Genomic DNA, 57,671 nt, shown 5'->3' with positions numbered 1-57,671 from the left:
GCGGACGTACGTGATCGGCCGGAGGCATTGGAGGAGCTGCTGATCGACCTGCTGAGCGGGCCCTGCGCTCAGCCCGCCGATGGGCATCGACCGTTGCTGCTGATCATTGATGACCTCGAACAGATCCTGCGACCGGATCCAAACGGCCTGCATCGGGTGGATCCGCGGGTGGCACCGGTGCTGGCAGGTGTCCTGCGGTCGTTTGACCCGGCCTACACCGACAGCCGTCTGCTCCTGACCAGCCGTTTCCAGTTCACCCTCGATGGCGTGGAGGGCCGGCTGGAGCAGGTGCCGTTGCGTCCGCTGTCGGCGGTCGCCCAACGTAAGCTGCTGAATCGGCAACGGGCGCAGGTCAGCCCGCAGTGGCGGGACGAGCGGGCCGTACTCGCCGAGCGGGCGGTGACGGTCAGCCGCGGCAACCCGGGCCTACAGGACCTCATCGGACTTCGTCTGGTCTACAGCGACCAGGTCGACACCGACCGAGCCGAGGCCGCGGTCGCGGGGATGGAGGCATACCTGCGCCAGGGCGAGCCACCGTCGGAGGCAGAGGTCCGCGACTTCCTGGAGAACCTGGCCCTCGACACGCTGATCGACCAGGCGGGCCCGACCCATCGTGCGTTACTGCGCGACCTCACTGTGTTCGACCTGCCGGTACCGGAGCCGGTGGCAGATGCCCTGGCCCAGCGCACCGGAGGGTCGACAGCCCGGCTCCGTGGGCTGGGACTGGTCGACGTGTTTTCAGACGGGTACGACTCGCAGCAGCCGGCGCTGGCCGCCAACGCCCTGGCCGCGGGGCGCCTCGAACCACTCGACGCCGCCGAAATCACCGACCTCGCCGGCCTGATCGCCGAGCCGTTGTTCGTCGCCTGGGGCGGCACCGCCGGACATAACCGCCGGGACCGGGCTTTGGACCTGCAACTGACCCGGATCGCCCTGCACGCCGACAACCCGCAGGTCACCGCCACCTGCGCCGCCGACGCCGTGCAGGCGCTACGGTCCGGGCCCGCCGCCGACGCGTTACACCTCGGGCAGGAGGCGATAGCTCTGCTCGACCGTCACCAGCACCCGGTACCAGTCCTGCTCCTGCGGCGCGTCGCCGACGCCGCGAGAACCAGCGGAGACGGCGACACCTCCGGCCAACTGTTCACGCGAGCCGTCCAACAGGTACAGGTCGATGACTCCGTGCCGACCATCGACCGTGCCCGCGTCACCGCCGAACACGCGACCTACCTGATCGGCCGCGGTGAACTGCGCCAAGCTGAACAACTCCTCCAGCAAGCCCACCAACTGTTCACCAGCGCAGGATCCGAACAGGAAGCCGCCATTTGCCGAGGAACCCTCGCCGACATCCTCTACCGACGCGGTGAGTACGACGAAGCCCTCCGCATCCGCCGCGAAGTGCAGTTGCCGGTCTACAACCGACTCGGGGACACCCGCTCGACTGCCATCACCTGGGGCCAGATCGCCGACATCCTCCACCAACGCGGCGACTACGACGAAGCCCTCCGCATCCGCCGCGAAGTGCAGTTGCCGGTCTACAACCGACTCGGAGACACCCGCTCGACTGCCATCACCTGGGGCAAGATCGCCGACATCCTCCACCAACACGGCGACTACGACGAAGCCCTCCGCATCCACCGCGAAATCGAGTTGCCGGTCTACAACCGACTCGGAGACACCCGCTCGACTGCCATCACCTGGGGCAAGATCGCCGACATCCTCTACCAACGCGGCGACTACACGGAAGCTGCTGCGCTGCAGACCGAGCGGTTACGTGCGAACGAGAGGATGGGCGACCTCGACGGAATCGCTGCCGCCAAGTGGGGGTTGGCCCAGATCGACCTGATCCAGGAAAACTACGAGGCCGCATTTCCGCAGCTCGTTGAGTCATTTCAAATCTTACGACAACTGCATCGTCCCGACGGCATTGCGGTCGTAGGAAACGTGCTAGGACAGCTCCTACTAGCTTGGGAAGAGCGCAAACAGGCGAGGTTGGTCCTCGAAGAAAGCCTGGCTGCCGCCGAGAAGATCGGCGCAACCGAGCTGATCCGGACGATTCGCGAGCTCATTGCCGAAGCCAACGAGCGCCATGGGGATGGCCAGCAAGGCTGACCATCTGCACTGAAGCAGGTGCAAGTGCGCTACTTTCGGCGAGCCGGTCTTCGTGGTCTGGCGGTGTTCGTGTGTCAGGCGTCGAACCATGGTTTGCCTGCCGACCAGTGTCTTACCCAGCCCATGAACCCGGAGTCGGCGGTGGTGTGACCGAACTCCGCGCCGTACGGGGTGGCGCCTTCGCCGCTGATGTTCCAGATATGCCCTCGGTGTGGGCCGGTCACGATCAGGTGCCAGTACATGCCGCAGCCGTCCGTGCCGAGCACCACCGATCCATGATCGAAGACCGGGGCGAGTAGCGGCGCGATCTCCTCGTACGGCCGGGGGTCGTCTTCCCACAGCCACGCCTCGGTCAGCGGGAAGGGCGCGCTGAGGGTGCGGACCGGACGATCGTCACCCCAGTCGTCGGGCAGTTCCGCGACGCCGACCAACCCGTGGTCGGGCGGCCCGGAGAAGGAACCGTCGGTGATCTCGGCGACGAACGTCCGGTACGGCTCCGGCAGCACCACGCCGTGCGCTGCCTCGAAGGCATTCACCTCTTCCCAGCCCAACGCCGACTCGCCCGCGTCATCTACGCCGAAGGCGGCACGAAGCTCGGCGAGGTCGTCCGGATGGGCGTGCTCGATGTTCATGACGCGGTTGATACCACGGAGCGCGGCCTCGCCGGATTCGCGCCCCTACGTCAAGGGATCTTGCGTTCCTGCTCGAAGCGGCGGCGTGAGGCCAGGACCTCGTCCAGGTGGTGGCGGCTCCACCGGCAGAAACCGTTGATCGTGTGGTGGAGCTCCCGGCCGGCGGGGGTGAGCCGGTATTCGGTGCGTGGCGGCACGGTGGGATGGAGCGTCCGATGGACGACTCCGTTGCGCTCCAACTGTCGCAGGGTGGCGGTGAGCAGCCGGTGGCTGATGCCGGTGACCTGCCGGTGCAGTTCGCCGAAGCGGCGGGTGTCGGTGCCGATGGCTTCGATGACCGGCACCGCCCATTTGCTGCCGACCACGTCGAACACCTCGCGAGCCACCAGGTGCACCTGCGCCATGTGCGTCGCCGTCGGTGTGCCGGGAAACGGCTCGTCCACTCGCCGTTCCTCCTCGTATGCGCCGCTTACCGAAAAGTGCGTACTTACCCCATCCGCAGCTATCGCCTTACGGTCTGGTCGGCAATCTCAACGTACAGGAGTGGATATGGCCATCTTGAAGACGTACGCCCGGCTCTGGGTTGATGACCTCGACGCCTCGCTGCCGTCGCTGCGGGCCCTGGTTGGCGCGGAGCCGGATCTGCGGTTCGCGTTCGACTCGATCGAGTTGGCCGCGATCGGTGACTTCCTGGTGATCGCTGGCCCACCCGAGGAACGAGCCCGCTACGCGCACGCCTCCGCGACCGTGATCGTCGATGATCTGGACGCGGTCGTCGCCGGACTGACCGCCGCGGGCGGCGAGGTCACCACCCCGGAGGCGACCAGCCCCACCGGCCGTTTCCTGTACGCCCGGCATGCTGGTGGGGCCGAGGTCGAGTACGTCGAGTGGGTGCCGGAGTTGGTCGACCGGGTAACCGATTCGCTGCGCTCTGCTGCTTTGTGCACATGTTGAATGATCATGCCGATGGCTACTCCATCGGTCGGCCTCCATACTCCTCGTAATCCCCTCGGCTTGGAGGCTCTGTGAAACTTGTCGGTCCAATAGCGCGACACGCTCGGCGTATCGGCATCGTGACCGTTCTCATCCTGCTCTCGACACTGGCGATCGCGGCCCCGGCCAGAGCCGATTTCATCTGGCCGCCTCGTGGCTGGTGCGGGCCACACACCACCGGCGGCCCCTGGTACGAGATCCTCGCCTCCGAGGTGAACCCGACACTCACCCATTTCATGAGCCTCAACATCGCCCCGGGCACCACAGGTGAGCGGACCGAGACCCTGACCAAGGTCAGTTCGGTGAGCACGACCATCGGTGGCAGTGTCGAGGTCAGCAGCTCCGCCGGAGCGATCTTCACGAAGGTCTCGGTCAAGGTCGGGTTCTCCGTGCAGAACACCAGGGCCAGCACGGACACCGAGACGACGAGCATGCGCTGGAGCTTCAACGAGCCCGGCTACTACGGCCTGTACAAGGGCACCCGGGCCGTCTCCGGTGAATACACCTGGTTCAGGTGTCTACGCCACGACCTCGGCCCGCTGGGAGTTGCCTACAACGTCGTGCGCGAGGGCACACAGACGTACACGACCTTCGACAACATCGAGGTCGGCACCGTCCGGTGCGGAGATGTCGTACCGATGGGAACGCTGCGCTTCAAGGCGCGCCTGCAACTCGGCTGCTGACGTCCTCGGCGGGCCGCAGGTCACGGTCCCCGTTCGTCGGGGCGGTGAGCGACGACCTGCGGCCACGTCCGCCAGCGCCGGCCATGCGGGGCTCCCGGGCGCGGCGAAGCGAGAGCATGACGAACCACACGGTGCGCGTCAGCCGTCGAGCGCTGCACAATCAGCGGCACATCTGCGGCGTTCGGAAGCCGTCTTCGGATGAAGGCCCGGCACTGGTGTGCGCTCAGCCTGACATGGCAAGGAGATCATGCTCCCATGACTGTGATCAACGGCGCTGGCGTGGCCGACGCCCGTACGATGCTGTTCGTCCCAGGTGACCGGCCGGAACGGTTCGCCAAGGCGAGCGCGACCCGGGCCGATCTGGTGATCATTGATCTTGAGGATGCCGTCGGGCCGGGTCACAAGGACGCGGCGAGGCAGGAAGCGGCGCGTTGGGTCGACACGGTGGGGCCGGCCGCCGTACGGATCAACGGGGTGGGCGCGTCCGAGCATGCCGCCGACGTGCGCGCTCTGGCGGGGTTGCCGCAGCTGCGAGCCGTGGTGGTGCCGATGGCGGAGGACCCCGGAGCGCTGGTCGCCCTACACCAGCGGTTCGGACCGCAGGTGGCGATCGTGGCGCTGATCGAGACGGCCGTCGGCATGGTCCGGGCGCTGGAGATCGCCGGGGCTACCGGCGTGACGCGTCTGGCCTTCGGTCACCTGGATTTCGCGGCCGACATCGATGCCGCGACGTCGGACGAGGCGATGCGATACGCCCGTTCCACTCTGGTGGTCGCCGCGCGGGCCGCCGGGCTACCCGGTCCCGTGGACGGCGTCACGACCGATCTGACCGACCCGGGACGGGCTGCCGCTGATGCCGAGCGGGCGCGAGGTCTCGGATTCACCGGCAAGTTCTGCATCCATCCGGCGCAGGTCGAGGCGGTCAACGGGGCGTTCACGCCGGATGTCGAGCAGGTGCGGTGGGCGCGGCGGGTCGTGGCGGCGAGCGGTGCCGGCGGAGCGCTACGGGTCGACGGGCAGATGGTCGACGCACCTGTGATCCGGCGCGCGGAGGCGGTCCTGCGCCGGGCGGGCGCGGAGCGTGACGGGCAGGCGCAGCGGGGCTGAACTGGCGCGGTCGGAAACGTGAGGCGACCCAGCGGGTTGACGCGAGCAGATATTTAACTAGGCTAAGCGATGCGTGAAGCTTAGCCATGTTAAGGAAGTTGCCCCACGCTCCGCTGGAGGCAGGTATGCGGCTCGCCGAATCACGATCGCTGGAGAACCGGGTCCGGCGCCTCTTCGCCGGCGACCCGGAGCTGTTGGCCGACCCGTACCCCACCTGGAACGAACTGCGCACCCGGCATCCGGTATGGCGGTTGGACGACGTCGTCGTGCTCAGTCGCCATGCCGACGTGAAACAGCTGCTCGGCGACAACAACATCCTCTACAGCCGCGCGGCGACCCGACACTCGACGCGTTACGAACAGGCACGAGAGCGGTTCAGCCCGCCCGGTCGAGCCGCGTTCGACCGGGTACTCGGCCACGAGTTCCATCAACTCGTCCGGATGGACCCACCCCGGCACCCGCGGGTCCGGCGCGTGGTGCTGCCACCGTTCTCAGCGCGCAGCCTGGCCCGGGACATGGAGGCCGCGGTCCGCCGGCGGGTGGACGAGAACCTCGATCGGCTGCTCACGCAGCGCCAGGACGTGGTGGACTTCAAGCGTTTCGCCTACACGCTGCCCCTGGAGGTGCTGGGTGACCTGCTCGGCATTCCGCTCGGCGAGCTGGACATGGTGCATTCGTGGGCACAGAAGATCGCCGAGAACAAGCTCAACGCCGACTCCGAGGCCAAGGCCGTGGCGGCCGACGAGGCGTACACGGCGCTCCTGACGTACATCGACGACCTCGTTGCACAGCAGCGGGCCACCGGCAGGCAGACCGGGCTGGTGGCTGCCGTGCTCGATGCCGAGAGCGCGGGTCAACTGTCGCGCGAGGAGCTGATGGGCATGCTGGCCCTGATGATCTTCGCCGGCCACGAGACGACCAGCAACCTGCTCGCCGTCGGGCTGCTCGAACTGCTCCGCCGACCCGAGCAGTGGCAGCGCCTGTGCGCCGACCCGGAACGCGCGCCGGTGGCGGTCGAGGAGTTGTTGCGGTTCGTCACCCCGGCGCACTTCCTCCAGTACGTCGCCGCCGAGTCCCGTGAGGTGGCCGGGGTGCCGATCCGGGCCGGTGACACGGTGATCGGCGTGCTGGCCGCGGCGAACCGGGATCCCGACGTCTTCGTCGATCCCGATCGGCTGGATCTCGACCGAAGCGACAGCAGGCATCACGTGTCCCTCGGCCTCGGGCCGCACTTCTGCCTGGGTGCCGGGCTGGCCCGGATGGAGGCGACGATGCTCTTCCGGTCCGCCGCCCAACGGCTGCCCGACCTCCGGCTCGCCGACGACAACCTCGAATGGGGCGGGCGGTCCCTGCGTACGCCGCACCGGCTGCCGGTGGCGCTGCGCTGAGGAACGATCCACCGGAAAGTCCCCTTGACCTGCGGCGGTTACGCCGACATCATCACACATACTTAACCTAGCTAAATACATGCCGGGTCCCGGGCTTTCCGAGCGCAGCGGGGCACCGTCCCGCGATGGAGGGGCAATCGATGAGGTATCTGATCACCGGTGCCGGTAGCGGCATCGGCCGGGCGGTGGCTCGCCTGGCGGTCACGCGGGCTGAGGCCGGCGAGACCATCGGACTCGCCCTGGTGGACCGCAACCAGGAGGCGCTGGACGAGGTGGCCGAGGAACTGACCGCACTCGGCGCACGTTGCGTGACCGTGGTGGCCGACCTCGCCGACACCGAGGCACCGGGCCGGGCCGTGCAGGTCGCGCAGAACGAGCTGGGCGCGCTGGACGCGGTGATCAGCAACGCCGGCACCATCGCCGCAGGTCCGCTGGCCGATCTCGACGTTGACGCGTTCCAACGTAACTTCGCGATCAACACCCAGGCCACCTGGCTGCTCGCTCAGGCAGCCCGCCCGACATTGCGCGAGACCCGCGGCGCGCTGGTGGCGACCGCGTCGATGTCGGCGCAGCACCCCACCCCACCGCTGGGTGCGTACAGCGCGAGCAAGGCCGCGCTCGTGATGTTGGTCCGTCAGCTGGCCCTGGAGTGGGGGCCCGACGGCATCCGCTGCAACTGCGTCTCCCCCGGACCGACCGACACGGGCCTGACCCGGCAGTCCTTCGGCGCCGGGGTGAACGACACCGCACGGGCGAACCGGGCGTACCGCGAGGCACTCATCCCGTTGCGAAAGATCGGCGGTCCCGAGGAGGTCGCCGAGGCGATCATCTTCCTGGCGAGCCCGCGCGCATCCCAGATCACCGGCGTCGACCTCCTGGTCGACGGCGGGCTTTCGTTGTCGCTGATGCCGGTAGCCGCGGGTATCAGCGGATACGTCCCGAACTCCGCGGCCACCGACGAGAGAGGTGTGTGATGGCGTCGACGGCGTGGCCGGCCTTCCTGTCCAGCGAGGTCGCGGAGGATCCGTACGCGTACTACCGGCGACTGCGCGCGGAGTCCCCGGTCCACTGGGACGAGGGCCTGGGCGGCTACCTGCTGAGCCGCCACGCGGACGTGGCCACCGCGTACAAGAGCCCGGCCTTCTCGACCCGCAACTACGAGGTGCACCTCGAACCGGTGTTCGGCCGGTCGCTGTTGCAGATGGACGGGGCCGAGCACAGCCGCAAGCGCGCCCTGGTCAGCCCGTACTTCCGCGGTAAGGGTCTGGAGATGTGGGCGCCGGTGATCGCGCGCAACATCGCGGGCATCCTCGACCGTTCGGTGACCTCGGCCAGCGAGCATCTCGTGCGCCAGTTCCGCCCCGGCGCCACCGTCGATCTCCTGACCGAGTTCTGCTACTACCTGCCGGTGTATGTCATCACCGACATGCTCGGTCTGCCGCACGACGATTACGATCGCTTCGTCGCCTGGTACAGCGCCCACATCGACTTTCTCGGCAACCTGCACCGCGACCCGACGATCGCCGCACGGGGCCGCCAGGCGACCGAGGAACTCTGGGACTACCTGACACCGGTCATCCATGACCGCCGCCGGCACCCCGGCGATGATCTCATCTCCGCCCTGGTCACCGCCGAGGTGAATGGTGAGTCGCTGGCCGACGACGAGATCAAGACGCACATCACCCAACTGCTCAACGCCGGGTCGGAAACCACCGGCAAGGCTCTCGGCAGCCTGTTCACCCACCTGCTGAGCCAACGCGAACTGTTCGAGGCGGTGCGGGCGGACCGGTCCCAGTTGCTGCCCGCGATCAGCGAGACCCTGCGGTTCACTCCGCCCTCGCAAATGAACGGCCGGCAGACGACCACCGACGTCCAAGTCGAAGGCGTGACGATTCCGGCGGGGTCGCTGGTCATGCTGCTCATCGCCTCCGCCAATCGTGACGAACGTCGTTTCCGGGCCCCGGACAGCTTCGATCCGGGTCGAGACGACCTGGATCACGAGAAGGCGTTCAGTGCCGCGGGGGAACACTTCGCCTTCGGGTTCGGTCGGCACTTCTGCCTCGGCGCGATGCTGTCCCGAAGTGAGCTGCTGCAGGCGAGCAACGTGCTGCTGGACCGTTTTCCGCAGATGCGCCTCGCCGACGGTTTCCAACCGCACTGGAAGGGCCTGAAGATGCGCGCGGTCGAACAGTTACTCGTCACACTCTGACCGCGGCGGTGTCCACTCCGGCAGCACCGACGGTCCGCACCCGCTTCGTGGGCCGCCCGCCACTGGCACCTGTCCTGGTGGCGGCCGCGCTCGTCTCGGCCGCGGTGGTGACCCTCGGCGCCCCGCTGGTGCCCATGGTCAGGATCCACTTCGGGCTGTCCGAGGAAGCGGCGCAGTGGTCGTACACCATCACGTTGCTGACCGGTGCGGCGTTGACGCCGGTGCTCGGACGGCTCGCCGACGGTCGCCGACGGCGACCGGCCATGATCGCGGTATGCCTGCTGGTGGCGCTCGGTTGCGTGCTGTCGGCCGTCCCGGGGCCGTACGGGCTGTTCCTGGCCGGACGGGCGTTGCAGGGACTCGGCGTGGCCCTGGTCGCGATGACCATCGCGACGGCTCGTGACCACGCCTCCGGCGCTCGTGCCGTACGCCTGGTCGCTCTGCTCTCCGTCACCACCGCCGTGGGCGCCGGCCTCAGCTACCCGGTGACCACCTCCGTCGCCCAGTGGTACGGACTCGGTGCGGCCTTCGGCGGTGCGGCCGGGCTCGGCGTGCTCATCACCCTGGCGGTGATCCTGGGCCTGCCCGCCATGGTGGACGCGGCACGTCCCCGTGGCCTCGACGTGGTCGGCGCGCTGCTACTGGTGATCGGCACGGGGCTCGGGCTGCTCGGGATCAGCCAGGGCAACAGTTGGGGCTGGACCGACGCCCGGCTGCTCGCGCTGGGCGGTGCCGCGCTGCTGGCGCTCGTCGCGTGGGTGGCGGTGGAGTTGCGCCAGCGCAATCCGCTGGTGGAGCTACGCCTGATGGCCCATCACGACGTCCTGATCGCCAACGGCACGGCCGTGCTGATGGGTATCAGTCTGTACGCCCTGCCCGTCCTGATCAGCCGCCTGGCGCTGGCTCCGCCGAGCAGCGGCTACGGTGCGGGGCTGCCGCTGGCCGCGGTGGGCCTGGTGATGATGCCGATCGCCATCGGCGGACTGCTGGGCAGCCGGTCGTCGGTGTTCCTCGCCGCCCGCTGGGGGCCGTACGCGGCACTGGCGATCGGCGCGTTCGTCGCCGCCCTGGGGCCCCTCACGCTCGTTCTCGGCAGCACCGGGCTGTGGTCCCTGGTGGTGGCGATCGGGCTGTCGGCTTTCGGGTCGGGAGCGACCTTCGGGATGATGGCGAACCTGATCGTGGCCGCCGTGGATCCGGCGCAGACCGGCAGCGCGACCAGCCTCAACCTGCTGCTGCGGGCGGTCGGTGGAGCGCTGGGCAGCGCCGGTACCGCCGCGATTCTGGGCGCCCATCCCGGGCCGGGTGGGTTACCCACCGAGTGGGGGTTCCGCCTGGCGGGCCTGGCCTGCGCCGCAAGCTGTCTCGCCGCGCTGGTGTTGAGCCTGGTGTTGGCGGCGCTGTCCCGGGCCTCCCGACGTGCCGCGCGACCCGCCTCACCGTCCGCCGACGATGCCGCTGGCGCGTAGCGCCCGCACGGTGTCGAGGTCGTGCCCCAGCCACTGCTGGAGCACCACGTCGGTGTCGGCGCCGACAGCGGGGGCCAGCAGGGTCGTGTCATCGCCCCAGCCCTCGGCCCTGGACACCGGGCGGGGCACCGGGAAGGTCCCCGCGCCGGACTGTCGGACCTGGGTGAACAGGCCCGACCGGGCCAGCAGCCCGTCCGGGGCGTCGACCAGTTCCGCCACGGTCCGGTAGTCGCCCCAGAGGACCTGCCCCCGGTCGAGGGCGGCGACCACGTCGCGGTGGTTGCGCTCGGCGAACCACGGCGCCAGCAGTGCCGTGATCACCTCTCGGTGTTGGTACCGGGTCTCCTCGCGGCCGAAGTCGACGCCCATCGCCTCGGCAAGGGCGGCGACGACCTCCCGACGGCCGGTGAGTTCGATCAGGCTCTGCCAATGGCGGCTGGTGAGGGCGACCACCATCACCCGGCGACCGTCGGCGGTGGCGAAGTCGCAGCCGTAGCTGCCGTACAGGTGGTTGCCGTCCCGGCGCCGGCCGCCGCCGTTGACCGCCACGTCGGCGACGAAACCCAGGTGTCCCATGGTGGCCAGGGCGACCTCGGCGAGGTTGATCCGGATGAACTGTCCCTCGCCGGTGTGCCGGCGGGCCCGGTCGGCGACGAGGACGGACAGCGCCGCGTGCAGGCCGGTCAGCAGGTCCCAGGCCGGCAGCACGTGGTTCACCGGCGCCGTCGAGTCCGCCGGGCCGGTGAGCCAGGGCAGACCGACCTCGCAGTTGACCGTGTAGTCGACGGCCGGCTTGCCGTCCGGCTGGCCGCCGATGTGCACCATGATCAGATCGGGTCGATGTGTGCGGAGCTGCTGGTAGTCGAGCCAGGGCTGCCCCACTGCGTTGGTGAGCAGGATGCCGTGGCCCTCGCCGCCGGCCCGCAGCAGCGACCGGACGACGTCTCGACCTGCCTCGCCGCGCAGGTCGACCTCGACGGACCGTTTGCCCTTGTTGAGACCGGCCCAGTAGAGGCTGGAACCGTCCGGCGCGAGCGGAAGTCGCCGCACGTCGGGCGCGCCGCCGATCGGGTCGATCCGGACCACGTCGGCGCCGAGCTGGGCCAGCGTCATGGTGGCGGAGGGGCCGGCGACGTAGGTGGACAGGTCGAGTATGTGCAGGCCGGCCAGGGGGCCGGTGCTCCCGCTCGTCGTGGTGGCCACGGTGCTGCTCAGCGGAACGGGGAGACGAAGGGGATGCCCCGCTCGGCGGCCGCGGTCGCCAGCCAGTTGCCGATCTCCTCGGCGATCTCGTGGGAGACCAGTTCGATCCACATGCCGGGCGACTCGGGACTGTAGTGGAACGCCGCGCGGGCGATCTGTCCGTCGTCGGCGACACCGGACAGTTCCCGACGGAACCCGCGTGCCTCCAGGTCGGCCGACGCGGCGACCAGGTCGTCGGTGAAGTAGCCGAGGTGGTGGACGTACCGCCCGCCGGTCAGGTTGAGGTAGGGCGTCGGATCGACCTGCTCAAGAAGTTCGATGAAATGGGGGCCCTGTAGCGAGTAGGTGAAGCGGACCTCGCGGTCGACGATCCCGTCCGGGCAGAGCATCGGCGCGGTCGACGTTTTCGGTGGCGCCCAGTCGAGCCCGAGGGCCGCCCCCCACGTCTGCATTGCGTTCGACAGGCTGTCAACGATCAGGCCGGTGTGATAGAGGCGGAGAAGGGGCTGAGCCATGGGTTCCTCCCTCGGAGTCTGGGGGCGGATATTACACCAGGCTAACCATCTTGCCCAGGGGCCGAGCAGGCCACGCACATCAGAATCGTTGCCGCGAGATTGCGACGTCGAAAACTCTTGACAGCAGGTGCGTGTGACGCCAGTCTCATGCATTAGTTAACCACGTAAAAGATCCTCTCCTGCGACCCGCGACCTTCGGATGCAGAAGGAATGCACATGCTGTCACTTATCGTAACCAGCCTGTCGCTGACCGCCGTACTAATCCCCTTGGTGGTGTCGGTCAGCCTGGTGTTCCGGGTCAGCGGGGTGGTGAACTTCGGCGCCGGATACTTCTGCGTCTTCGCCGGCGCCGCCTGCGCCAGCTGGGGTGCGGAGAACGCCCTACTCGGCGTCGTCCTCACGCTCGCGGCCGGAGCCGTCCTCGGCGGGCTGACCTACGCCGCCGCGATCCTGCCCGCCCAGCGCAAGGGCGTACCCGTGATCGGCCTGACCCTGTCCACCCTCGGTTTCGGTCTGCTGCTGAACTTCGTCACGCGACAGCAGTTCGGCGGGCAGCCGTCGATCGTGCAGCCCTGGCTGACCGGCTCGGTGCAACTCGGCGACTTCCAGACCGCCCGGCAGCGGCTGCTCATCATCGGCCTGTCGCTGCTCCTGCTGATCGGCCTCTACCTGCTGTTCGACCGAACCCTGATCGGACGCGCGCTCAGTGCGGTCGCCCACGACCACGAGCTCGCCGCGGTCTACGGCGTCCGCAGCAGCCGGTTCCGCCTGCTGGCCTGGGTGGTCTCGGGGGTCTGCCTGATGATCGGCGGCATCTTCCAGGCGACCGTCGCCAGCGTCTCCATCGATGTGGCGCCCACCCTGCTGGTGCTGTCCCTCGTCGGCGCCGTGATCGGCGGCCTGGGCAGTCTCTTCGGGGCCGTCGGCGGAGCACTCGTGGCCGGACTCGCGATGACGGTGACCGACCAGTTCATCGCACCCGGCTTCCACCTCACGACCCTTCTGGTCATCTTGTCCCTGGTGCTGCTGGTGCGGCCCAGCGGGCTGTTCACCTTCCGTGGAACGGCGGAGCGCGTATGAACACCATGCAGAAGGTCGCCGCGTCCGCGGTCGTACGACACCTCGCCGCACCGGTGGTCCTGGTCGTGGTCGGGCTGGCCACCGCGGGCAACGACTACTACCTGCACCTGGCCACCGCGGCGGGAATCGCCTACATCCTCACCGCGGCGTTCAACCTGATCTACGGCTACGCGGGCATCTTCAACCTCTCCATCATCATGACCTACGGCCTGGGCGCCTTCACCAGCGTCTACCTGGAAGTCCACTACGGCGTCTCGTTCTGGCTCGCGCTGCTGGTGGCGGTGGTGGTCACCTCGACGCTGTCGGTGCTGGTCGCACTACCCAGCAAGAGCCTGGGCGAACTGTTCCTCGCGATCCAGACGTTGGCCTTCGCCCTCGCCCTCGGTGAGATCCTGCTCAGCTGGGAGGAGTTCAGCGGCGGCACGATCGGCATCTACATCATCCCCTCCCCCAGCCTCTTCGGCCTGGAGCTGATCGGCGGGTACCAGGAGTTCTACTGGCTGACGGCCGTCTTCGCGCTGCTCACCTTCCAGCTGATGCGCAACGTCCACCGCTCCGGCACCGGCCGCAAGCTGGTGGCGCTGCGCGAGGGACCGCGCATCCTCGCCTCGGTCGGCGTATCACCGGGGCAGGCCCGACTGGTCGCGTTCGGGCTCTCCGGGATGCTCGCCGGCCTCGCCGGTGCGCTGTACGCACATTTCCAGCTGGTCATCGACCTGGACACGTTCAGCTTCCACCGACTGGTGGCGCTGCTGCTGGCCACCATCCTCGGCGGGGCGGGCTACTTCTTCGGACCGGTGTTCGGGGTGCTCGCGATCCTGGTGATGGACGAGCTGTCGCTGGTGACCAGCCAGGCACAGGACCTGATCTACGGAGTCGGCATCCTCGTGCTGGTGGTGGCGACCCGCGGCGGCATCGCCGGGGCGTTCCAACGACTGGTGGCCCGGTTCACCCCGGCACGTCAACGGTCCGGGCCACTCACCACCGCCAGCGGATCCGGCGAGCAGCGCAACCCGCAGCGGGTGGCCGAACAGCTGGCCGAGGAGGGCCCACGACGGCAGGTGACGGTCACCGACCTGGCGGTGTCCTTCGGCGGCACCCGCGCCGTGGACAACGTGTCGATCACCTTCGCCACCGGCGAGGTGGTGGGGCTGATCGGCCCGAACGGCGCCGGTAAGACGACCCTGCTCAACGCGGTCACCGGGGACGTACCCACCGCCGCCGGGGCGATCAGTCTCGATGGCGACCGGCTACTCGGGCGGCGGCAGCAGGACATCGTCAGGATGGGCATCAGCCGGACGTTCCAGAGTCCCAAGGTGATCCCCGAGCTGACCCTGCTGGAGAACGTCATGCTGGCCGGCGACGGACTCGACGGTCCGGGCTGGGTCAACGAGGTGCTGCGCACCCCCGGATCGATCCGGCACGACCGGCGCTCGCGCGAGCGGGCCATGGCGCTGCTGGACGACCTGTCGCTGGCCGGACGCGCTGATCAACTCGTCGGCGACCAGCCGTACGGCGTGCAACGGCTCGTCGAGATCGCCCGCAACCTCATGCTCCAGCCGTCCTTCCTGCTGCTCGACGAGCCCGGCGCGGGCCTGACCGAGTTCGAACGCGCCGAGGTGGCCGAGGTGGTCCGGGCGTTGAGTCACCGCCAGATCGGCGTGGTCCTGGTCGACCACAACCTGTCGCTGATCAACGCCGCGTGCGACCGGGTCTACGTGCTCGACAGCGGTCGGCTCATCGCCGACGGCCCTCCCGCGGAGGTCTTCGCACGCCAACAGGTCATCTCCGCCTACCTGGGAGTACCCGGATGAGCACACCGCTGCTGCAGGTCACCGACCTCGCCGTCGGCTACGGCAACCGCGAACCCGTCCTGCGCGACATCACTCTGACCCTCGAAGCCGGCGAGGTCCTCGGAGTCGTCGGTATGAACGGCGCCGGTAAGACGACCCTCATGCGGGCGCTCAGCGGCAGCCTGCGTCCCCGCTCCGGCACGATCCACTTCGACGGGAAGCCGATCGGCGGCGTCAACACCGCCGACCTCGCCCGACGCGGGCTGGTCCTGCTGCCCGAGGGCCACCGGGTACTACGACCACTGACGGTGGACGAGAACCTGGAGATCGCCACGATGGCCCTCCGGCGGGGCCGGGTCCGCCGCCGGCTGCGCGAGGTACGGGCCCTGGTGTACGAACTCTTTCCGATCCTCGAACAACGCCGGACCCAGCTGGCCGGGCTGCTCTCCGGTGGCGAACAGCAGATGCTGTCCCTCGCCCGGGCCATCGTGCAGAACCCGCGGGTCCTCCTGCTCGACGAGCCCTCACTCGGGCTCGCCCCACTGATCATCGACCGCATCTACCAGTCGCTGGACTCGCTGCGCCACCAGGGCATCTCGATGCTCATCGTCGAACAGAACAGCGAGCGGGTCTCCACCGCCTGCGACCGCCTGATCGTGCTGCGCGACGGCCAGGTCTCCGCCGCGGGACCGCCCGCCGAGTTGCAGGGTTCGCGGCTGCACCACGCCTACTTCGGCTGACCGCCGACCACCCCACCCCCGCAAGAAGGAGAGCAGTCATGAGGCGACTTCTCGCAACTACCGTCACGCTCGCCGCTGTGCTGGCGGCAAGCGCCTGCGGCGGCACCGAATCGCCCTCGGGTGACTCCGGCAAGCCGCTGACAATTGCCTTTCCGGTACCCCTGACAAGCGGTAACAAGACCGCGGCCGACCAGATGGTCAACGCCGCCAAACTCGCGGTCAAGAAGATCAACGAGAACGGCGGTGCCGGCGGCCGGACCCTCGAACTGAAGGTCTACGACGACAAGCTCACCGCGGACGAGTCCGCCAAGGTCGCCCAGCGGAGCATCACCCAGGACGGCGCCGAGGTGATCCTGGGCGGGTACACCTCGATCGAGGGCCTCGCGATCCGCGAGGTCGTCGAGCGGCGGAAGATCGTCTACATCGCCACCTCGACGATTTCTCCCCAGCTCACCCAGGGCGCCACCTACACCTTCCGGGCCGCGCACGACCAGGGCGACTACCCGGTCCAGATGGCGGCCCTCTACAAGCAGCTGGGATTCACCAAGCCGACGGTGATCCACGACGACGGTCCCACCGGCTCGACCCTGTTCGAGCCGATCGTGAAGGCGCTCCAGAACGAGGGGCTGACCCCGGGCAAGCCGATCGCCTTCACGCTGAACTCCACGAACGTGTCGACCGCGATCGAGGCCGTGAAGAGCCAGCAACCGGACTCGATCATCCACATCGGCTCTTCCGGCGCGGATGCGGGGCTCGTCCTCAAGACCCTGTCGGAGCAGGGTGTCCGGCTTCCCGTGCTCGGCTTCGGGTCCCTCATCTCGGCTGAGGCGCTGAACATCGGTGGTGCCGCCTACGACCAGTTCCCGGTCTACACGCTGGCCAACACCCAACCGTCGAAGCCGAAGATGCAGGAGTTCGCGCAGCTGTACGCGACCGAGTACGGCGGCGACGCGGCCACCACGGCAGCCACCCTGGTCGAGGGTGCCGCCCAGACCTGGGACGGCTTCGAGGCGCTGCGGCAGGCGCTTGAGGTGACCAAGGGCGACACCAGCGGTGACGCGCTGGTCGCGGCGCTCAAGGGTCTCGCGCCCTTCGAGGGTGCGGCGGGCAAGGCGGGCAAGGCGATCAGCTTCGCCGACTCGCAGAACGCCTACAAGGAGGCGTTGACGGTGTTCGTCCTGAAGGACAAGCGTCCGGTCGAGGCGAACCAGTAGCGGTCGGCGCAGGGGTCGTCGGAGCGGCACGACCCCTGCGCCGGACCGGCGGTGTTCGACGGCGCCGCACCGGCACGATGACCCCGATCACATGTTTAGCCACGCGAAATATATTCCCCACAGCACTCCCCGAACCCTATATTTAGCGTGGTTAAGTAACTCGTTTCCGAACCTGCCATAGGAGCTACTCGACGATGGTGACCGTTGACTACTCATTAAGGCGCCAGGTGGTGACCCCGCAGCGGGTAGGCGCATTCTTCGGAGCCCGGAGCATTGCCATCGTCGGCGCGTCGAGCAGTTCCAGCTGGGCACTCAACCTGCTCGGCAGCCTTCGCCTCGGTGGCGGCGTCGAGCACCTCACCTTCGTGCACCCCAAGTACTCCGTACTGTTCGACCGGCCGACGATTCCGACCCTGCGCGATCTCGCGGAGCCGGTGGATCTCGCGTACGTGATGGTCGGACCGAACCGGGTGGACGACATCCTCGAAGACGCCGGCGCGGCGGGTGTCAAGAACGTCGTGGTCCTCGCCGCCGGCTACGGCGAGACCGGCGCGGACGGACGCGAACGGCAGCAGCGACTCGGTGAACGCGCCGTCGAACTGGACCTGACCATCATGGGACCGAACACGATCGGCTTCATCAACGCCGTGGACGGCATCTCCCCCTGGGCGGTGGCCTCCCACGCGCCACCGCTCGTCGGACCGGTGAGTGCCGTGTTCGAGAGCGGATCCATGGCCCGGGCCACCTACGAGTTCGCCCAGGCACACGGGGTGGGATCGAGCATCTGGGCCTCGGTCGGCAACTCGGTGGTACTCACCAGCCTGGACGTCCTCGAATACCTGATCGAGGACGAGAGCACCCGGGCCATCGCGCTGTTCCTGGAAACGGTCCGCGAACCGGACCGACTGTTCACCCTCGGCCGCCGCGCCCTCGAAGCGGGCAAGCCGATCGTCGCCTACAAGGCGGGCCGCAGCGAGGAGGGCATGCGCTCGGCCATGGCACACACCGGTGCCGTGGCAACCGACGACGCCATCGTCGACGCCGCGTTCCGGCAGGCCGGCATCGTCCGGGTCGAAAGCATCGAGGAACTCGTCTCCACCGCCGGGCTGCTCGGCCACAGCAGACGGCTGCCCCGGGGGCGCCGGATGGGAGTGGTCACCTCCTCCGGTGGCGGCTGCAACATCATCGCCGACCTGGCCCAGAACAACGACCTGGCGCTACCCGCCTGGCACGACGAGACCGTCACCCAACTGCGCGAGCACCTGCCGGAGTTCGCCTCGGTGCTGAACCCGCTCGACACCACCGGGTTCGGTCACGCCCGGGCCCGGCCCCGGCCAACCAAGGCCGAGGACGACCTGATGGAAATCGCGGTGACCGACCCCGGCATCGACTTCATGTTCAGCATGATGACCCCCCTGCCACCGGCACCACCGGCTGATCCCGACTTCATCGAGAGCCGCATGAAGATCATCGGTGAGATCGTCGAGGCGGCACCAGTGCCGATCTTCCTGTCCTCCAACACCTGCCTGGACGTGGCGGACTACCCACGCCGCCTGCTGGCCGACAACGGCCTGTACCTGCTGCCCGGCGCCGACCTCGCGATGTCCTCGATCGGGCACATGATGCGCTGGGTCGACCAGCGCGAGCGGATCCTGTCCCGCCCGGCGCTCGCCAGCCACCAGAGCCAGGCCGCCCCGGCATCGGCACCGACCGGCACCTGGGCCGAGGACGAGGGTCGGAACCTGCTGTCCGCCGTCGGGGTGCCGTTGGTCCCGGCACGGCTGGTCACCTCCGCCGCCGAGGCGGCCGAGGCGGCCAACGCCTGGCCGGGCCCACTGGCCCTGAAGATCTGCTCCCGGGACATCGCCCACAAGTCCGACGTCGGCGGGGTCGTGCTCGGCATCGAAGGCCCCGAAGCCGCCGCCGCGGCCTACCGGGACATGGTGGCGACCATCGCCGCGCGCGTACCGGAGGCCGACGTACGAGGCGTCCTGATCTCACCGCTACGGGGGCCCGGACCGGAACTCCTCGTCGGCGTCACCGTCGACCCGATCTTCGGGCCGGTGCTGGCCCTCGGACTCGGCGGCATCTGGGTCGAGGTGCTCGGCGACAGCAGCCTGCGCGTCCTCCCGGTCGACGCCACCATGGTCAAGGAGATGCTGCGCGAGCTGCGCGGCGCGGCGATGCTGCGGGGAGCACGCGGCACGGACCCGGTCGACCTCGACGCACTCAGCGAGGTGGTGGTCGGCATCTGCCACGCCGCCCTGTCGGTCGGGCCGGCCCTGGACACCTTGGAGGTCAACCCGCTGCGGATCTCCGCCGCCGGTATCGAGGCCCTCGATGTCCTGGTCACCACCCGCCCACGAAAGGAGAACGACGGTGAGTGACCCGCGAGACGACGCGGTGGCCGACGACCGGCCCGGTGCACTGGCCGGCATCCGGGTCCTCGACTTCACCCGGTTCATGCAGGGGCCGTACGCCACCAAGATCATGGCTGACATGGGCGCCGCCGTACTGAAGGTGGAGCGCCCCGGCGGCGAGTGGGACCGCCGGCTGCGGCTGGCCCCGGACGGATTCGGCGGGTTCTTCCACGCGTTGAACCGGGGCAAGCGCTCGGTCTCGGTGGACATCACCACCGAGGCCGGTCGCGACATCGTCCTCCGGCTCGCCGCCGACTGCGATGTCGTGGTGGAGAACTTCCGGCCGGGCGTCATGGATCGCCTCGGCCTGGGCTACGACAAGTTCAAGGCCGCCAACCCCCGGATCATCTACGCGGGTGCCTCCGGGTACGGACCGCACGGCCCACGCCACCGGGAACCCATGTACGACATGGTCGGCCAGGCGGTCTCCGGCGTCTCGGATTTCATGCGCAGCAGCGAGGGCGTGCCCCGGCTGGCCACCCGGGGCATGGCGGACTCCGCGGGCGGCATGTTCCTGGCCATGGCCGTCCTGACCGCGCTGTTCATGCGGGAACGCACCGGCCACGGCCAACGGGTGGACGCCTCCCTCGTCGGCGCCTGCCTCGGCATGCACGCCGCGGAGATCACCATCGCGCTGCGCGACGGCAAGGTGCACCGGCCACCGGGACGGGTCACCTCGACGTCTGGGGCGTTCCGCTGCGGTGACGGCCGCTGGGTCGTCATCGGCGCGACCGACCAGAAGCTCTGGCGCAACCTCACCCTGGCCCTGGAGCGCGATGACCTCTTCACCGACGAGCGGTTCCACCGCAGCCGGGTACGGGAACAGCACCGCGACGTACTCGAACCACTTCTTGAGCAGATCTTCCTGACCCGCGACCGGGACGACTGGGTGGCCCGGATGCAGCAGCACAACGTCCCCGTCGCGCCGGTCAACTCCTTCCTCGACCTCGCCGACGACCCGGACGTGCTGGCCAACGGATACCTGGTCCGCCAAACCGACCGCCGGTGGGGCGAGGTGACCACCGTCGGGCACCCGTTCCACCTGAGCCTGGCCCCCGCACGGGTCGGTGACTGGACGCCGGAACTCGGCGAGGACACCGAGTCGGAGCTGCTGGCCCTGGGTTTCACCGCCGCACAGGTGGCGCAGCTGATCGACGACGGCGTGGTCGAGCAGGCGCCGGCAGAGAGGACGTGACGCGATGGCGCGGTACGGAACCCCGGAGAGCATCGCAGCCGCCTCGACCCAGGTGCGGTACGAGGTGCAACGCGACCCAGGAATCGCCTACATCACGCTGAACCGGCCGGAGAAGCACAACGCGATGAGCGTGCCGATGCGCGACCGCATCATCGACCTGGTCGACGAGGCGAACATCGACCCCGACGTGAAGGTCATCGTCTTCCGTGGTGTCGGCAAGTCCTTCTGCAGCGGCAACGAGATCAATGAGGAGTGGGGGCAGCGGCGGCCGCACGAGCGACGGCGCACCCTGACCGTCGGCTACCGGTACGGGGCCGACATGGCCTGGGGACGGTTGGGTTTCAGCCAGGCCATCTCGCGGTCGCCGAAGGTGACGATCGCCCAACTGCACGGGTACTGCGCGGCGGCCGCGTACTTCATGATCGCTTGCAAGTGCGACCTGGTGGTCGCCAGCGACGACGCGCGCATCGGCGCTCTGGAAGCCCGGTTCCTCGGGCCGGCGGGCGCGGTGGCCAGCGTGCACATCAACCGCATCCTCGGCACCAAGGCCGCCCGCCGTACCGGCTTCACCGCCATGACGATGTCCGGCCCCGAGGCCAGGGAACTGGGCCTGGTGACCCGGCTGGCGCACCGCGACGAACTCGCCGAGGCGACCCTCGCCCTCGCCACCGAGATCGCCGCCACCCCCACCGGTCAACTGCTCTACCTCAAGGCACGGCTACGGGCCGCCGAGGCCGTGATGGACACCAGCGTGCCCGCGATCACCGGACTGCTGGTGTCCCACTTCCTCCAATCCGCGCCGGACGAGATGGATTTCTGGCGCACCGCCCGACAGGTGGGCGTCGGGGGCGCCCTGGACGCCGACAAGAAGCGCACAGGCGCGGTCGATCCACGGGCCGGTACGGAAGGGACGAGCTGATCATGATCACGACCAGTGTCGACAACTGGTGCGGCGTCATCGAGGCCGCCGACTACGGTCCGCTGAGCCGCCACGAGGCGCCGTTCGCGCGGGCCCTGCGCCAGGCCGTGGTCGACCTCTCCGACGACGACCACGTGAAGGTGATCGTGCTGCGGACGACGCACGGGGACTTCGCCGGCGCCGGCACCCCGCCGCCGGTGGACACGACCGAGGTGTTGACCACCTGGCATCGTGACTTCGCCGCCTCCTCGGCCGTGTACCAGGCGGTCTGCTTCTCCAAAAAGGTCGTGGTGACCGAGGTGGCCGGGCACTGCTCGGCCGCCGGAAGCATGCTGGTGCTCTGCTCGGATCTGACGGTCGCCGCGGAGAACGCCACCTTCGCGTCTCCGTTCACCGATCTGCCGGAGGCGAACTTCGTCCTGGCGGCGCTGACCATGCGACTCAACCGGGCCAAGTCGTGGCTGCTGCGCGGGTCGACCATGCCGGCCGCGGAGGCGGTGTCGGTGGGTCTGGTCAACCAGGTCGTACCGGCAGACGAGCTCGCGGCGACGACCCGGGAACTGGCGCGTTCGGTGACCGGCATGCCGCTGGACGGCATCACCATGTCGAAGATGCTGTTGCAGGCGGTCCTCGACGGGCACGGCGTGGGCCGCGAGTTCGATCTCGCGGACCACTACGCAATCCACCGGTGGGCAGGGTTGAACGCGGGGACGGTGCAGGGATGAGCAGCCACGAGCACGTCGAGTTCAGCATCGACCGCGAGCGGTACACCGCCCGGATCACCCTGCGGCGCCCGGCGGCCGAGAACCGGGTGACCACCGCGATGGCGACGCAGATCTGCGACTTCCTCGACGTCGTCGAGCAGGACGACGACATCAAGGTGGTGGTCCTCTCCGGCGAGGGCGAGCATCTCTGCGCCGGCTGGGAACCACAGGACGCCTGGCGGCAGTACCTCGACGCACCGGGCGGGTCGGTCCGCAAACACCCGAGCCAGCGGGCCCGCCTCATCGCCGCCGACGAGAACTGGTGGGGACCGCGAGGTCTCTACACCAGACTGCTGCGGTGCCGGAAGGTCACAGTGCTCGAAGCCCGCGGCAAGTGCTTCGAGACGGGCCTCTACTTCGCACTCTGCTGCGACCTCGTGGTCGCCGGGGCCGACGCCCGGTTCGCCTGCCCGCGCTGGCGCAACGTCGGAGTCGACGGCGACATGGCCCTGCTGTTCGCCACGGTCGGACTCAAGCGGGCCAAGGAGCTCATGTTCTGCGATGTGGCGTGGTCCGCGCGCACGGCGTTGGCCTACGGTCTCGTCGACTACGTCGCCGACGACGTCGCCGCCAAGGTAGAGGAGTTGGCGAACATGAGCGCGTCGATCATGCGGGACGGCATCGTCACCGAGAAGTACGCGGTTTTCGCCTCGCTGGACAAGATGGGGATCGGCCACTCGTTCGCCGCCACCACCGTCGTCGGCGCGTCGCTGAGCAACATCCACTTCCAGCCGGGTGAGTACAACTTCCTGCGGGACCTGCGCGACAACGGGGTCGACGAGGCGCTGTCGACCTCCCGGCGAGGGCTGCGCGATGTCTGAGCTAGTCGCCCGGGGTGATGTCCAACTCGGGGTCGCAGAGCCGCTCCAGTACCGGCAGGGCGACGAGCAGCAGGTCGAGTTCCTCCCTGGTGAGCCGGTCCAGGTGTTCGGAGAGCCACACCTCGCGGCTGCGCAGCAGCCGCGAGCGCTCCGCCACGCCGGCGGCGGTCAGCGAGATCCTGGAGGCCCGTCCGTCGACCGGGTCGCGTTCCCGCTTCACCAGGCCCAGCTCAAGGAGTCGGTTGAGCGAGCGGGTGACCGACGGCGGCGTGACCCCCTCGCCCGCGGCCAACTCCCCGGCGGTCGTCGGCTGGTTACGGCCGATGCTGAACAGCAGAGAGATCAGGGCGTAGCTCAGTCCGTCGTCGTTCTGCTGGCGCAGTACCCGGCCCAGCCGGCCGAGCGTCATCCGCAGGCGGGTGAGTTCTTCCCGCGAGATGGACTCGGACGTGCGGCTCACCGGGGTCGGGTTGCTCATGATCTCCCCAAAGTCCGTTCGAACGTGGCGGGTCCTGACAACCCTGCCGGACGTACTGTGCGCGGTCGGCGCACCCGTTGTCCAGCCCTCATGCGGATCAATCATTACCGGCGCGGATTCTGACCGTTGTCCACCACGCCGAGCCAAGGTAGTTTACATGGTTAGATAATTCTGCCAGCGCCACCCCCACAGTTCCAGCGAACGAGGAGCAGCCATGAAGGACTTCCGACCCGAACTGACCTACACAAGCTTCGAGCCGCACATGCACAAGGCGACCACGCCACAGCAGAAGGAGCACCTCGAAACGGTCGTACACCACTCCAAGGGAGAGGTCCTGGCAGATCTTGACATGGTGTTGCCGACCCTGTCGGACAATCCGCGATACCACGAGTACGGCGTCTTCGCCGGCACGCTGGAGGACACCGGCCCCAAGGGCCTGGAGGCGGTGAAGGCCAACTACACCGAGATGGTGAACAACGGGTCCTACGTCATCGAGTCGAAGAAGAACCGGGTCGTCGTCGCCGACAACGAAATCGTCACGGACGGCACCTTCCGCCAGATCCTCACCGCTGCCGTCGCCGTGAAGATGGGATTCGTGGACCCGGACGCCACCGACCTGAGCAGCCACTACCTGCTCTCCGCCCGCACCGTGGTGTTCTGGGAGTTCGACGAGGACGGCAAGGCCAAAGGTGAGGACCGCTATGTGTTCTGCCACCAGATCGAGCCGCTCGCCGAAACCGACCTGCCGGAGAACTACCCGGCCCAGTTCCGCACCCAGAAGTGAGGGTTCGACAACATGACCACCTCCGATGAACGGTCCCTGGAGGACCGGATCGACGAGATCGAGAGCCGCACCGCAATCGGGGAACTGGTGGCCGGATACTGCGAAGGGGTCGACCGCCAGAACGTGGAACGATTCGTCGGCCTCTGGCACGACGACGCCGCATACCTCATTCCCGGCGGCCGCGGCAACTTCCACGGCATAGCACAGATCCGCGAATCCCAGACGGTGATCGCGAAGGCATGGAAAGAGACATACCACTGGACGACCAACCACACCGTCCAATTCGAGTCAAAGGACCGGGCGGTCGGGCGTAGCGATGTCTTCGCGATATGCAAACACCACAACGACCTGATCAGTCTCGTCGGCGGCACCTACGACGACAGGTACGAACGCCGCAACGGTGTCTGGAAATTCGCGGAGCGAACGGTCACCCGCTGGTTCGTCAGCGCCGGCACCGACATCCAACTCCTACCCCCGTTCTGACCCGTACCGTCGTTGACACCCCCGCAGGAGAAGCAGTGGATGAGCAGGTCCGGCATCGCACCGGCACGGTCGATCCGTACCCGTCCCAGGCCCTGGCCGCCCTCCTGGACGTGCCACTGACGGCGGAGCCGGATTCCGCCGTACCACCGATGTGGCACTGGGTGTATCTCCTCGACGCCTGGCGGCAGAGCGAACTGGGCACCGACGGCCATCCCCGCCACGGCGTGCCCGCCCCGCCCGCGCCGGGCGTCCGGCGGATGTTCGCGGGCGGCCGAACCACACACCTGCGACCCCTCCGGTTCGGCCGCCCCGCCACCAAGATCTCCTCCGTGGTGAGCAGACAGGACAAGCACGGCCGCTCAGGACCACTGTCCTTCGTCACCGTCCGACACACGATCACCCAATCCGGGCAGCTGGCCGTCCTCGAAGAGCAGGACATCGTCTACCGGCCCCAAGCCGCCGGCCAGGGCCGACCAGCGGGCGCAGGCCCCGGCCCCAGCGAGGACGAGCCGCCACCGCTGGACCGATCCCACTTCACGGTGGACCCGGTCGTACTCTTCCGGTTCTCCGCGCTGACCGGCAACACCCACCGGATCCACTACGACCAGCGGTACGCCGCCACCGAGGGCTACGCCGACCTGGTCGTCCACGGTCCACTACAGGTGGTGCTGATGGCCGACTTCCTGCGCCGCGCCGGCGTGGAACTCCTCGGACGGTCCCTGCACTACCGCCTCCTCGCGCCGGCAATCGGCGCACAGCGGCTGGAGATCCGGCGACTGACCTCCGGCCATCGCCCCGGACCCGCCGCGCAGGTCCGGGCCCAGACCGGCGAACTCGTCTCCCAGGCCGAGTTGCGTGACCCCGACCCGACCATCGAAACCGACGTGGAGTAACGCCATGACGAAACGAACGGTCCTCGTGGTCGGTGCGAGCGGACTCGTCGGCCGCGCCTCGGTCGACACGTTCCTCGACCACGACTGGGACGTGGTGGCGGTCTCCCGACGCCCGCCGGAAGTCATCTCGGAGCGCCCGTTCCGGCACCTACCCGTCGACCTCACCGACGCGCCGGCCACCACCGCAGCCCTGCAGGCGTTACCCGAGGTCAGCCACCTCGTCTACGCAGCCGCATTCGAAAAGTCCTCGCTCGTCGCCGGCTGGTCGGACCCGCACCAGATGGCCACCAACCGGACGATGCTCGACAACGTCCTCCGCCCGCTCGTCACCCACACCCGCCTGCAGCACGTCACCCTCATGCAGGGCACGAAAGCGTACGGGGTACACCTGCACCCGATCCCGCTCCCCGCCCGGGAACGCCACCCCCGCGACGAGCACCCGAACTTCTACTGGCTCCAGGAGGACCTGCTGCGGGAGACCGCAGAACGGCACGGCCTCGCCTGGACGATCTTCCGGCCCGTGCAGGTGGTAGGCCCCGCGTACGGGGTGGCGTACTGCACTCCCCCGGTGATCGGCGTACTCGCCGCCATCTGCCACGAGGAGGGCCTGCCCTTCGGCTTTCCCGGCGGCGCGACGTTCCCGGTCAAGCAGGCCGCCGACGTACGCCTGGTCGCCGACGCCATCCGTTGGGCGACGGACACCCCGGCCGCCTGGGGCGGACACTTCAACCTGACCAACGGCGAAGTCTTCTCCTGGCAGGAGCTCTGGCCACTGTTCGGCGAGGTCATGGGCGTGCAGGTCGACGAGCCACACCCGCAGCCACTCGGGCCGCTACTCGCGACCAAAGGCGATCAGTGGACCCGGATCGTCCACCGGTACGGCCTGCGCCCGATGACCCTCGACGACGTCCTCGGCCAGTCCCATCTGTACGCCGACTACACCTTCGGCACCGGACTGACCGAACCTCCACCACCCGCGCTGGTCAGCACCGTCAAGGTCAAACAGGCCGGCTTCACCGAGGTACGGGACACCGAGGACACCTTTCGATGGTCCCTGCGGACCCTGATCGACCGACGAGTGCTACCTGACCTCCGGAGGTCCACATGACCAGCTCATCCGTTGCCGCAGCCCGTCTCGTCCTGGCCTGGGGCACCGTACGGGCAGCGTCGTTCCCCGACCGGGTGTGGGCCGCCGCCGACGCCGGTTTCCCCTCGATCGGCATGGCCGTCCCCGACTATCTGGCACTGCTCAAGGCCGGCTGGACCGACGAGCGGATGAGCGCGGTGTTGACAGAGCACGGCGTCACGATCGACGAGGTGGAGGTCATCTTCGGCTTCTGCGCGCCACCCGGACCGGCGAACCTGCCCGAGCGTCCCGGCCTCGTCTACGCCGACCCGGAGATCGAGGCCGCCGCCTTCCGGATGGCGGACGCCTTCGGGGCACGACGGGTCCAGGCGGTCGGCACGTTCGGCGACGAACCGGTAGGACCACAGGTTGCCGCCGCGTTCACGGCCCTGTGCGATCGGGCCGCCGCGCACGGGCTACGGGTCGCGCTGGAGTTCGTGCCCTACACCAACATCCCCGACCTCCGCACCGCCCTGGACATCCTCACCGCCGCCGGCCGGGCCAACGGTGGCCTCTGTGTGGACGCCTGGCACTTCTTCCGAGGCAACGCCGACTTCGACGCCCTCGCCGCAGTGGACCCCGGCGACATCTTCATGATCCAGGTCAACGACGGCCCGGCCACACCCACCACCCCGAACCGGATGTTCGACGCGGTCCACCACCGCAGGTGCCCGGGAGAGGGAGACTTCGACCTCGAACGGTTCCTCCACCTCCTGGACCGGCCGGGCCTCGACGCGCCCATCTCCGTCGAGGTCTACTCCGACGACCTGGCCCGACTGCCCAGCATCGACGCGGCACGCCGCGCCGCGTCGACCACCCAGGCACTCCTACGGCGCCTACCCACCACCGGGACGCACGCACACCAGCAGGGAACGGGCGCGTGAGAACCGCCCGGATCGCGGTGGTGGGATCCGGCCCCGCCGGCATCTACGCCGCCGACGCCCTGGTACGCGCCGAGGCCCTGCGCGTACACGTCGACGTGATCGACCGCCTCCCCACGCCGTACGGGCTGGTCCGCTACGGCGTCGCACCCGACCACCCACGCATCAAGTCGATCACCGGCACGTTGCAGCGGGTACTCCAGCACGACCGGGTGCGCTTCCTCGGCGACGTGGAGCTGGGCACGACAGTGACCGCCGAAGAACTCGACAACCTCTACGACGCCGTGGTCTACGCGACCGGCGCCGCGCACGCCCAGCCACTCGACATCCCCGGCGAGACACTGCCCGGGAGTTGGTCGGCGACCGAACTGGTCTCCTGGTACAGCGGACACCCGGACAGCGCCGCCACGATCAGCCTCGACGTATCGTCGGTGGCTGTCATCGGCGCGGGAAACGTCGCCCTCGACGTCGCCCGGCTGCTCGTCAAGACGCCCGCGGAACTCGCCGCGACGGACATGCCCACCGCCGTGCTGGAATGTCTCGCCGGCAGCGCGGTACGCGACGTGCACATCATCTGCCGCCGCGGCCCGGAGCACGCCCGGTTCACCACAAAGGAACTACGCGAACTGGGTGACCTGCACGCAGCCGGAGTGGTCATCGACGGCAACGAGTTGCCCGAGAGCGACGCGGAGCTACCGCCGACCGTGCGGAGCAACCTCGCGGTCCTGCGACAGTTGGCGGCCCGACCGGGACACGACCGACCACGGCGCATACACCTGCATTTCTGGCAACGACCGACAGCGATCATCGGCACCACGACGGTCACCGGACTGCGACTGGAGGGCACCGAACCCACCGCCACCGGCGGCGTGCGCGGCACCGGTACGCGGGAAACACTGCCGGTCGGCATGGTGGTACGGGCGGTCGGCTATCGCAGCACCGCACTACCCGGACTGCCGTTCGACGCCACCCGCGGCGTGATTCCCAACGACGGTGGCCGGATCCTGGACGACACCGGACGACCGTGGCCAGGCCGATACGTGACCGGCTGGGTCAAGCGTGGCCCGTCCGGAGTGGTCGGCACCAACCGGGCCTGCGCGGTGGAGACCGTCCAGCACCTGCTCGACGACCTGACGACCCGGCCGCCCACGGCACCGACGAACACCCACCCCATCGACCGGATCCTCGCCTCGCGCGGGCGCCACGTCGTGGACTTCCACGGCTGGCTGCGCATCGACGCGGGTGAGATCGAACTCGGCCACACCACCAGCCGCGAACGCAGCAAGATCACCGACTGGTCGACCCTGCGCCGACTCGGCGCGGCGACCGACTGACAGCACCAGCACAAGGAGAAATCGTGGCGTACGTCATCCTCGGCACCTGCATCGACACCATGGACCGCAGCTGCGTCGAAGTCTGCCCCGTCGACTGCATCTACGAAGGCGAGCGCAAGCTGTACGTGCAGCCCGAGGAGTGCGTCGACTGCGGCGCCTGCGAACCGGCCTGCCCCGTGGAGGCGATCAAATACTCCGACGACGTACCGGAGGACGGCCGCGAGTTCATCGCCGACAACGCGCGGTTCTTCACCGAGACGCTCCCCGGACGCGACGCCCCACTCGGCCTCCCCGGCGGCTCCCGCGACACCGGAGTCATCGGCGTCGACACCCCCCTCGTCGCCGGCTACGGCCAATCGACGTGAGCCGGAAGCGACCCCGTGTAGGCATCACCGGCGCAGACACGGCCAGCGCACCGGCCCGGTCGGCGTCCGCGCGGACAGGTGCCGACGCGAAGGTGACCGGCGCGTCGAACGCGGCTCGGTAGGCAACGCGGCCGAGCGCGGCAACGGCGGGCTGCCGGGAGAAACACGTACCGGGATCGACATCCACCAGGCCGATGTCAGACTTCTGGTCCGAGGTGGTGGATCTCGGGGTAGCGGGGCCATCCTGGGTCTCCGGTGGTGGCGAAGCGGATCCATGCCGCGTGCATGCTGGTGGCGAGTTCGCCGGGGGGCGCGGTGTCGCCCAGCAGGCTCTGGGGTCCGTGCAGTGCCGGCAGGTGCAGCCGATCGAAGACGAACGGCAACTCCATGACGTGGCTCGCGCCCAGTTGGCCGTTCAGGGCCGCGGACCGCCAGGTGAAGAGGTATGCCCAGGTTGGCCCGTGGGTGGCGTGCGCCTCCGCCAGTTTCCGGGTGCCGGTGCCGAAGAGGCCGTCGCCGAGGATCGCGGTGCGTAGGTCGACGGCGGAGGCGTCCGGCAGGGCCTGCCGGTACGCCCTGACCGCGCCGTCGGGGTCGGTGTGGAATCGGGCGGCGGTGGCGTACACGTCGGCGTCGGTGCTGCCGGTGAGCAGGCCGACCGGTGCCAGGTAGAGCGCGCCTTCGTCGCGGTTGGTGCCGATCAGCAGGTCGACGTCACCGCCCCGGCCCGCGCCGACGGCGTTGACCGGTTGTTCGTCGAGGACCAGGCTGAACGCGGTGATGCCGCCGAGCGGATCGTGGTGTCCCCGGATCCGCAGGTCGAGGCCGGACAACCGTGGGGTCAGGGCGACGAGACGTGCGTCGTCGACTTCGGCGAGGGTGCCGACGGTGGGCTCGACGTGCAGCTCCCGACCCACGGCGGCGGTGACGACGGCGGCCTGCTCGGGGGTGAACGCGCCGACGCCGCTGCCGCTCTGGACGATCGCGCGGCGGATCAGGCCGGCCGAGGTGGGATCGGCGAGGAGCCCGCCGACGATGATGGCGCCGGCGGACTGGCCGAAGAGCGTGACGTTGTCCGGATCACCACCGAAGGACGCGATGTTGTCGCGTACCCAGTGCAGCGCCGCCCGGACGTCGAGCAGACCACGGTTGTCCGGAGCGTCCGGCAGGTGCAGGAAACCGGGAATGCCGAGACGGTAGTTGACGGAGACGAGGATGACGCCGTCGCGGGCGAACGCGGTGCCGTCGTAGAGCGGCGAGTTGGCGGAGCCGGCGACGAAGCCGCCGCCGTGCACGAACACCATGACGGGCACCGGCTCGGCCCGCGCCGGTGGGGTCCAGAGGTTGAGGGTCAGGTATTCGGTGCCACGCTGCCAGCCGGGACCGAAGTACGGCGACATGTCGAGTGTGCCGAAGGCGGTACGCGTCGGTTGCGGTGCGGTCGGGCCGGGACGCGTGGCGTCCCGAACGTCGGTCCAGGGCGGGGGCGGCGCGGGTACGGCAAACCGCGCGGCGCCGGTCGGCCCGGCCGCGTACGGCACGCCGAGAAAAGCGGTGCCGTACGCGGTGTGCCGACCACGGACCGGGCCGGAGGTGGTGACGATCTCCATGGCGGTCTCCCGGGGCGGTTGACGGTCAGAGCCGGGTGAAGGGCGCCCACTGGGTGATGGCGAACCCCTCGCCGTGGTGCTCGACCTCCAGTGCTCCGTGGCCGCTGAGGTGCGCCGGGAGGACCAGGGCGTTGCGGTCCGCGGCCCAGCCGAGCAACCTGCGGCGGGTGGCGACGGCGGCGGCGGGGTCCTCGCAGAAGCAGCTGTTGTGGCCCGCCTCCATGACCTGCAGCGGCGTGTGGATCAGGTCGCCGGCGAACAGTGCCAGGTCGCCGCCGGAACGCAGCTTCAGCACGCTGGATCCCGGGGTGTGTCCCGGCGCGGCTTCCAGGCGCAGGTTCGCGTCGATGGTGTGGCTGTCCTCCCAGAGCAGGACCTGGCCGGCAGCGTGTACCGGGGCGATGCTGTCCTCGAAGACGTTTTCGTTGACGCCGCCGCCGAGGTGAGCGTTGTTCGCCGGGTCCCAGAACAGGAAGTCGGCCCGGGGCATCAGGTACGTGGCGTTCGGGAAGGTCGGCACCCAGTCGCCGTCGACCAGGCGGGTGTTCCAGCCGACGTGGTCGACGTGCAGGTGGGTGTTGACCACCAGGTCGACGTCTTGCGGGCGAACGCCGGCCCGGGCCAGGTTGCCGAGGTAGTCCAGGCCCAGGTGGTCCCATGCGTCGGCCGCCGGCCGAGCCTTGTCGTTGCCGACGCCGGTGTCGATCAGGATCGTGCGGCCCTCGCTGCGCAGCACCCAGGTCTGGATGGCCACGTGCACCATCCCGGCGCCGAGGTGGTCCGGGGCGAGGTCGGCCTCGTGGCGTCGCCACGCCTCACCGGGCATCGACGGGAAGAACGCGTCGGTGGGCATGATCGGGCCGTGCATTTCCTCGACCCTGGTCACGGTGACGTCACCCAGTTTGATCTCGGTCATGGTTTCACTGCTTTCGTGTCAGGACCGGCGCGGTATGCCGGTCAGCAACGGGTTGGTGGCGGCCGCGCGCCATCGCGCGGCTTGAGGCCGTTGGCGCCGAGGAAGCCGGCCGGGGCCGGCTCGGGGCGCGGCAGAGGTCTTACCGAGCACCGGGTCGACCACGGGCAGTACGAACGTCGGCGACGAGTCTCGGCGGAGAAGGGGTGCAGTGGCGGTTACCGGTGCCGTGCTGCGGCCGGCGTCGTCGGTCGAGGGTCGGCGGTGACCGAGGTGAGGTGCGTCAGCAGGGACATCGCCTCTCGCGACGACGAGCCGGGCTCGGTGGTGGCGACCACCACCGTGCGGCCCTGTTCGGTACGCAGGAGTTGCTGCGTCACGGTCATCGCTCCCACCAGCGGATGCCGCATCTCGTAGGTGGCGTCACCTGCGGTCTTGACCCGGTGCGCCGCCCACATGTCGGAGAACTCCGGGCTGCGGACCGTCAGGTCACCGATCAGCGTCGAGATCGCCGCGTCGTCGGGGTGCTGCCCGGCCGCCAGCCGCAGGGCGCCGACCACACTTCGCGCCTTGGTGGGCCAATCCAAATAGAGGTCGCGGGTGTGCGGGTCCAGGAAGACCAGTCGGGCCATGTTCGGCCGGTCCCGCGGCGTCGCGGGGCCAGCCGGATCGAGGTGGCCCGCGAACAGGGCGTGTCCGGTCCTGTTCCAGGCCAGCACGTCACTGCGCCGGCCCATCACCAGCACCGGGGTCTCCCCCAGCGCCTCCACCAACTGCGCCAACTCGGCCGTCATCCGCTCCGGCGCCGCCCGGCGCGCGGCCGACCGGACCCGGGTGCCGGCCGCCAGGTCGTAGAGATGGCGGTGCTCGGCCTCGTCGAGCCGCAGCGCCCGGGCGATCGCGTCGAGCACCTCGGGCGACGCGTTCAGCGAGTAGCCCTGCTCCAGCCGGGCGTAGTAGGACGCGCTCACGCCGGCCAGCAGAGCGAGTTCCTCCCGGCGTAGTCCGGGTACGCGCCTACGGTCGCCGTGTCCGACCAGTCCCACGTCCTCTGGTCGCAGCTGGGACCGGCGCGTCTGCAGGAACGCACCGAGCTGACGTCTGCTGTCCATGGATCGAGTATCAGTACCGGTCGTGGGCACAGCCACACCCTGCGAGGAGTAGGCATCGAAGGGTGCGGCACGCCGCCCGCACAACGGTGCGGCCCGATGCCGGGGATTGGGCGGCAGGCTTTCCGGGGTGGGCTTCGAGGGGCGGTGTTGCGACTCGGTAGCGTCGGGTGGGCAATCCATCCGTGCGAGTGCGGGAGTGGCGACGTGAGGCTGACGATCGTGGCGGCAACCGGCGGGATCGGTGGGCAGCTCCTCACCCAGGCCGTCGCCGCCGGCCACCAGGTAACCGCCGTCGTACGGAATCCGGCGCGGCTTCCCGACCTACCGGTACGCGTCGTCACGGCCGATCTCGCGACGCCTGATCCGGCAGTGCTGCGGACGGCGGTCGACGAGTCCGACGCGGTACTGTCCGGGCTCGGGGCGCGCTCGGGTGCCGAGGCGGGTGTCGCATCCCGGGGCACCCGGGCGTTGATCGAGGCGATGGGGGCCGCCGGCGTACGGCGGATCGTCGTCGTCAGTGCCGCGTCCGTCGGCACCGTACCGTCACCGGGACGGCCGAACCCGCCGCGGCACAATCCCGGCGACGGATTCTTCATGCGGCACCTGGCCGCGCCGCTGGCCAAGGCGGCGTTCCGGCGGCACTACGTCGATCTGGCGCTGATGGAGGACGCCCTGCGCGACAGTGGCCTGGATTGGACGGTCTCCCGTCCACCCCGGCTCGTGGGTGGACACCCGACCGGGAGGTACCGGACGGCGTACGGGCAGAACGTCCGTGCCGGGATGTTCGTCTCTCGCGCCAACGTCGCCCACCACATGCTCGACGTGCTCGACCGTCCCGAGACGGTCCACCAGGTGATCGGGGTCGCGCACTGAAAAGCGCGTGTTCCCTGCGGGCTGAAGCGGAGGAGCGGACATCCGACGTCGAAGGTTGCACCGGGCGACGTTTGTCGCGGCCGGGGCGTACAACATCATCTGGGGCTGCTATACGGTCCTCGACCCACAGTGGTTCTTCCGCCTGACCAGGCTGCCACTGTCGAACTCGCCGCAGATCTTCGCCTGCCTCGGCATGGTCCTCGGCCTGTATGGTCTGCTCTACCTGGAGGTGGCTCGGCGGCCCGAGCACGGTTGGCTGGTCGCCGCCGTCGGTCTGACCGGCAAGGTCCTCGGCCCCCTGGGCCTGGCCTGGCTCATCGTCACCGGCGTCTGGCCGATCGACACCGTCATCATGATCATCACAAACGACCTGATCTGGTGGTTGCCGTTCAGCCTCTACCTGCGCGACGCCTGGCCGGATTTCCGCGCTTCGTGGCGGCGCCCGTCCGGGCATCCCGGCCTGACCGCGGAGCACCTCGACACGACCCGCTGACCGTCGCGTGATGCCCGTACACCCCGGGGCATGCCGTGGGTCCTTCAGGCGGAGGCGGGTTGGCGGGGCATCGGCGCGGCGCTCGTGTGGGTGGTGTCGTAGCCGGCGGCTTGGAGGGTGAACAGATCGGCGTATCGGCCGCCTGAGGTCATGAGTTCGTCGTGGGTGCCGGCCTCTACGAGGCGGCCGTGGTGCAGGACGTAGATGCGGTCGGCGTGGCGGACGTTGGCGAGCCGGTGGGTGATGAGGATGGTGATCGCGTGTCCCTGCCGGTCGCGGATGCCCTGGAAGAGGGCGTCCTCGGCACGGGGATCGAGGGCGGAGGAGGGTTCGTCCATGATGAGTACGTCGGCGTCGCGGAGGAACCCGCGGGCGGCGGTGATGCGTTGCCACTGCCCGCCGGAGAGGTCCTGGCCGCCGGCGAAGGTGCGGTCGAGCAGCGTCTCGTAGCCGTGGGGCAGGTCGGTGATCATGTCGTGGGCGACCGCGCGGGCGGCGGCGGCCTCGATGCGGTCCTGCCCGGGTGTGGTGGTGATGTCGCCGATGGCGATGTTCGTGGCGGCGGTGAATGGCCACTTGTGGTACTCCTGGGTGACGACCGCGATCCTGGCCCGCAGCGTGTCGGTGTCCCAGTCCTCGGTGGGCCGTCCGTTGTAGCGGATGGTGCCGCCGGTGGGGGTCCGGAGGGTGGCGATCATGGTGGCGAGGGTCGACTTGCCGGAGCCGTTCTCGCCGACGAACGCCACCGTCTGCCCTGCTTCGATGGACAGGCTCACCTCGTCCACGGCGGCGGTGTCACGGTCGGGGTAGCGCAGGCTGACCGCCTCGACGGTGAGCTGCTGTAGCCGCTGGCGCGGCTCGGTGCGGCCCGGGCCGGCGGAGGGTGACGGCAGGTAGTCGACGGCGCGGCTCATGAAGCCGGTGTAGTCACGGAAATGCTGGCCCTCGGTGTAGACGCGGTCGATCTGGAAGGTGACCACGGCCAGGGACCGTTGCGCGGACTGCACGGCGATGACGCAGGTCGCGGCGGCGGCGAGGGGGATCTGCCCGTCGATGAGCAGGAGCCCGAGCAGCACGTAGACCACGGCGGTGGCGATCCCGCCGATCATCGCGCCGACCGTCGTGGTCGTGGTGACTCGGCGGGCCAGGGCGAGTTGGATGCCGGTCTCGACACTCATGACCCGGTCGTACTGGTCGAGCAGGAAACCCCGCAGACCGTAGGAGCGCAGTTCCGGCGCCGAGTCCCGTTCGGCCATCAATCGATGCAGCAGCCACAACCGGCGCCGCCGGACCGACCCGGCGGCATACGTCCGGTACCGCAGGTGTCCGGCCCGCAGCGACGCCCACCCGTTCGGCACGGTCGCCACCAGCAAGGCCAGCAGCAGCAACGGATGGACCACCACGACGGCGACCGCGACGGCGAGCACGCCGGCCAGGCCGGCGAGCAGGTTCATCGACGCCTGCACCAGGCCGGTGGTCGAGTCCGCTCCACGGGAGGCGCGTTCCATGTCGTCGGCGAACGCGTCGGCGTCGAATGCCTCCAAACGCACCGCCGTGGTCACCTCGAACAAACCTCGTTCGACCTCCCGGTCGACCTTCGGGGTGAGGCCGTTCTGCGCATAGCCCATCGCCGCCGCCGCGCCGGCACGCAACGCGGTCACCGCCGCCAGGGCGACCAGAGCGGGCAGGGCGGCGAGCACCTTGTCCGCGGTCGGCCCGCCGGCGAACAGTTCCACCAGCACCCGCTGCGCGGCGAGGAGCCCGAACGCCGCCATCACCCCCGCGCCGACCGTCGTGCTCGCCACGATCGACGTGCGGAGCCGGTCGGCACGCCAACTGACCACGAGCGCGGACCAGACCAGGCGGGGCAGTTCGGAGAACACGGCGAACAGGCCGGCCTGCGCCCGCGCCCGTACACCGGTCTCCCACCACATCTCCCGCAACTCCGGCAACACCGAATCGCGCCGCCCGGCGTCGGCGGAGGCGGGTGTGCGGTCAGGGTGGCCTGTGGTGGGCATGGAGGTACCTCCCAAGACGAGAAGGGCGTCGTACGGCAATGGCGGCGGTGCGTGGGCGGCGATGCGGACGTAGCCCGCCGGTGATGTCGGCGCCGGGCGTTCGGCCCGAGGACCGCGGATGGTCAGCGGTCGGACCGCCGGCTCCACCCGGTCGGTCGGTCAGGCCAGGTGGTCCGGTCGGCCATCCGCGCACGGGGCAGACCAGCGGTGGCGTCGCGGCGTTCGGAGGGCATGCAGGGACGGTAGGACGCGGCCGGGTCGACACGCCCGCAACGCCGTGCGCCGACATTGTCGGCAGATTGCGACACCGCCGCGACAGCGTGCTGACGGTGTCGGGACGCCGCCGTTACCTGGGCGATCACCGCGTGGCGGGCAGCCGGGCCAGAGGGTCTTTCGCGCCTCGCCGACTGTCACAGGGGGCGGCTATGGTGTCCGCTCAGCGTGACCGCAGCGACCGGAGGGTGGCAGCGATGAGCGACCACGACGACCTCACCGCCGCCCGCCGTGCGCTCGGCCGCCGCCTCGCCCACCTACGCAAAGCCGCAGGTCACACGCAACACGGCCTGGCCCGGCTCGTGCAGTACGGCCGCAGCTCCGTGGCGAACACCGAAACCGGCCGCCAGCACCCCGAGCGGTCCTTCTGGGCCCGCTGCGACACCGTGCTGGGCACGGGCGCGGTGCTGACCGCCGAGTACGACCGCATCGCCGACCTGGACCACCGACGCCGCCACGCCGTCCGCCCCGCCCACACCAGTCCCCCGCTCGCCGGCGGCGAGACGCTGTGGGAGAACGAGGACCGCATCAACGCCCGCCGACTCGTCCTGACGACCATGGGCGACGACGCGCAGCTGACCGACCTGGAACACCACCTCCAGAAGGCGATCGCAGATCAGGGACGATGCCCCGCCGCGAGTCTCTTGGCGCGGCTACGTCCGCTGCGGGTCAGCGTCGACCAGCTCATGGCAGCCCGGCAACACCCACCGCAGCGCGCCCGCCTCTACACCGCCGCCGCGCACCTGTCGGGCCTGCTCGCCGCCCTCGCCCTGGACCAACGCGCCTACCGCATCGCGCACGCCTATGCCGCCGAAGCGTTCGACCTCGCCCACTCCGCCCAGCAACCCGATACCCAGGCATGGGCCCGCACCATCCAGAGTCTGGTTGCCCTCTACAGCGGCGACCTGCCCGACGCGCTCTCCTACGCCGAGGACGGACTCCGCCGCGCCGACACCGGACCGCTGATCCGGTTCACGGTCAACGGCCAAGGCCAGACACACGGCCTCGATCACCGCCCCAGCGGCGGCGCGAACGTTGCGCCGACCAAGGACGCGCAGCCGGACGGTCGGGCCGAGACCGACCTCGGCTCGTACCGTCCCGCCCAGGACCCGGCCACCGCACCGTCGCGTCCGCCTACATAGCCAGCCGCGCTTCACGGACCGGCGGGTGGGCCGGGGCGAGCTTCCACCAACGTCAGGCATTCAGCGATATGCTTCGATTTTATTACCGCCGTGTCACCAACAGGAGCGGGCGATGGCATTCATGGGTCTAGTCGGACGTCGTGGCAGCTGGCACACGACGGTGTGGGTGATGCTGGTGGCGGTGCTCGCCACCGCGGGCGTTGTGGTCCCGAGCCCGGGCCGAGCGGAGGCGTCCACCAGCCAGTTCAGGGGCGTGAACTGGGCCGATTCTCGGGACAACTTCGTCAACGGAGTGCTCTACGTCTCCGGGCTCAGTTCGTCGGACACGTACACCTCGGCCTCGACCGTGGCGGACCGGGTGGTCGGCCAGATGTACGCGATCACGGGCGCCAACACGGTGCGGATGCCGATCAACGAACCGACCGTCTCCAGCTACTGGGGCACCTACACCGGCGCGATCGACAACGCGCTCGGCAAGGGCAAGGTGATCCTGGCGTACTGGGCGCACAGCGGTGGCCGGCCTTCGAACACGACCGCTTTCCACCAGATGTGGGACACGGTGGTGGCGAGGTACGCCAGCAACCCCAACGCCTACTTCGAGGTCATCAACGAACCGTGGGGCTACAACGCGACCGACCTGAACAACATGTACTACACCTGGTTGAACCGATACCCGAACGTGCCACGCGGCCGAGTGATCCTGGACGGCACCGGATTCGCCACCAACGTCGTGGTGGTCGGCAACGACACTCGACTGAACGGCACCCTGCTCGGCGTGCATGACTACACGATGAACGTGACCCCGCCGTTCGAGGACGAGACGTCGTGGGCGAACCACATCGCCGGGTACGTCGGGCAGTACGCGAGCCGCACCGTCGCGACCGAGTGGGGCGGGCCGATGCGGCGCGGTGTCAAGGACGGCGTCGAGTACGACCCGATCGACTACAGCGTCCCGAGCGGTTCCTTCTTCGCCGACTACCTGCGCGGCGTGAGCAGCTACCTGCGCAGCACGGGGATGGGCAGCGTGTTCTGGCCCGGCCTGCGCGACGGTGACTGGTACAGCATGACCAGCAAGAGCGGTAGCGGTGCGAACATCAGCCTCTCGCTGGTGAACCCGTCCGGCCTGACCCGGCTCCGGTACGCGTGGGGGGTGGGTGACGGCGGCGGCACGTACGTCCGAATCCGCAACGCGAGTACCAGCAGCTACGTCGATGGCATGGGGAGCACGAACAACGGCGCCAACGCGGCCGGATACGGCAGCAGCACCAGCGCCAACCAGCAGTGGGTAGTCGAGAACAGCGGCACCTATGTGCGCATCAGAAACCGGGCGACCGGCCTCTACCTCGACGGCATGGGCCGCACCACCAACGGTGCCGCCGTCGGCCAGTACGCCAGCAGCACCAGCGCCAACCAGCAGTGGACGGTACTGACCGCCGCGAACAACGTACGGATCAGGAACCGGGCCACCGGCATGTACATCGACGGCATGGGCAACAGCAGCAACGGCGCCGTTCTCGCTCAGTATGTCGACACCGGCAGCATCAACCAGCAATGGAAGATCATCGCTACCGGCTGAAGGTTCTGCCTCACGGATCTTGGTACGAGACGGCCTCCATGGGGGCCGTCTCGTACCAAGGTCCGCAGCTGGGACCGGGAGGCCGACCAGCGATGTGACCTGATGCGGCGACTCAGTCGCCAACGACTTCAGAGAAGCTTGTCGATGGTGATCGGCAGCGAGCGGATCCGTCGGCCGGTGGCGTGATAGACGCCATTGGCGATCGCGGCGGCGACTCCGACCAGGCCGATCTCGCCGACGCCCTTGACGCCGATGGGGTTGGCGGGATCGGGCCCGCCCACGAAGACGACATCGATGTCGGGCACGTCGGCGTTGACGGGGATGAGGTAGTCGCTGAGGGTCGCATTCGCGACCCGGCCGCTGTCCGGGTCCCGGACGGTCTCCTCGAAGATGGCCATGCCGATGCCGCCGACGGTTCCGCCGATGATCTGACTGCGGGCGAGTTTCTCGTTGACGACTCGGCCGGCGTCGTTCACCGAGACGATGCGGGCGATGCGCAGCACACCGAGTTCGGGGTCGACTCTGACCTCGACAAAACGCGCGCCGAAGCCGCCGGCGGGTACGGTGGCGTGCGAGGCACCGACGAGTTTGCGCCCGAACCGGCCCAGCCGGGACACGACGAGCGACCCCACGATGACGCCTGCCTCCGCGCGCGACGGGGCGCTGTCACCGTCCACGGTGAGCTCGCTCAACCCGTGTCGCCCGAGGATCTCGGAATAGGTTTCGCCGCGCGATTCATCGTCGGCGTGCTGTAGGCGGCCCTGGTGGGCGACGACGTCTTCGATCGTGCAGCCCCGCAGCGGTGAGTCCGCGTCGTCGGAGACGAGCGTCAGGACGCGCTGCACGAGTGCGACACAGGTGTTGTGGACCGCGCTTCCCAGTGCCGTGGTGAGACCCGATCCCCCGGCCTGCGGAGCCTGCGGGAGCCGGGTATCTCCGAGCTCGAACTCGACGCGATCCACGGGCAGCCCGAGCACCTCTGCCGCGAGCTGGGTCATGACGGTATAGGTGCCGGTGCCGATGTCGGTCGCGCCGCTGCAGACATGTGCGGTGCCGTCGCGGTGCACCGTGGCGCGGGCGTGGCACTTGGCCTGGTAGTGGTTGAAGGTCACCCCGGCCATGCCGTAGCCGACCAGCCAGCGACCGTCGCGCATCGCGCCTACGGTCGGATCTCGCTGGGCCCAGCCGAACCGCTCCGCGCCCACCGTGTAGCACTCGCGCAGGGCCTTGCTGGACCAGGGAAGCCCGGTCTGGGGCTGGACCTCGGCATAGTTGCGCAACCGCAGGTCGATCGGATCCATGCCCAGCTCGTAGGAGAGCTCGTCGAGTAGCGACTCGATGGCGAAGTTGCCTTCGGCCTCGCCGGGTGCCCGCATGTGTGCGATGGGCGCGATGTTGAGCCGGACGCGCTTGTCGCGGGCGGCCACGTTCGGGCAGGCGTACGCGGCAGCCGTGCCGGCGGTGATGGGATACGGCTGCTCATCGGGCGCTTTCAACAGCGATTGCAGTGGCGCCTTCCGTGTCGGCGGTTTGCGTGTCGGCGCCTCGTGCCCCATCGAGGCGGTGGAGGTGCCCTCGTGGTCGATCGCCACCAGCTTGCCGTCGCGCGTGGCGGCGATCGTGAGGCGCTGCATCGTGCTCGGTCGGTGCCCGACGCCGGTGAACATCTCCGGCCGGGTGAGGCTGAGTTGGACCGGCCGTGCGACAACGCGTGCGGCTAGCGCGGCGAGGATCGTGTGCGGCCAGCTCCGCAGCCCGGCGCCGAAACCGCCGCCGACGTAGGGCGACAGCACCCGCACGTCGTCTTCGGCGAGCCCGAACGACGCCGCCAGCACGGCACGCACATGGAAGGGGTTCTGCGTCGAGTCGTAGACGGTGAGCGTGTCGCCGTGCCACTGCGCGACGGTGGTGAAGGGCCCGAGCGGATTGTGCGTCTCGGGCGACGTCGTGAAGGTGCCCTCAACCGTCACCTCCGCTGTCGCCATCGCCGCCTTCGCGTCGCCGCGTTTCATGTCGATGAAGTACGGGTTCGATTGCGAGCTGGCGGCGGCGTCGTCAAGGGTGAGCACCGGCTCGTCGCGGTCATAGGTGACCTCTATCAGCCGCGCCGCCGCTGCGGCCTGCTGCCGCGTCTCGGCGACGATTACCGCGACGTACTGGCCGTGATAGCTGATTCTCGCATCCTGAAGCGGCGCCGCAGGGGGCGGGAAGAACAGGTTGCGCTTGCCCTTCTGCAACCGGCCGGCGTTCTCGTGGGTGATCACCGTAAGCACGCCGAGCATGTCCGCGGCGCGGGCCGTGTCGAGGCGGACGATGCTGCCCGCGGCGATGGTGCTGCGTACCAGCGCCGCGTGTGCCATCCCCGGCAGGGTGACGTCGGAGGGGTAGTGCGCGGCCCCCAGGACCTTCGGGCGCCCGTCGACCCGGTCGACACCCGGACCCAGGGCCGCAGGCACGGCCTCGGCCATTGTCATCAGCCGGCCTCCGTGAGGGTCTGCAGAATTCGTACCAGCGTGCGCTTGGCGAGCTCAACCTTGAACGCGGTTCCGGTGACAGTGAACGTGTCGTGGATGGCCGCGTCGGCCGCCGCTCGGAACGTCTGTGTGTTGACCGATGCACCACGCAGCACCGCCTCGGCCTCCGGCGAACGCCACGGAATCGTGCCGACCCCGCCGAACGCCACCCGCGGGTGAGTGATCACCCCGTCGTCGATCGCCAGGGCGACGGCGGCCGAGGTCAGCGCGAACTCATAGGAGGAACGATCGCGGATCTTCAGGTAGCCCGACCGGGTCCCGGCCGGCAGCAGCGGAATCTCGATCGTGGTGAGTAGCTCACCGTGTTGGAGCACGTTCTCGACGTCCGGACGGTCACCGGGCAGGACGTAGAGGTCGGCCAACGGAATTCTGCGCTGCGCGCCGACGCCCTGGATGTGCGCGACGGCGTCGAGCGCGACGAGCGGCACGCAGAGGTCGGAGGCATGCACCGCGATGCAGTGCATGCTGGCACCGAGGATCGCGTGCATGCGAGCCGCCCCGCTGATGGCGGCGCAGCCCGACCCGGGCGAACGCTTGTTGCACGACAGCACGGTCGGGTCGCGGAAGTATCGGCAGCGGGTGCGCTGCAGGAGGTTCCCGCCGATCGTGGCCATGTTGCGCAGCTGGGTCGAGGCGCCCCCGAGCAGTGCCTCGCGCACGAGCGGCAGCTGCTCGGTGACCGTGACATCGGCGGCCAGTTCCTCCATCGTGACCAACGCTCCGACGTGCAGCACGTCACCGTGACGGCGGATCCCGCGCAACGGCAGACGGGTGATGTCCACCAGGCGCTCAGGTTCGAGCACCCCGTCCTTGAGCATCAGATCGATTTGGGTCGTCCCGCCGGCGAGGTAGTGCGCCTTCGGGTCGCTGCTCACCAATCCCACCGCCGAGGCCACGTCGTCGGCGCGGATGTACTCAAACGGCCGCATCGCAGGCCGCGACCTCTCGAATGGCGGCAACGATGTTCGGGTAGGCCCCGCAACGGCACACGTTGCCACTCATGAACTCGCGGATCTCCTGGTCAGAGCCCGCGCGTCCTTCCGCCAGCAGCGCTACCGCCGACATGACCTGACCCGGCGTGCAATAGCCACACTGCAACCCATCGTGACGGACAAAGGCCTCCTGCACGGGGTGCAGGACACCATCAGGCGACAACCCCTCGATCGTCGTCACCTCACGGCCATCGCACTGCGCCGCCAGCATCAGACACGACACCACCCGCCTGCCATCCACGAGCACGGTGCACGCCCCACACGCCCCCTGGTCACAGCCCTTCTTGCTCCCGGTGAGGGCGAGGTGCTCCCGCAGTGCGTCCAGCAGAGTGGTCCGGTTGTCCAGAGTCAGGTCATGACCGCTGCCGTTGACGGTGAGGCTGACGGTGGACGACCGCCCGCCTTCCGCCCGTTTCCCGCTATCTCGCACCGGACCAGACTACCGTTATCACGACTAAATGCTGACAAACCGAAATAAGCAGCAGGAAGTGGAGCATGCACGAAGTGCTGGCCGGGCTGGTGCTCGCCGCCGGTGGCGGACGCCGCTACGGCATGCCGAAGGCCCTCGTTCGTCACCACGGAAGGCCCCTGCTCGATCGCTCGATCGCCGTTCTCCGCGCGGCATCGTGCGACCCCGTGGTCGTGGTCCTTGGCGCGGCGGCCGACGATGTTCGGGCTCGTGGTGCCCTCGATGGGGTCGTGGCCATCGACAATTCCGACTGGGCCACCGGCATGGGATCGTCCCTGCGAGCCGGGCTGGCCGCGCTCGCGGACACCGACGCCGTGGCGGTCGTGGTGACCCTGGTCGACATGCCCGGCGTGACGGCCGCAGCGGTACGGCGGGTCACCGCCGGAGCTGGCCCCGCGGCGTTGGTCACGGCCGGATACGACAGCGGCCGGCCCGGCCACCCGGTGCTACTCGGTCGGGACCACTGGGCGGGCGTGGCGGCGCTGGCCGTCGGTGACGTCGGCGCTCGGCCCTACCTGCGGGCCAACGCAGCTTCCGTCAGGGTCGTGCCCTGTGCCGACGTGGCAGACGACGAGGACCTGGATCTGGCCCCGCAGCCGTGACGTACCGAACGAACCGCCGTCGCGATGGCGATGGGCATCACGCAGAGGTGTGTGGTCGCTCCGGTGCTGTCGCCTACTCAGCCCGCAGCGGCATGTCCGCGAGCACCTGCCAGCCCGCACCGGGCACTCGGCCCGCCTCGAACCGTCCGCCGAGCAGGTGCACCCGTTCCCGCATACCGACCAGGCCGTAACCGCCGCCCCCGGACCTTCTCGGCTGGTCGGTGTGTCGACCCTCGTCGCGCACCTGCACGCGGACCGTCCCGTCGCCGGCCCGTACCGTCGCGGTGATCTCACGGGCGCCGACGGCGTAGCGCCGCGCGTTCGTCACCGACTCCTGGACCAGCCGCAGCACCGTGGTCGCGACCACCGCCGGTACGGGCTCGGCGAGGTCCACCGCCAACCGGACCGGCGTGGCGCCTGCCGAAGTGGCTGTCGCCGCGCGCAGGTCGGCGAGCAGGTCCGTGGTCGGCGTCGCCGGTTCCCCGTCGACGTCCTGCAGCATGGCGACCATCCGCTGCATCGCCGAGAGGGCGTCCCCGCCGGCACGTTCGATCACCGGCAGCACCCGCGCCGCAGCGCCGGGATCAGGTACGGCCACCGCCTGCGCCGCCTGGGCCTGCACCACCATGCCGCCAATGTGGTGTGCCACCACGTCGTGCAGCTCCCGTGCCAGGGCGACCCGCTCCTGCAACTGCGCCGCGACCACCACAGCCCGCATCTCCCGCGCCTGCCGGGCGTCGCGCACCCGCAGGTACCACCCGGCGAGAATGGCCGCCACCGGCAGGATCCCCGACCAACCCAGATCCTGCGGAGCGCCTGGGTGCTCCGGCCTCAGCACACCAACCAGCAGACAGCTGAGCAGCAGCAGCCCCACCAGGCCGGCGGCGGTGGACCTGGCCGACCGGCGGACCACAGCGACGATGACGGCCAGGACCGCGACGACCTCGGCAGCCCCCAGCCCACCCGCGGCGGAGGGGACCGCGACGCCGGCCAGCCGCAGCACCACCGACCACACCAGCAGGACCACCACGACACCTACGCCCCCGACAACCGGCCAACGGGACGCCAGCAACGCGAGGGCACACACCGCGAGGAAGCCCGGCAGCTCCCACCGCTGGTCGTAATGTCCCAACTCGCTCGCGCCGCCCCGTCCAGAGCCAGCGCAAGCAGGAGCAGCCCGGCCAACGGCCAGTCCCAGGTGATCAGAGCCCGCCAGTCGATCTTCACGCCGCCACCACAGCAGTCCTCGCATCGGTCCGAATCCGGGGGCCGCCGGTGACGATAGTGGGGCAGGCGTTCCGCTCCGGTAACGACGAACCGTACCCCGACCCGTACTGTCTCCGGTGTCCTCCCGGCGAGTGTGGAGGCGCTGCGCGGGATGGTGAGCAGACGGTGGTGTGGGCGCTGGTGCTGCGACTGTGTCCGTGGGCTGTTCCGCTGGTGGTCCTGGCCCTGCTCGACGTGCAGATCTCCGGGGAACTCCAAACGGCGGGCCGAGGATGGGTGGTGCTGGGCGTCGTTCCGATGGCGGCCATGGCGCTGCTGGCACAGGTACGGCCGGTTGCCGGGGCGCTGGGTGCCGCGGCAACTCTCGTCGTCTCGACCGGGGTACTGCGGGCGGTCGGCGCCGAGATGCTGGCGGGTCTGGCAATGACCGAGGTCGCCGCCCTGGCGATCGTCATCGTGGCAGTGGTCCGGCAGGTTCCCGGGGTTGTCGCGACCGGCCTCATCGGATTGCTCCTGGCCACCGGTGTGACTGCGGCGCAACTACGGCCGCAGTACTGGTCGCTACCGGCGGGGTCGGAACCGGAGCCATGGTGGAGTGTGTCGCTGTCGGGAATGGCGATGGTGGTGCTGCCGGTGGCGTACGGGTGGTATCTGCGGGGTCGTGACCGGCAACGGGCCCGTGCGAGCCGGGCCGCGGTGATCGCGGTACAGCAGCGGGAGCGGCTCGGCCTGGCGCGGGAACTCCGCGACGTGGTGACGCACCAGGTCAGCGCGATGATCGAGCAGGCACAGGCCGCACAGGAACGCGCCGCGTCGGACCCCGGCGCGGCAGCCAACGCCCTGCCGGTGATCGAACGCTCCGGAATCGAGGCGCTGTCCTCGATGCGTCACCTGGTCGCCGCGCTACGCGAGGGCGAACCGGGCGAAGGCAGGACGTCGGCACCGCTGACCCGGACCACCGACCTGTCGGCCGACCTGCGGGCAATGACGTCGGCCGGCAGTCCGCCGGTCCGGGTGACAGTCGATCTCGCCGAACCGGTGGCCGACGAGGTCGCGACATCGGTGCTGCGCCTCGTACAGGAGTCGGTGACCAATGCCCGCCGGCATGCCGCCGGGGCACGGGAGATCGTGGCATCGGTACGGACCGAGCAGGGGTACGTCCGGGTCGAGGTCCACGACGACGGGCGGGTGACCCGGACGATCGGCAGACGTCGCCGTGGCTTCGGACTCGTCGGCATGCGGGAGCGGGTGCGCCTGCTCGGCGGCCGGTTCACCGCTGGCCGCACGAGCGGCGGCTGGCGAGTGATCGCCGACCTGCCGCTGCACCGGGCCGAGCGGTAGTGCTGTTCGCCGAACAACCCGCAGCAGGCGGAGAGCGCCGGTCCCAGGCTGCCCGATGTCCATCGTCGCCGCACCGGGATCAACGGCGGACCGGGCAACACATGGCGGCTCCGGGGCGGCGCTACGACCAACCCGTATCATTCGTGCCCGATGGGCGGGATGGACGGAGACGGTAGCCAGTGCGGGTCTTGATCGCCGATGACCAGGAGCTGATGCGGGTCGGGTTCCGGATGATCCTGGAAGCCCAGCCGGACATCACCGTGGTGGCCGACGTCGCCGACGGGCGAGCGGCGGTCGAGGCGGCGCGTCGCCTGCGCCCGGACGTGTGCCTACTGGACATCCGGATGCCGGGCCTGGACGGACTACAGGTCACCCGGCTGCTCGCGGGTCCCGACGTGGCCGATCCGATCGCCGTCGTCGTCATCACCATGTTCGACGACGACGAGTACGTGGACACCGCCCTACAGTCCGGGGCGAGCGGGTTCCTGCTCAAGGACTGCGGACCGGCCCTGCTGGTCGAGGCGGTCCGAGCGGCCGTCCGCGGCGACGTCCTGGTGGCGCCACAGGTCACCGTCCGGCTGCTGCGTCATTTCCGGCACCGGCCGCAGGTCCGGACGACCGCACCGGTGGAGGCCCTGACGGACCGGGAAAACGACGTCGTACGGGCGGTGGCCCGGGGACTGACCAACCAGGAGATCGCGGACGAGCTGTTCGTGGCGGTGTCCACCGTCAAGACCCACCTGGCTGCCGCGCAGTCGAAGCTCGGCGTACGCAACCGGGTCGAGGTCGCATCCTGGGCATGGCGAGCCGGGCTGGTCGACGCCTGACAGCTCCCCCATCCGGGAGCAAGGCGCCTGGTCGGCCGTTGAGCACCCCGAACTCGTCCTGCCGAGCAGGAGATCTCGCTCATCGGCACGGTCGGCGCGGTGACGTCGCCTCCACCTTTCGAACGAGGCGCGGCACCTGATATCCGCCCAGCGCCGAGCCGACGCCGGCTCGCGGACGGAAGAGGCCGCCGCCTCCGTTCGGCAGTCTCTACGACATGAACCCGACACCGCGGTACAAGGCCAGGCCACCGGCCCGAACGGCTGGTGGCGTCGGCACTGTCGCGGTTCTGCCGTCAACGCCCGACACGCGGCCCGGTGCCGGCCCGCCTGATCGCCGCACGCCGGATGGCCCACCCGGTCTCCGTCACCGCACATACCCGCCAATCCCTCTCCTGAAGGAGAAGAGCATGCGTCACACCCGTCCGTTCGTCATCGGGGCTGTCCTCGCCGCCACCACCCTGCTCACCGGCTGCGCCAACAGCCAGGGCACATCCGCCGCGCCGTCGGGCACGCCCGCACCCGTCACGTCCACGCCGGCCGGGTCGTCCGTTCCGGCGGTCCCCGCCGAGCCGTCGACCGCGCCGGCCTCTGCCGCGCCAACCGGCAGCACCGGCACCACCCCGGCCAAGCCGACGACCAGGGCGAAGGCCACGTCGGACCTGTCCGGGCTCCGCATCACCGGCATCAAGGCCGGCAAGAGCGTCCTGATCGACGTCGCCGGCGACGACGCGGATCGCTTCCTGCAAGTGGGCCAGGGCGGAGTCGACTTCACCGGGACCGAACGGACGGACGCCACGATGATGGCCCTGTACCCGGCCGCGGTGTCGGCGAAGAACCGGGTGGTCATCAAGCCGCCGTTCTGGAACGAGGAGGTCGGCGGCGGATACTGCGTCGCGGACACCGCCGGTGCCGCGCTGAAGCTGGAGAACTGCCAGGACGGTAAGGCGTCGCAGGTCTGGCGGGTGCAGCTGGCAGGTGACTCCGGCCTGTTCGAACTACACGGCGCGTACGGCGTCATCGGCGTCAAGAACGGCCGCATCACGGCCTCCGGGGACAGGGACACCGGCCTGCAGGTCCTGCCGTACGCCCAGTGACGCTCGACCAGCTGGTCTTCTCGTCGACGCCAGCTGCGTCCACAGCCTGCGCCCCACCATCACGTATTCGCGCCGTCGCCGTCCTGCACCACATCGGATCATCCCCCTCGGCATCGAACGACCTCACCTGACTGAAGAAAAGTTCGGTGCTGCGGTACGCCTAGCAGAGAGAAGCAGAAACATGGCATTCACGGTTTACCTGGCACTGTTCGCAGTGGCCGCATCCGCAGCCGTCTTCGTCGCAAGCCGCAAGCGCCTGAGCCTCGCCGCCGCGTCGGGACTGTCGGCGCTCACCTTCCTGGGCATCGCCGCAGCCTCGATCCTGTGGGTGCAGGTGGCCATCAGCGGCATGGACGGCTGAACGCGCTGCACTGCTCCGGGCAGGCACGACCGGCATGGCGTGCCTTTGTCCAGGATGGTGGCCCACTGGTCCCCGCCGACCTGGGTGGCCGGCGGGGACGTCGGTGGCGGAGCGGATGGTCACCCGCAGCAGCCACCACCGGAGGAGACGGTGACCAGGCCGAGTTCGGCGCGCGGGCGGCCGTCGCCCGCCGGGTCCTGGTCGACGGTGTCGAACTGGTCGCCAGCGAGGGCGGCGAGTTGCAGTGCGACATCCGGATCGAGGCCGAGTTCGGCGGCGGCGGCGCGGGTGGCGGCGGCGACGGTGCCGGCGAGCGGCAGGTGGCGCAAGGCCGCGGAGATGAGCTGGCCGGGAGTGTCCGGGGCGAGGCCGTAGCGGGCGGCGGCGTCGTCGAGCATCGCCGCGTAGCCCCGGGTGGCGGAGCAGACACCAGTCTCGGGCAGGTCGAGCTGCACGTCGTGGGCGGCGGTCCAGTCCCCGGCGAAGGCGGCGGTGATGGAGCGGACTTGCTCGTAGCCGGTGGCCATGAGGAAGGTCGGGGCGCGGCCGTAGGACTTCATGCCGACGGCGAAGTAGCCGGACTCGGGCTGGGTGAGTTCGTCGACGCCGTGCGGGCGGACGGTGCCGCAGGAGTGCTCGTTCGGGTCGATCAGCGGCGCGAGGGTCCGGGTGCAGCCCAGCACGGGATCCAGGTCGAGACGCAGTTCGGCGGCGATGGTGTGGTCGGGTCGGAAGCCGGTGGCGGCGATGATCCGGTCGGCGGTCAGGATGCGCCCGTCAGCGGCGGTCAGCTCGGCGTGCCTGCCGGCGGCGGCGACGGTGTGCACGGCGAAGCCGGTGACCAACTGGACACGACCGGAGTCGACGAGCAGTTTGATCCCGGTGCCCAGCGCCCCGCGGCCGGGCAACGCATCGGCGTCCCCGCCGCCGAGCGCCCGGTCGATCGAGCCGCCGCGGGTGCCCCAGGTGATGGTCGTGCCCGGCTCCTGCTCGGCGAGTTCGGCGAGCGCGAGCAGCGTGTTCGCAGCGGAGTGCCCCGCACCGACGACGACGGTGTGCCGGCCGGCGAACCGGTCGCGGTCGGCGCCGAGCACGTCGGGCAGCGCGCCCTCGATCAGCATCGCGGTCTGCGGGTCGGTCTCGCCGTGCGCGGGCAGCCCGGTGGCGCCGAGCACGTTCGGGGTACGCCAGGTGCCGGAGGCGTCGATCACCGCCGAGGCGAGCACGTCCTGGCCGGTGGCCAGCCGTACCACGAACGGCGTGTTCTCACGGCCGGCGGTCGTGACCCGGTCCACGCCGACGCGGCCGATCGCCGTGACCGGGGCGTCGTAGCGCACGTGCGGCGCGAGCTGCGGCAGCGTGGCCAGGGGGCGCAGGTACGCCTCGACCAGGTCGGCGCCGGTGGGCAGCGTCTCGGGATCGGGGGCGGCCCAGCCGGCGGCCTCCAGCAGGCGGCGGGCGGCGTGGTCGATGTTGTACCGCCACGGCGAGAACAGCCGCACATGCCCCCACTCGGCCACGGCCGCACCGGCCGAGGGCCCCGCCTCCAGCACGGTGAACGGCAGTCCCCGCTCGTGCAGGTGTGCCGCCGCCGCCAGCCCCACCGGGCCGGCGCCGATGACCACGACCGGGTGCGGCCCGTCGACCCGCCCGGCCTGACCGGCCACCCCGACCGTCTGGGCCGCCACGGTGTCATCATCGGTGACTGATGCGTCGCTGGGGCCGCAGCAGCTCGCGCCCGCAGCGACCACCCCGGTCGCCGCACCCGGGTCGCCGCAGGCGGCAGCCCGCGTGGTGGCACAGCACGGTACGGTCTGGTCCTCGCTCATGATGACTCTCCCTGCTTCCTGACGTGGGGCGACGCGACCCGCCGGACACCGCGCCCAGCGGCGATCACGCCGGTCGGTCGACAGCCGTGACCTCGGTGCGGTCCAGGGCGCATCAGCCCCCACTGATCGGTCATCTCGATTCTTGTCGAACCGGCGACCCCACCTTGCATCTTAGCTAGACGACTGTCAAGCTAGGCGCATGTCGGTTCTTCCCGTGCTGGACGCCGCGGCGGCGCAGGGCTGCTGCCCTCCCCTGTCGGTGCAGCCGCTCGCACCAGAGGTCGCCGGTGAGCTGGCGCCGCTGTTCAAGGCACTGGGCGACCCGGTCAGGCTGCGACTGCTGTCGCTCATCGCCTCCACCACGGAGGTCTGCGTCTGCGACCTGACCGATGCCTTCGACGTGACCGGGGCGACGATCTCGCACCACCTGCGGGTACTCCGCGAAACCGGCATGGTCGGCTGCGAGCGCCGGGGCACCTGGGTCTACTACTGGGTGCGCCAGGAGGCGTTGGACCTGCTCGGCAACCTGCTGACCAGCAACACCGACGCGCCACCCCGCACCGTATCCGCGGCGCCGGACACCCACTCCGACTTGAATCAGGACACGCTGATATCAGCCAATCCTGATGTGGTGCGGTTGTTGGCGGACCCGCTGCGGGCGAAGATCGTGCAGATCCTCGCCGACGGCCCCGCGACCACGTCGCACCTGGTCACCGACACCGGCGCGAAGCAGCCCAACGTGTCCGGTCATCTCAAGCTGCTGCGCGAGGCCGGCGTCGTGACCGCCGAGCCACGCGGACGCTTCACCTATTACCGGCTCAGCCCCGACGCCCTGCAGGGCGCGGCACTGCACCTGGCCGACCTCGCCGCGCAGGCCCGGACCCACTCCCAGAACTTCAAGACCTGCTGACATGACGAACACCACCACCGCTGGCGACGCGCCGCCGGCGGTCGTCGCGCGGCTGTCGCGCCTCGACCAGTTCCTCCCGCTGTGGATCGGCCTGGCCATGGCCGCCGGCCTGCTGCTCGGCCGGCTCATCCCCGGCCTGGACACCGCCCTGGAGGCGGTGAAGATCGGCGGGATCTCCCTGCCAATCGCCCTCGGCCTGCTCATCATGATGTATCCGGTGCTGGCCAAGGTCCGCTACGACCGGTTCGACACCGTCACCGGCGACCGGCGGCTACTGCTGTCCTCGCTACTGCTCAACTGGGTCCTCGGCCCGGCCCTGATGTTCGCCCTCGCCTGGATCTTCCTCGCCGACCACGCCGAGTACCGCACCGGCCTGATCATCGTCGGCTTGGCCCGCTGCATCGCCATGGTCATCATCTGGAACGACCTGGCCCGGGGCGACCGCGAAGCCGCCGCCGTCCTCGTCGCCCTCAACTCCGTGTTCCAGGTCCTCGCGTTCGGCCTGCTCGGCTGGTTCTACCTCTCCGCGCTGCCGGACTGGCTGAACCTGTCCGGCGCACGACTGGAGGTGTCCGGGTGGGACATCGCGGTCAACGTGCTGATCTTCCTCGGCATCCCCCTGCTCGCCGGCTACCTCACCCGCCACCTCGGCGAACGCGCAAAGGGCCGCACCTGGTACGAGAGCCGATTCCTGCCAACGATCGGGCCGGTCACCCTCTACGGGCTGCTGTTCACCATCGTCATCCTGTTCGCCCTCCAGGGCGACGCCATCACCTCGCAGCCGTGGGACGTCGCGCTGATCGCCGTGCCACTGCTGGTGTACTTCGCGGTCATGTGGGCCGGCTCCTTCGCCCTCGGCCGGGCCATCGGCCTGAACTACGAGCGCACCACCACCCTCGCGTTCACCGCCGCCGGCAACAACTTCGAACTCGCCATCGCCGTCGCCATCGGCACGTTCGGCGTCACCAGCGGACAGGCCCTCGCCGGCGTCGTCGGCCCGCTCATCGAGGTGCCCGCGCTGGTCGCCCTGGTCTACGTCAGCCTCGCCCTGCGACGGCGCCTGTTCCCGCGACAGTGTCCTGCGCCGCCGCAGCCGCGCTCTCCGAGATCGGCATCGACCCCGACAGCGACAAGGAAAGCCCTCATGCCCAACGACAAGCCAAGCGTCCTGTTCGTCTGTGTCCACAACGCTGGCCGCTCCCAGATGGCCGCCGGCTGGCTACGCCACCTCGCCGGCCACGCCGTCGAGGTCCGCTCCGCCGGCTCCGCCCCCGCCGGGACGATCAATCCCGCCGCCGTCGAGGCCATGCGCGAGGTCGGCATCGACATCACCGGCCAGAAGCCCACGTTGCTCGAGTACGACACCGTCGAAGCCTCCGACATCGTCATCACCATGGGCTGCGGCGACGCCTGCCCCGTCTTCCCCGGCAAGCGCTACGAGGACTGGAAACTCGAAGACCCGGCCGGCAAGGGCATCGCGGCCGTCCGCCCCATCCGCGACGAGATCAAGGCCCGCATCGAGCACCTGCTCGCTGGCCTCATCCCGACGAACTGACGGCGCTCCATAGCCGCGATACCCGACTGCCACCCGAGGCTGCGACGTCGCGCCGGTCGGTGACGCCGGTGCTGTCGCGCGACGCCAGGCGGGCGGTCGTTGCGATGTCCGCGGTTCGGGATGGGTCGGTGCGGTGTGGACACTCACCGTCGTTATCTCTTTGTTACCTCTGGCATGCAATGGGGTGGATTGCTGGCGCGTGTACGTCGCATCGGATCGCCAGTGGCTCAGGAGACGTCAGCGGCGACATAGCTGTCCGGGTGGACAAGACAAGGACGAACACCATGTCTCGTACGGCAAAGCGGTTGTTCCTCGGCGTGACCCTCATGATCGGTGCCGTCGCGACGACGGCGTGCGCCGCCGGAGGACCGGCCGACAGTCCCACGACCGAACCCCCGACGCCTGTCACGACTGACACTCAGCCGCAGGTGACGCCGACCTCGCCGCAGGCGGGGGAGGCCGGGAACGCCGGCAGATCCCCGGATGCCAAAGCAGGCCGCCCGGTCACCTCGGATGTGTCTGTCCTGGAGAGGCTCGGCGTTACCTTCAACGCTGGTGTTCTCATCGATGTGGCTGACGACGGGCTCGACCGGTACATGGAAGTGGGCCGAAACGGTGTGGTCGACTTCACCGGCACCAGCAGGACCGACAACACGATGATGGCGTTGAAGCCGGCGCAGGTCCCTAGCCGCACCGACGAGACCAAGAACCGGGTGGTCATCGCGCCGCCGTTCTACAACGAGGATCTCGGTCCTGGCCAGTGCGTCACCGACACGGCGCCGCTCCAGCTGAAGCTTCAGACCTGTAAGCCCGGGTCCGCCGCGCAGACCTGGCAGATCTATCCCGCCGGAGACTCCGGGCAGTTCGAATTGCACGGCCCCAAGACCGTCATCCGAGTCAACGACGGCAAGATCACCAGCGGTCAAGGATATGTCGGCCTACAAACCATCAAGTTCGCCGACTGACAGGCCTCGGAGCGGTCGGGGCGCTCGCCTACGCGGGCCACCCCGACCGGATGGCACGCGTGGCGTCGCGAGTAGCGCCTACTGGAGAAGCATGAGAAGATCCTCTGCCGCCGCAACAGTTGTCGAAGCGCCGGCCGTGGCAGCGTCACCGCGCACTGTCCGCCCAGCGGACATCGGATCCCCGTCGGCATCTGGTCGACGACCGAACGACGTAGCAGGAGCCTCGCCGCCAGTGCGTACCTCTGAGGACTTTGACGCCTTCTACAGCGCGTCGTCGCGCCGGGTCCTCGCCCACGTCTGCGCCATGGTGGGTAGCCAGGCCGACGCTGAAGACGCGGTCGCAGAGGCGTACCTCAAGGCATGGAACCGGTGGAACCGGATCCGGCAGTACGACAGTCCAGAAGCATGGGTACGTCAGGTCGCCTACCGTCACGCGGTCAGCACCTGGCGCAGAGCCGTCAACCGGCTGCGCGCCCACCACCGCGACACCACGGAGCAGGAGGTGGAAGCGTTGAACCCCAACCACGTAGCGCTTGTCACCGCGCTCCGCCACATCCCAGCCAATCACCGGCGGGCCGTCGTGCTGCACCACCTGGTCGGGTTGACCGTGGCGGAGATCGCGCAGGAGATGGGCGCCGCACCCGGCACCGTCATGTCATGGCTTTCTCGTGGCCGCCACGCGCTTGCCGCACATCTGTCGGACGAGGGCACGTACGAGGCGAGGAGAGTTCGTGATGTCTGACGATCACCTTGCCGATGAGCTGAACGACTATGCCGCTCACCTGCACGGCGTGGGTCGACTGCCCACACCGGTCGAGATCCGCCAACTCGCCAGCCGACGTAGACAGCGCAAGGCCGTCACCGCCACCTTCGGACTCGTCCTGGTCGGGATGCTGGGCCTCGGCTTCGCCGTTACTCGAACTGCTGGAGCACCACCATCGTCCACGCCGACCCCTCCTGCCCCTACCCCGAGCAGGCCATCCGATGCCAGCCCGAGTACGGGGGCCTCGCCGTCGGGCACATCCTCACCGAGCAGCAGGACACCAGAACCCGGCGCAAGTTCCGGCTCCCAGGGACCGCCGCTGTATTCCTCGGACGTGTCTGTTCTGAAGAGGCTCGGCGTTGAATTCAACGTTGGTGTTCTCATCGATGTGGCTGACGACGGGCTCGACCGGTACATGGAAGTGGGCCCGAACGGTGTGGTCGACTTCACCGGCACCAGCAGGACCGACAACACGATGATGGCGTTGAAGCCGGCGCGGGTCCCTAGCCGCACCGACGAGACCAAGAACCGGGTGGTCATCGCGCCGCCGTTCTACAACGAGGATCTCGGTCCTGGCCAGTGCGTCACCGACACCGCGCCGGGCGTGCTGAAGCTTCAGACCTGTGAGCCCGGGTCCGCAGCACAGACCTGGCAGGTGTACCCCGCCGGAGACTCCGGGCAGTTCGAATTGCACGGCCCCAAGACCGTCATCCGAGTCAACGAAGGCAAGATCACCAGCGGTGAAGGATACGTCGGCCTACAAACCATCACATTCGCCGACTAGTAGTGCTTTGTCATGATCGGAGACGGGCCTCGGGGTCTTCGTCTTGTGGGAAGCGGGTTTTGCAGGTGGGGCATGCGCCGGCCAGTCTGGCCAGGAGGGCTTGGAGTTCGCGGAGTACGGCGTAGAGGTCAGGCCGACGCGGGAGCTTTGGGTCGAGTGACCCTCCTTGGCAAGGTGACGCCCGATGACGAGACGCGAGTCATTCGGTGCGACGGACGAAAGCGCCAGGCGCAGCTGCGTACAGGTGTTGTCGGTTGATCTCTTGACGTACAACCAAACGGTGGGCGTCAATATATCTATGCGGCGCTACGGTTCCGCTGACAGTCGACGTGACGCCAGCGGGCACGAGCAATGCTGATGCCCATCGCTCGTCTCAGACGTCTTGCCTCGACAACCCTTTGCTCAGCACCCACTCGAACTTCGACGTCGGCTGATCGTCCTGGTTCACCAAGAACACCGCCGCACCATGTGCGGCGCATCGGTTCGGCACCTTCCGACACGAAGGACAGGGAAGCAGATCAGAACGGGCGGTCATGGCCGCGGGGGTCCGTGACGCCAGACAAGCAGTGAGTGGCAGGAGGGAGTCCCAGGTTGGTAGCGAGGGTGATTCGTGGCGTTGCCGTGGCGGCGCTCGCGGTGGTGGTGACGCTACCGGGTGCGGCGACGCCAGCGCGGGCGGCCGGCGTCGACGCGATCAAGAAGGTGGGTGAGGTCGCCTTCGGGCTCCTCCTGCAGAGCCGCCAGGGTGAACTGACCGAGCAGCAGATCATTCAGGCGTTGCAGCAGTTTGTCGGGGTTGTCCGCGACGCCGAGAGCGAAATCATCTCGCATCTGGACGCGGTCGCGGCGGCCCCCTGGGTCGGCGCCGCCCAGCACGCGATCCTGGAGGTGCCTTCCCTTCCGCTCCTCGCCGAGGACCCGCTGCAGGACTACGCATTGCAGGTAGCGCTGCACGCACGTCAGGCCAAGAGCGTCTTCGACGCGGTCGAATTCGGCCCTGAGGCCGATCATCTCGGTTTTGCCGTCGCATCGCTCTACGCGGTCGGACTTCAGGCAAGGATCGCCGCAGGGCTCGGCACGACGACGTATCTGCCGAACTATCGAACGGCGATGGAGGCGATCGTCAACCGGCTGGAGCCGCAGTGCTCCTCCCGGGAGGGCGACATGGACTACCACCCGTCGATCTACCACGTGGTGCACACCTGCAGGACGCCCTACGGTGACCGCACCTTCCAGGATTACCAGGTCAACGGCCACTGGCAGGAAGGGCCATGGACCGAGGCGACGCTCAAGGCCGCCGCCGGGGCCGCTACGAGCTGGGTGGTCGCCAAGGACGTCCTGCAACGGATGAACAACGGAGGGATCTGAGGATGGCGACCAGGATCAAGCGGATCGCCGTACGAGGGTTGGTCGCCGTGATGGTGGCCACCGGGGCGGCGGTGCCGGCCGCCCCACGGCCGGCGCAGGCGGTGGACCCGGGCACGATCATCCAAGTGGCACAGTTCGCCTACGCCGCGTACTCCCTCTACAGCGGGTCAAAAAGCGGTGAGCTGACGCTTGAGCAGGCAGTCGGAATGATGATCAGTGAGGTGCGGCGCTCCGAGCAAGCGATCAAGAATCACATGGACGCGCTGACCGTCGCCGAGGTTCGAGGCTGCACCGAGCACGCCATGCTGGAGTTCGTCGAGAGTCAGGACTTCTCGCTCAGCCTCAAGCAACGATTCGCGCAAGACGCCACTGGTTGCGTTACGGCCATCAGCGTCCGCTACGACGTGGTCGCGCAGAACTTCAACTTCGCGGCAATGCG

General features: G+C 69.3%; 54 protein-coding genes and 2 pseudogenes (2 of these 56 running past the window's edge). 42 read left to right on the top strand and 14 right to left on the bottom strand.

The annotated features are described in order from the left end of the window. Positions 1–2,112, top strand: partial view of a tetratricopeptide repeat protein gene (locus E0H26_RS13270; RefSeq protein WP_131303902.1) — the 3' portion only. It extends 1,464 nt beyond the left edge of the window; the window shows 2,112 of its 3,576 coding nt (coding positions 1,465–3,576); the start codon falls outside the window, past its left edge; the stop codon is at positions 2,110–2,112. Positions 2,113–2,186: 74 nt separating this feature from the next. Here E0H26_RS13270 and E0H26_RS13265 read toward each other — a convergent pair whose 3' ends face one another. Both E0H26_RS13265 and E0H26_RS13260 read right to left on the bottom strand, forming a co-directional pair. Further along, a complete protein-coding gene (locus E0H26_RS13265; protein ID WP_131303901.1) occupies positions 2,187–2,744 on the bottom strand; it encodes an SMI1/KNR4 family protein in 558 nt (185 codons plus the stop codon). Between the two features lie 50 nt (positions 2,745–2,794). After that, positions 2,795–3,187 carry a winged helix-turn-helix transcriptional regulator gene (locus E0H26_RS13260; protein WP_240742133.1) on the bottom strand — a complete coding sequence of 131 codons (393 nt, stop codon included), beginning with the start codon at positions 3,185–3,187 and terminating at the stop codon, positions 2,795–2,797. A 106-nt stretch (positions 3,188–3,293) separates the two neighbouring features. On the opposite strand from E0H26_RS13260, the gene E0H26_RS13255 reads away from it, so the two are divergent. The 7 genes from E0H26_RS13255 (at position 3,294) to E0H26_RS13225 (ending at position 10,593) form a co-directional block, all read left to right on the top strand. Further along, positions 3,294–3,698, top strand: coding sequence for a VOC family protein (locus E0H26_RS13255; protein WP_131303900.1), 405 nt, complete (start codon positions 3,294–3,296; stop codon positions 3,696–3,698). A gap of 119 nt (positions 3,699–3,817) precedes the next feature. After that, entirely contained in the window at positions 3,818–4,420 is a 603-nt protein-coding gene (locus E0H26_RS13250; protein ID WP_131303899.1) for a hypothetical protein, read from the top strand. A 255-nt stretch (positions 4,421–4,675) separates the two neighbouring features. Further along, positions 4,676–5,527: an HpcH/HpaI aldolase/citrate lyase family protein gene (locus E0H26_RS13245; protein WP_131303898.1), complete on the top strand. Its 852-nt coding sequence runs from the start codon at positions 4,676–4,678 to the stop codon at positions 5,525–5,527. Positions 5,528–5,652: 125 nt separating this feature from the next. Continuing rightward, a complete protein-coding gene (locus E0H26_RS13240; RefSeq protein ID WP_165521844.1) occupies positions 5,653–6,915 on the top strand; it encodes a cytochrome P450 in 1,263 nt (420 codons plus the stop codon). Between the two features lie 140 nt (positions 6,916–7,055). Further along, positions 7,056–7,889, top strand: coding sequence for an SDR family NAD(P)-dependent oxidoreductase (locus E0H26_RS13235; RefSeq protein ID WP_131303896.1), 834 nt, complete (start codon positions 7,056–7,058; stop codon positions 7,887–7,889). Next, positions 7,889–9,124 (top strand): cytochrome P450, encoded by a 1,236-nt coding sequence (locus tag E0H26_RS13230; protein ID WP_131303895.1) that lies wholly within the window; start codon positions 7,889–7,891, stop codon positions 9,122–9,124. Before E0H26_RS13235 ends, E0H26_RS13230 begins: the two co-directional genes overlap by 1 nt. Positions 9,125–9,132: 8 nt before the next feature. Further along, positions 9,133–10,593 (top strand): MFS transporter, encoded by a 1,461-nt coding sequence (locus tag E0H26_RS13225; RefSeq protein ID WP_131303894.1) that lies wholly within the window; start codon positions 9,133–9,135, stop codon positions 10,591–10,593. On the opposite strand, the gene E0H26_RS13220 is transcribed toward E0H26_RS13225, so the two are convergent. Together E0H26_RS13220 and E0H26_RS13215 are read right to left on the bottom strand one after the other, a co-directional pair. Continuing rightward, positions 10,561–11,796, bottom strand: coding sequence for a CoA transferase (locus tag E0H26_RS13220; protein WP_206025056.1), 1,236 nt, complete (start codon positions 11,794–11,796; stop codon positions 10,561–10,563). The genes E0H26_RS13225 and E0H26_RS13220 overlap by 33 nt on opposite strands. Before the next feature lie 8 nt (positions 11,797–11,804). Further along, entirely contained in the window at positions 11,805–12,311 is a 507-nt protein-coding gene (locus E0H26_RS13215) for a VOC family protein (RefSeq protein WP_165521843.1), read from the bottom strand. 216 nt (positions 12,312–12,527) lie between these two features. On the opposite strand from E0H26_RS13215, the gene E0H26_RS13210 reads away from it, so the two are divergent. The 9 genes from E0H26_RS13210 (at position 12,528) to E0H26_RS13170 (ending at position 23,257) form a co-directional block, all read left to right on the top strand. Next, entirely contained in the window at positions 12,528–13,391 is an 864-nt protein-coding gene (locus E0H26_RS13210) for a branched-chain amino acid ABC transporter permease (RefSeq protein WP_165521842.1), read from the top strand. After that, on the top strand, positions 13,388–15,205 hold the full coding sequence (locus tag E0H26_RS13205; RefSeq protein WP_131303891.1) for a branched-chain amino acid ABC transporter ATP-binding protein/permease: 1,818 nt from the start codon (positions 13,388–13,390) through the stop codon (positions 15,203–15,205). Before E0H26_RS13210 ends, E0H26_RS13205 begins: the two co-directional genes overlap by 4 nt. After that, positions 15,202–15,924, top strand: a complete 723-nt coding sequence (locus tag E0H26_RS13200) for an ABC transporter ATP-binding protein (RefSeq protein ID WP_131303890.1) — start codon at positions 15,202–15,204, stop codon at positions 15,922–15,924. The genes E0H26_RS13205 and E0H26_RS13200 overlap by 4 nt, the downstream gene beginning before the upstream one ends. A gap of 38 nt (positions 15,925–15,962) precedes the next feature. Further along, positions 15,963–17,138 carry an ABC transporter substrate-binding protein gene (locus E0H26_RS13195; RefSeq protein ID WP_131303889.1) on the top strand — a complete coding sequence of 392 codons (1,176 nt, stop codon included), beginning with the start codon at positions 15,963–15,965 and terminating at the stop codon, positions 17,136–17,138. Positions 17,139–17,332: 194 nt separating this feature from the next. After that, positions 17,333–19,525, top strand: coding sequence for an acetate--CoA ligase family protein (locus tag E0H26_RS13190; protein WP_131303888.1), 2,193 nt, complete (start codon positions 17,333–17,335; stop codon positions 19,523–19,525). Beyond that, a complete protein-coding gene (locus E0H26_RS13185) occupies positions 19,518–20,753 on the top strand; it encodes a CaiB/BaiF CoA transferase family protein (protein WP_165521841.1) in 1,236 nt (411 codons plus the stop codon). The genes E0H26_RS13190 and E0H26_RS13185 overlap by 8 nt, the downstream gene beginning before the upstream one ends. 4 nt (positions 20,754–20,757) lie before the next feature. After that, complete coding sequence (locus E0H26_RS13180) at positions 20,758–21,672, top strand: enoyl-CoA hydratase/isomerase family protein (protein WP_131303886.1); 915 nt, start codon at positions 20,758–20,760, stop codon at positions 21,670–21,672. A 2-nt stretch (positions 21,673–21,674) separates the two neighbouring features. Next, positions 21,675–22,397, top strand: coding sequence for an enoyl-CoA hydratase/isomerase family protein (locus E0H26_RS13175; RefSeq protein WP_131303885.1), 723 nt, complete (start codon positions 21,675–21,677; stop codon positions 22,395–22,397). After that, complete coding sequence (locus E0H26_RS13170; RefSeq protein ID WP_131303884.1) at positions 22,394–23,257, top strand: enoyl-CoA hydratase/isomerase family protein; 864 nt, start codon at positions 22,394–22,396, stop codon at positions 23,255–23,257. Before E0H26_RS13175 ends, E0H26_RS13170 begins: the two co-directional genes overlap by 4 nt. Before the next feature lies 1 nt (position 23,258). Here the strand turns inward: E0H26_RS13170 and E0H26_RS13165 are convergent, their stop codons facing one another. Further along, on the bottom strand, positions 23,259–23,735 hold the full coding sequence (locus E0H26_RS13165; RefSeq protein ID WP_165521840.1) for a MarR family winged helix-turn-helix transcriptional regulator: 477 nt from the start codon (positions 23,733–23,735) through the stop codon (positions 23,259–23,261). 214 nt (positions 23,736–23,949) lie between these two features. Here E0H26_RS13165 and E0H26_RS13160 point away from each other — a divergent pair, with 214 nt between their 5' ends. From E0H26_RS13160 to fdxA, 7 genes are read left to right on the top strand one after another with little or no spacing between them, the layout of a single operon-like run. Further along, positions 23,950–24,519, top strand: coding sequence for a hypothetical protein (locus tag E0H26_RS13160; protein WP_131303882.1), 570 nt, complete (start codon positions 23,950–23,952; stop codon positions 24,517–24,519). 12 nt (positions 24,520–24,531) lie between these two features. Beyond that, on the top strand, positions 24,532–25,002 hold the full coding sequence (locus E0H26_RS13155) for a nuclear transport factor 2 family protein (protein ID WP_131303881.1): 471 nt from the start codon (positions 24,532–24,534) through the stop codon (positions 25,000–25,002). Positions 25,003–25,037: 35 nt separating this feature from the next. After that, entirely contained in the window at positions 25,038–25,895 is an 858-nt protein-coding gene (locus E0H26_RS13150) for an HTD2 family dehydratase (protein ID WP_131303880.1), read from the top strand. Positions 25,896–25,899: 4 nt separating this feature from the next. Continuing rightward, complete coding sequence (locus E0H26_RS13145) at positions 25,900–27,003, top strand: NAD-dependent epimerase/dehydratase family protein (protein WP_131303879.1); 1,104 nt, start codon at positions 25,900–25,902, stop codon at positions 27,001–27,003. Further along, complete coding sequence (locus E0H26_RS13140; protein ID WP_131303878.1) at positions 27,000–27,905, top strand: sugar phosphate isomerase/epimerase family protein; 906 nt, start codon at positions 27,000–27,002, stop codon at positions 27,903–27,905. Before E0H26_RS13145 ends, E0H26_RS13140 begins: the two co-directional genes overlap by 4 nt. Further along, positions 27,902–29,236, top strand: coding sequence for an FAD-dependent oxidoreductase (locus tag E0H26_RS13135; RefSeq protein ID WP_131303877.1), 1,335 nt, complete (start codon positions 27,902–27,904; stop codon positions 29,234–29,236). Before E0H26_RS13140 ends, E0H26_RS13135 begins: the two co-directional genes overlap by 4 nt. A gap of 23 nt (positions 29,237–29,259) precedes the next feature. Further along, a complete protein-coding gene (gene fdxA / locus E0H26_RS13130) occupies positions 29,260–29,601 on the top strand; it encodes a ferredoxin (protein ID WP_131303876.1) in 342 nt (113 codons plus the stop codon). Positions 29,602–29,798: 197 nt separating this feature from the next. On the opposite strand, the gene E0H26_RS13125 is transcribed toward fdxA, so the two are convergent. The 3 genes from E0H26_RS13125 to E0H26_RS13115 all read right to left on the bottom strand — a co-directional run bounded on the left by E0H26_RS13125 (position 29,799) and on the right by E0H26_RS13115 (position 33,236). Then, a complete protein-coding gene (locus E0H26_RS13125; protein WP_131303875.1) occupies positions 29,799–31,211 on the bottom strand; it encodes a carboxylesterase/lipase family protein in 1,413 nt (470 codons plus the stop codon). Positions 31,212–31,236: 25 nt separating this feature from the next. Next, the gene (locus E0H26_RS13120; RefSeq protein WP_131303874.1) at positions 31,237–32,127 is read right to left on the bottom strand and encodes an MBL fold metallo-hydrolase; all 891 of its coding nucleotides are present in this window, start codon (positions 32,125–32,127) and stop codon (positions 31,237–31,239) included. Between the two features lie 215 nt (positions 32,128–32,342). Next, positions 32,343–33,236 carry a helix-turn-helix domain-containing protein gene (locus E0H26_RS13115; RefSeq protein ID WP_131303873.1) on the bottom strand — a complete coding sequence of 298 codons (894 nt, stop codon included), beginning with the start codon at positions 33,234–33,236 and terminating at the stop codon, positions 32,343–32,345. A gap of 204 nt (positions 33,237–33,440) precedes the next feature. Between E0H26_RS13115 and E0H26_RS13110 the strand changes: the two genes are divergently transcribed. Together E0H26_RS13110 and E0H26_RS13105 are read left to right on the top strand one after the other, a co-directional pair. Continuing rightward, positions 33,441–34,109 (top strand): NAD(P)-dependent oxidoreductase, encoded by a 669-nt coding sequence (locus E0H26_RS13110; protein ID WP_131303872.1) that lies wholly within the window; start codon positions 33,441–33,443, stop codon positions 34,107–34,109. Between the two features lie 55 nt (positions 34,110–34,164). Further along, positions 34,165–34,602, top strand: a complete 438-nt coding sequence (locus E0H26_RS13105; protein WP_206025054.1) for a hypothetical protein — start codon at positions 34,165–34,167, stop codon at positions 34,600–34,602. Positions 34,603–34,646: 44 nt separating this feature from the next. On the opposite strand, the gene E0H26_RS13100 is transcribed toward E0H26_RS13105, so the two are convergent. Next, entirely contained in the window at positions 34,647–36,620 is a 1,974-nt protein-coding gene (locus tag E0H26_RS13100; protein ID WP_131303870.1) for an ABC transporter ATP-binding protein, read from the bottom strand. A 470-nt stretch (positions 36,621–37,090) separates the two neighbouring features. Between E0H26_RS13100 and E0H26_RS13095 the strand changes: the two genes are divergently transcribed. After that, positions 37,091–38,035, top strand: a complete 945-nt coding sequence (locus tag E0H26_RS13095) for a helix-turn-helix domain-containing protein (protein ID WP_131303869.1) — start codon at positions 37,091–37,093, stop codon at positions 38,033–38,035. Positions 38,036–38,147: 112 nt separating this feature from the next. After that, entirely contained in the window at positions 38,148–39,611 is a 1,464-nt protein-coding gene (locus tag E0H26_RS13090; RefSeq protein ID WP_240742132.1) for an RICIN domain-containing protein, read from the top strand. Between the two features lie 128 nt (positions 39,612–39,739). On the opposite strand, the gene E0H26_RS13085 is transcribed toward E0H26_RS13090, so the two are convergent. From E0H26_RS13085 to E0H26_RS13075, 3 genes are read right to left on the bottom strand one after another with little or no spacing between them, the layout of a single operon-like run. Then, complete coding sequence (locus E0H26_RS13085) at positions 39,740–42,085, bottom strand: xanthine dehydrogenase family protein molybdopterin-binding subunit (protein ID WP_131303868.1); 2,346 nt, start codon at positions 42,083–42,085, stop codon at positions 39,740–39,742. Next, positions 42,085–43,104, bottom strand: a complete 1,020-nt coding sequence (locus E0H26_RS13080; RefSeq protein WP_240742131.1) for an FAD binding domain-containing protein — start codon at positions 43,102–43,104, stop codon at positions 42,085–42,087. Before E0H26_RS13080 ends, E0H26_RS13085 begins: the two co-directional genes overlap by 1 nt. Then, a complete protein-coding gene (locus E0H26_RS13075; protein ID WP_131303867.1) occupies positions 43,061–43,567 on the bottom strand; it encodes a (2Fe-2S)-binding protein in 507 nt (168 codons plus the stop codon). Before E0H26_RS13075 ends, E0H26_RS13080 begins: the two co-directional genes overlap by 44 nt. A 65-nt stretch (positions 43,568–43,632) precedes the next feature. Between E0H26_RS13075 and E0H26_RS13070 the strand changes: the two genes are divergently transcribed. Then, entirely contained in the window at positions 43,633–44,208 is a 576-nt protein-coding gene (locus tag E0H26_RS13070) for a nucleotidyltransferase family protein (RefSeq protein ID WP_131303866.1), read from the top strand. Positions 44,209–44,281: 73 nt separating this feature from the next. Here the strand turns inward: E0H26_RS13070 and E0H26_RS13065 are convergent, their stop codons facing one another. After that, the gene (locus tag E0H26_RS13065) at positions 44,282–45,235 is read right to left on the bottom strand and encodes a sensor histidine kinase (protein WP_165521839.1); all 954 of its coding nucleotides are present in this window, start codon (positions 45,233–45,235) and stop codon (positions 44,282–44,284) included. A gap of 365 nt (positions 45,236–45,600) precedes the next feature. Here E0H26_RS13065 and E0H26_RS13060 point away from each other — a divergent pair, with 365 nt between their 5' ends. From E0H26_RS13060 to E0H26_RS29310, 4 genes are all read left to right on the top strand, one after another. Continuing rightward, positions 45,601–46,776 (top strand): sensor histidine kinase, encoded by a 1,176-nt coding sequence (locus tag E0H26_RS13060; RefSeq protein ID WP_131303864.1) that lies wholly within the window; start codon positions 45,601–45,603, stop codon positions 46,774–46,776. Between the two features lie 179 nt (positions 46,777–46,955). After that, entirely contained in the window at positions 46,956–47,603 is a 648-nt protein-coding gene (locus E0H26_RS13055; RefSeq protein ID WP_276320389.1) for a response regulator, read from the top strand. 407 nt (positions 47,604–48,010) lie between these two features. Continuing rightward, on the top strand, positions 48,011–48,697 hold the full coding sequence (locus tag E0H26_RS13050) for a hypothetical protein (protein WP_131303863.1): 687 nt from the start codon (positions 48,011–48,013) through the stop codon (positions 48,695–48,697). A 181-nt stretch (positions 48,698–48,878) separates the two neighbouring features. Next, positions 48,879–49,058, top strand: coding sequence for a hypothetical protein (locus E0H26_RS29310; RefSeq protein WP_165521833.1), 180 nt, complete (start codon positions 48,879–48,881; stop codon positions 49,056–49,058). Positions 49,059–49,177: 119 nt separating this feature from the next. Here the strand turns inward: E0H26_RS29310 and E0H26_RS13045 are convergent, their stop codons facing one another. Beyond that, positions 49,178–50,887, bottom strand: a complete 1,710-nt coding sequence (locus E0H26_RS13045; protein WP_240742130.1) for an FAD-dependent oxidoreductase — start codon at positions 50,885–50,887, stop codon at positions 49,178–49,180. 199 nt (positions 50,888–51,086) lie between these two features. Here E0H26_RS13045 and E0H26_RS29880 point away from each other — a divergent pair. The 9 genes and pseudogenes from E0H26_RS29880 to E0H26_RS13010 all read left to right on the top strand — a co-directional run. Further along, positions 51,087–51,425 (top strand): annotated as a pseudogene (locus E0H26_RS29880) (ArsR/SmtB family transcription factor); the annotation flags it as partial. 90 nt (positions 51,426–51,515) lie between these two features. After that, positions 51,516–51,797: an ArsR/SmtB family transcription factor gene (locus E0H26_RS29875; protein ID WP_420812841.1), complete on the top strand. Its 282-nt coding sequence runs from the start codon at positions 51,516–51,518 to the stop codon at positions 51,795–51,797. Position 51,798: 1 nt separating this feature from the next. Beyond that, a pseudogene (arsB, locus tag E0H26_RS13035) lies at positions 51,799–52,824 on the top strand (ACR3 family arsenite efflux transporter); the annotation flags it as partial. Between the two features lie 117 nt (positions 52,825–52,941). Continuing rightward, on the top strand, positions 52,942–53,352 hold the full coding sequence (locus E0H26_RS29560; RefSeq protein ID WP_206025086.1) for an arsenate reductase ArsC: 411 nt from the start codon (positions 52,942–52,944) through the stop codon (positions 53,350–53,352). 284 nt (positions 53,353–53,636) lie between these two features. After that, positions 53,637–54,317, top strand: a complete 681-nt coding sequence (locus E0H26_RS13030) for a hypothetical protein (protein ID WP_131303860.1) — start codon at positions 53,637–53,639, stop codon at positions 54,315–54,317. Between the two features lie 232 nt (positions 54,318–54,549). Next, complete coding sequence (locus E0H26_RS13025; RefSeq protein ID WP_131303859.1) at positions 54,550–55,059, top strand: sigma-70 family RNA polymerase sigma factor; 510 nt, start codon at positions 54,550–54,552, stop codon at positions 55,057–55,059. After that, positions 55,052–55,864 carry a hypothetical protein gene (locus E0H26_RS13020; protein WP_131303858.1) on the top strand — a complete coding sequence of 271 codons (813 nt, stop codon included), beginning with the start codon at positions 55,052–55,054 and terminating at the stop codon, positions 55,862–55,864. The genes E0H26_RS13025 and E0H26_RS13020 overlap by 8 nt, the downstream gene beginning before the upstream one ends. A 603-nt stretch (positions 55,865–56,467) precedes the next feature. After that, on the top strand, positions 56,468–57,232 hold the full coding sequence (locus tag E0H26_RS13015; protein WP_131303857.1) for a hypothetical protein: 765 nt from the start codon (positions 56,468–56,470) through the stop codon (positions 57,230–57,232). A 2-nt stretch (positions 57,233–57,234) separates the two neighbouring features. Further along, a protein-coding gene (locus E0H26_RS13010) for a hypothetical protein (RefSeq protein ID WP_131303856.1) crosses the window boundary here: on the top strand, positions 57,235–57,671 show its 5' portion. 436 nt of this gene lie beyond the right edge of the window; only the first 437 of its 873 coding nucleotides appear in the window; its start codon is at positions 57,235–57,237; its stop codon lies beyond the right edge, outside the window.

The sequence above is a fragment of the Micromonospora zingiberis genome (genome assembly GCF_004331455.1).
In the GTDB taxonomy this organism is placed as follows: domain Bacteria; phylum Actinomycetota; class Actinomycetes; order Mycobacteriales; family Micromonosporaceae; genus Micromonospora; species Micromonospora zingiberis.
Note: the sequence above shows the minus strand (reverse complement) of the source record. Positions and strands in the feature narration are given on the sequence as shown.

Bases quoted from the DNA above. Each gene is read 5' to 3' on its own strand.
- E0H26_RS13180 (WP_131303886.1), top strand. From the start codon at position 20,758: ATGGCGCGGTACGGAACCCCGGAGAGCATCGCAGCCGCCTCGACCCAG.
- E0H26_RS13155 (WP_131303881.1), top strand. From the start codon at position 24,532: ATGACCACCTCCGATGAACGGTCCCTGGAGGACCGGATCGACGAGATC.
- E0H26_RS29310 (WP_165521833.1), top strand. From the start codon at position 48,879: ATGGCATTCACGGTTTACCTGGCACTGTTCGCAGTGGCCGCATCCGCA.
- E0H26_RS13050 (WP_131303863.1), top strand. From the start codon at position 48,011: ATGCGTCACACCCGTCCGTTCGTCATCGGGGCTGTCCTCGCCGCCACC.
- E0H26_RS13210 (WP_165521842.1), top strand. From the start codon at position 12,528: ATGCTGTCACTTATCGTAACCAGCCTGTCGCTGACCGCCGTACTAATC.
- E0H26_RS13205 (WP_131303891.1), top strand. From the start codon at position 13,388: ATGAACACCATGCAGAAGGTCGCCGCGTCCGCGGTCGTACGACACCTC.
- E0H26_RS13215 (WP_165521843.1), bottom strand. From the start codon at position 12,311: ATGGCTCAGCCCCTTCTCCGCCTCTATCACACCGGCCTGATCGTTGAC.
- E0H26_RS13120 (WP_131303874.1), bottom strand. From the start codon at position 32,127: ATGACCGAGATCAAACTGGGTGACGTCACCGTGACCAGGGTCGAGGAA.
- E0H26_RS13265 (WP_131303901.1), bottom strand. From the start codon at position 2,744: ATGAACATCGAGCACGCCCATCCGGACGACCTCGCCGAGCTTCGTGCC.
- E0H26_RS13095 (WP_131303869.1), top strand. From the start codon at position 37,091: ATGAGCGACCACGACGACCTCACCGCCGCCCGCCGTGCGCTCGGCCGC.
- E0H26_RS13030 (WP_131303860.1), top strand. From the start codon at position 53,637: ATGTCTCGTACGGCAAAGCGGTTGTTCCTCGGCGTGACCCTCATGATC.
- E0H26_RS13235 (WP_131303896.1), top strand. From the start codon at position 7,056: ATGAGGTATCTGATCACCGGTGCCGGTAGCGGCATCGGCCGGGCGGTG.
- E0H26_RS13255 (WP_131303900.1), top strand. From the start codon at position 3,294: ATGGCCATCTTGAAGACGTACGCCCGGCTCTGGGTTGATGACCTCGAC.
- E0H26_RS13020 (WP_131303858.1), top strand. From the start codon at position 55,052: ATGTCTGACGATCACCTTGCCGATGAGCTGAACGACTATGCCGCTCAC.
- E0H26_RS13230 (WP_131303895.1), top strand. From the start codon at position 7,889: ATGGCGTCGACGGCGTGGCCGGCCTTCCTGTCCAGCGAGGTCGCGGAG.
- E0H26_RS13160 (WP_131303882.1), top strand. From the start codon at position 23,950: ATGAAGGACTTCCGACCCGAACTGACCTACACAAGCTTCGAGCCGCAC.
- E0H26_RS13170 (WP_131303884.1), top strand. From the start codon at position 22,394: ATGAGCAGCCACGAGCACGTCGAGTTCAGCATCGACCGCGAGCGGTAC.
- E0H26_RS13240 (WP_165521844.1), top strand. From the start codon at position 5,653: ATGCGGCTCGCCGAATCACGATCGCTGGAGAACCGGGTCCGGCGCCTC.
- E0H26_RS13070 (WP_131303866.1), top strand. From the start codon at position 43,633: ATGCACGAAGTGCTGGCCGGGCTGGTGCTCGCCGCCGGTGGCGGACGC.
- E0H26_RS13140 (WP_131303878.1), top strand. From the start codon at position 27,000: ATGACCAGCTCATCCGTTGCCGCAGCCCGTCTCGTCCTGGCCTGGGGC.
- E0H26_RS13090 (WP_240742132.1), top strand. From the start codon at position 38,148: ATGGCATTCATGGGTCTAGTCGGACGTCGTGGCAGCTGGCACACGACG.
- E0H26_RS13115 (WP_131303873.1), bottom strand. From the start codon at position 33,236: ATGGACAGCAGACGTCAGCTCGGTGCGTTCCTGCAGACGCGCCGGTCC.
- E0H26_RS13125 (WP_131303875.1), bottom strand. From the start codon at position 31,211: ATGGAGATCGTCACCACCTCCGGCCCGGTCCGTGGTCGGCACACCGCG.
- E0H26_RS13100 (WP_131303870.1), bottom strand. From the start codon at position 36,620: ATGCCCACCACAGGCCACCCTGACCGCACACCCGCCTCCGCCGACGCC.
- E0H26_RS13200 (WP_131303890.1), top strand. From the start codon at position 15,202: ATGAGCACACCGCTGCTGCAGGTCACCGACCTCGCCGTCGGCTACGGC.
- E0H26_RS13195 (WP_131303889.1), top strand. From the start codon at position 15,963: ATGAGGCGACTTCTCGCAACTACCGTCACGCTCGCCGCTGTGCTGGCG.
- E0H26_RS13175 (WP_131303885.1), top strand. From the start codon at position 21,675: ATGATCACGACCAGTGTCGACAACTGGTGCGGCGTCATCGAGGCCGCC.
- E0H26_RS13190 (WP_131303888.1), top strand. From the start codon at position 17,333: ATGGTGACCGTTGACTACTCATTAAGGCGCCAGGTGGTGACCCCGCAG.
- E0H26_RS13085 (WP_131303868.1), bottom strand. From the start codon at position 42,085: ATGACAATGGCCGAGGCCGTGCCTGCGGCCCTGGGTCCGGGTGTCGAC.
- E0H26_RS13045 (WP_240742130.1), bottom strand. From the start codon at position 50,887: ATGAGCGAGGACCAGACCGTACCGTGCTGTGCCACCACGCGGGCTGCC.
- E0H26_RS29560 (WP_206025086.1), top strand. From the start codon at position 52,942: ATGCCCAACGACAAGCCAAGCGTCCTGTTCGTCTGTGTCCACAACGCT.
- E0H26_RS13245 (WP_131303898.1), top strand. From the start codon at position 4,676: ATGACTGTGATCAACGGCGCTGGCGTGGCCGACGCCCGTACGATGCTG.
- E0H26_RS13165 (WP_165521840.1), bottom strand. From the start codon at position 23,735: ATGAGCAACCCGACCCCGGTGAGCCGCACGTCCGAGTCCATCTCGCGG.
- E0H26_RS13145 (WP_131303879.1), top strand. From the start codon at position 25,900: ATGACGAAACGAACGGTCCTCGTGGTCGGTGCGAGCGGACTCGTCGGC.